Annotated in this window: 55 protein-coding genes (2 of these 55 running past the window's edge); 35 read left to right on the top strand and 20 right to left on the bottom strand. The window is 65.2% G+C overall.

The features are described 5' to 3' along the window. Together ASD71_RS18980 and ASD71_RS18975 are read left to right on the top strand one after the other, a co-directional pair. Window positions 1-132, top strand: partial view of an ABC transporter ATP-binding protein gene (locus ASD71_RS18980; protein WP_056568149.1) — the end only. 582 nt of this gene lie to the left of the window's left edge; the window shows 132 of its 714 coding nt (coding positions 583-714); its start codon lies off the left edge, out of view; its stop codon occupies window positions 130-132. 1 nt (window position 133) lies between these two features. Next, window positions 134-970, top strand: coding sequence for an N-acyl homoserine lactonase family protein (locus ASD71_RS18975; protein ID WP_235512249.1), 837 nt, complete (start codon window positions 134-136; stop codon window positions 968-970). Window positions 971-981: 11 nt separating this feature from the next. Here the strand turns inward: ASD71_RS18975 and ASD71_RS18970 are convergent, their stop codons facing one another. From ASD71_RS18970 to fdxA, 12 genes are all read right to left on the bottom strand, one after another. Then, window positions 982-1,827 (bottom strand): branched-chain amino acid aminotransferase, encoded by an 846-nt coding sequence (locus ASD71_RS18970; RefSeq protein ID WP_056568147.1) that lies wholly within the window; start codon window positions 1,825-1,827, stop codon window positions 982-984. 70 nt (window positions 1,828-1,897) lie between these two features. After that, complete coding sequence (locus ASD71_RS18965; protein WP_056568143.1) at window positions 1,898-2,920, bottom strand: ABC transporter substrate-binding protein; 1,023 nt, start codon at window positions 2,918-2,920, stop codon at window positions 1,898-1,900. A 113-nt stretch (window positions 2,921-3,033) separates the two neighbouring features. Continuing rightward, window positions 3,034-4,017 carry a branched-chain amino acid ABC transporter permease gene (locus ASD71_RS18960; RefSeq protein ID WP_056568141.1) on the bottom strand — a complete coding sequence of 328 codons (984 nt, stop codon included), beginning with the start codon at window positions 4,015-4,017 and terminating at the stop codon, window positions 3,034-3,036. Then, window positions 4,014-4,901: a branched-chain amino acid ABC transporter permease gene (locus ASD71_RS18955; RefSeq protein ID WP_056568139.1), complete on the bottom strand. Its 888-nt coding sequence runs from the start codon at window positions 4,899-4,901 to the stop codon at window positions 4,014-4,016. Before ASD71_RS18955 ends, ASD71_RS18960 begins: the two co-directional genes overlap by 4 nt. A gap of 99 nt (window positions 4,902-5,000) precedes the next feature. After that, entirely contained in the window at window positions 5,001-6,215 is a 1,215-nt protein-coding gene (locus tag ASD71_RS18950) for an ABC transporter substrate-binding protein (RefSeq protein WP_056568137.1), read from the bottom strand. 64 nt (window positions 6,216-6,279) lie between these two features. After that, window positions 6,280-6,990, bottom strand: a complete 711-nt coding sequence (locus ASD71_RS18945; protein WP_056568134.1) for an ABC transporter ATP-binding protein — start codon at window positions 6,988-6,990, stop codon at window positions 6,280-6,282. Continuing rightward, a complete protein-coding gene (locus ASD71_RS18940) occupies window positions 6,987-7,760 on the bottom strand; it encodes an ABC transporter ATP-binding protein (RefSeq protein ID WP_056568131.1) in 774 nt (257 codons plus the stop codon). Before ASD71_RS18940 ends, ASD71_RS18945 begins: the two co-directional genes overlap by 4 nt. A gap of 352 nt (window positions 7,761-8,112) precedes the next feature. Next, complete coding sequence (gene nth, locus ASD71_RS18935; RefSeq protein WP_056568129.1) at window positions 8,113-8,748, bottom strand: endonuclease III; 636 nt, start codon at window positions 8,746-8,748, stop codon at window positions 8,113-8,115. Next, window positions 8,745-9,389 (bottom strand): electron transport complex subunit RsxB, encoded by a 645-nt coding sequence (gene rsxB, locus ASD71_RS18930; protein ID WP_056568127.1) that lies wholly within the window; start codon window positions 9,387-9,389, stop codon window positions 8,745-8,747. Before rsxB ends, nth begins: the two co-directional genes overlap by 4 nt. A 78-nt stretch (window positions 9,390-9,467) precedes the next feature. Then, complete coding sequence (locus tag ASD71_RS18925; protein WP_056568124.1) at window positions 9,468-10,694, bottom strand: polyhydroxyalkanoate depolymerase; 1,227 nt, start codon at window positions 10,692-10,694, stop codon at window positions 9,468-9,470. Between the two features lie 212 nt (window positions 10,695-10,906). Beyond that, entirely contained in the window at window positions 10,907-11,707 is an 801-nt protein-coding gene (locus tag ASD71_RS18920; protein ID WP_056568122.1) for a ferredoxin--NADP reductase, read from the bottom strand. A 50-nt stretch (window positions 11,708-11,757) separates the two neighbouring features. Continuing rightward, window positions 11,758-12,081 carry a ferredoxin FdxA gene (gene fdxA / locus ASD71_RS18915; RefSeq protein WP_006389264.1) on the bottom strand — a complete coding sequence of 108 codons (324 nt, stop codon included), beginning with the start codon at window positions 12,079-12,081 and terminating at the stop codon, window positions 11,758-11,760. 157 nt (window positions 12,082-12,238) lie between these two features. Between fdxA and pncB the strand changes: the two genes are divergently transcribed. After that, complete coding sequence (gene pncB / locus ASD71_RS18910) at window positions 12,239-13,414, top strand: nicotinate phosphoribosyltransferase (RefSeq protein WP_056569457.1); 1,176 nt, start codon at window positions 12,239-12,241, stop codon at window positions 13,412-13,414. A gap of 72 nt (window positions 13,415-13,486) precedes the next feature. Beyond that, on the top strand, window positions 13,487-13,837 hold the full coding sequence (locus tag ASD71_RS18905; protein WP_056321843.1) for a RidA family protein: 351 nt from the start codon (window positions 13,487-13,489) through the stop codon (window positions 13,835-13,837). A gap of 66 nt (window positions 13,838-13,903) precedes the next feature. Here ASD71_RS18905 and ASD71_RS18900 read toward each other — a convergent pair whose 3' ends face one another. After that, the gene (locus ASD71_RS18900; protein WP_056568119.1) at window positions 13,904-14,413 is read right to left on the bottom strand and encodes a flavodoxin; all 510 of its coding nucleotides are present in this window, start codon (window positions 14,411-14,413) and stop codon (window positions 13,904-13,906) included. Then, a complete protein-coding gene (locus ASD71_RS18895) occupies window positions 14,410-15,243 on the bottom strand; it encodes a zinc-dependent peptidase (protein ID WP_056568117.1) in 834 nt (277 codons plus the stop codon). Before ASD71_RS18895 ends, ASD71_RS18900 begins: the two co-directional genes overlap by 4 nt. A 108-nt stretch (window positions 15,244-15,351) precedes the next feature. Here ASD71_RS18895 and ASD71_RS18890 point away from each other — a divergent pair, with 108 nt between their 5' ends. Further along, entirely contained in the window at window positions 15,352-17,631 is a 2,280-nt protein-coding gene (locus ASD71_RS18890) for a bifunctional (p)ppGpp synthetase/guanosine-3',5'-bis(diphosphate) 3'-pyrophosphohydrolase (RefSeq protein ID WP_056568114.1), read from the top strand. A 96-nt stretch (window positions 17,632-17,727) separates the two neighbouring features. Here ASD71_RS18890 and ASD71_RS18885 read toward each other — a convergent pair whose 3' ends face one another. Further along, window positions 17,728-19,041 (bottom strand): MFS transporter, encoded by a 1,314-nt coding sequence (locus tag ASD71_RS18885; RefSeq protein WP_056568112.1) that lies wholly within the window; start codon window positions 19,039-19,041, stop codon window positions 17,728-17,730. A 159-nt stretch (window positions 19,042-19,200) separates the two neighbouring features. On the opposite strand from ASD71_RS18885, the gene argE reads away from it, so the two are divergent. From argE to ASD71_RS18850, 7 genes are all read left to right on the top strand, one after another. Beyond that, the gene (argE, locus tag ASD71_RS18880; RefSeq protein WP_056568109.1) at window positions 19,201-20,352 is read left to right on the top strand and encodes an acetylornithine deacetylase; all 1,152 of its coding nucleotides are present in this window, start codon (window positions 19,201-19,203) and stop codon (window positions 20,350-20,352) included. 120 nt (window positions 20,353-20,472) lie between these two features. Further along, window positions 20,473-21,672, top strand: coding sequence for a tryptophan synthase subunit beta (trpB, locus tag ASD71_RS18875; RefSeq protein ID WP_056569454.1), 1,200 nt, complete (start codon window positions 20,473-20,475; stop codon window positions 21,670-21,672). A 2-nt stretch (window positions 21,673-21,674) separates the two neighbouring features. Further along, on the top strand, window positions 21,675-22,538 hold the full coding sequence (gene trpA, locus ASD71_RS18870) for a tryptophan synthase subunit alpha (RefSeq protein WP_056568106.1): 864 nt from the start codon (window positions 21,675-21,677) through the stop codon (window positions 22,536-22,538). Window positions 22,539-22,575: 37 nt separating this feature from the next. After that, entirely contained in the window at window positions 22,576-23,451 is an 876-nt protein-coding gene (accD, locus tag ASD71_RS18865; RefSeq protein WP_056568103.1) for an acetyl-CoA carboxylase, carboxyltransferase subunit beta, read from the top strand. A gap of 281 nt (window positions 23,452-23,732) precedes the next feature. Continuing rightward, a complete protein-coding gene (locus ASD71_RS18860) occupies window positions 23,733-24,281 on the top strand; it encodes an acyloxyacyl hydrolase (RefSeq protein WP_056568100.1) in 549 nt (182 codons plus the stop codon). A gap of 300 nt (window positions 24,282-24,581) precedes the next feature. Beyond that, window positions 24,582-25,589, top strand: a complete 1,008-nt coding sequence (locus ASD71_RS18855) for a tripartite tricarboxylate transporter substrate binding protein (protein WP_056568097.1) — start codon at window positions 24,582-24,584, stop codon at window positions 25,587-25,589. A 14-nt stretch (window positions 25,590-25,603) separates the two neighbouring features. Further along, window positions 25,604-27,151 carry a UxaA family hydrolase gene (locus ASD71_RS18850; protein ID WP_056568094.1) on the top strand — a complete coding sequence of 516 codons (1,548 nt, stop codon included), beginning with the start codon at window positions 25,604-25,606 and terminating at the stop codon, window positions 27,149-27,151. A 62-nt stretch (window positions 27,152-27,213) separates the two neighbouring features. Here the strand turns inward: ASD71_RS18850 and ASD71_RS18845 are convergent, their stop codons facing one another. Beyond that, window positions 27,214-28,149, bottom strand: coding sequence for a dihydrodipicolinate synthase family protein (locus ASD71_RS18845; RefSeq protein WP_056568092.1), 936 nt, complete (start codon window positions 28,147-28,149; stop codon window positions 27,214-27,216). 171 nt (window positions 28,150-28,320) lie between these two features. Between ASD71_RS18845 and ASD71_RS18840 the strand changes: the two genes are divergently transcribed. Beyond that, window positions 28,321-29,217, top strand: a complete 897-nt coding sequence (locus ASD71_RS18840; protein WP_056568090.1) for a LysR family transcriptional regulator — start codon at window positions 28,321-28,323, stop codon at window positions 29,215-29,217. Between the two features lie 84 nt (window positions 29,218-29,301). Here the strand turns inward: ASD71_RS18840 and ASD71_RS18835 are convergent, their stop codons facing one another. Continuing rightward, window positions 29,302-32,376, bottom strand: a complete 3,075-nt coding sequence (locus ASD71_RS18835; protein WP_056568087.1) for an Rne/Rng family ribonuclease — start codon at window positions 32,374-32,376, stop codon at window positions 29,302-29,304. A 524-nt stretch (window positions 32,377-32,900) separates the two neighbouring features. On the opposite strand from ASD71_RS18835, the gene ASD71_RS18830 reads away from it, so the two are divergent. From ASD71_RS18830 to msrQ, 4 genes are all read left to right on the top strand, one after another. Beyond that, the gene (locus tag ASD71_RS18830) at window positions 32,901-33,863 is read left to right on the top strand and encodes an RluA family pseudouridine synthase (protein ID WP_369818977.1); all 963 of its coding nucleotides are present in this window, start codon (window positions 32,901-32,903) and stop codon (window positions 33,861-33,863) included. 1 nt (window position 33,864) lies between these two features. Then, window positions 33,865-34,533: an HAD family hydrolase gene (locus ASD71_RS18825; RefSeq protein WP_056568081.1), complete on the top strand. Its 669-nt coding sequence runs from the start codon at window positions 33,865-33,867 to the stop codon at window positions 34,531-34,533. A gap of 72 nt (window positions 34,534-34,605) precedes the next feature. Further along, window positions 34,606-35,568, top strand: a complete 963-nt coding sequence (msrP, locus tag ASD71_RS18820) for a protein-methionine-sulfoxide reductase catalytic subunit MsrP (protein ID WP_056568078.1) — start codon at window positions 34,606-34,608, stop codon at window positions 35,566-35,568. A gap of 11 nt (window positions 35,569-35,579) precedes the next feature. Then, window positions 35,580-36,227, top strand: coding sequence for a protein-methionine-sulfoxide reductase heme-binding subunit MsrQ (gene msrQ, locus ASD71_RS18815; RefSeq protein WP_056568075.1), 648 nt, complete (start codon window positions 35,580-35,582; stop codon window positions 36,225-36,227). 45 nt (window positions 36,228-36,272) lie between these two features. Here the strand turns inward: msrQ and ASD71_RS18810 are convergent, their stop codons facing one another. From ASD71_RS18810 to ASD71_RS18800, 3 genes are read right to left on the bottom strand one after another with little or no spacing between them, the layout of a single operon-like run. Next, the gene (locus tag ASD71_RS18810; RefSeq protein WP_056568072.1) at window positions 36,273-37,058 is read right to left on the bottom strand and encodes an N-acetylmuramoyl-L-alanine amidase; all 786 of its coding nucleotides are present in this window, start codon (window positions 37,056-37,058) and stop codon (window positions 36,273-36,275) included. A gap of 2 nt (window positions 37,059-37,060) precedes the next feature. Continuing rightward, window positions 37,061-37,771, bottom strand: coding sequence for an SAM-dependent methyltransferase (locus ASD71_RS18805; RefSeq protein WP_056568069.1), 711 nt, complete (start codon window positions 37,769-37,771; stop codon window positions 37,061-37,063). After that, window positions 37,768-38,370, bottom strand: a complete 603-nt coding sequence (locus ASD71_RS18800; protein WP_056568066.1) for a Maf-like protein — start codon at window positions 38,368-38,370, stop codon at window positions 37,768-37,770. The genes ASD71_RS18805 and ASD71_RS18800 overlap by 4 nt, the downstream gene beginning before the upstream one ends. Window positions 38,371-38,442: 72 nt before the next feature. Here ASD71_RS18800 and ASD71_RS18795 point away from each other — a divergent pair, with 72 nt between their 5' ends. The 18 genes from ASD71_RS18795 to ASD71_RS18705 form a co-directional block, all read left to right on the top strand. Next, window positions 38,443-39,144, top strand: coding sequence for a DUF177 domain-containing protein (locus ASD71_RS18795; protein WP_082578994.1), 702 nt, complete (start codon window positions 38,443-38,445; stop codon window positions 39,142-39,144). 52 nt (window positions 39,145-39,196) lie between these two features. Continuing rightward, the gene (gene rpmF / locus ASD71_RS18790) at window positions 39,197-39,379 is read left to right on the top strand and encodes a 50S ribosomal protein L32 (protein ID WP_006218037.1); all 183 of its coding nucleotides are present in this window, start codon (window positions 39,197-39,199) and stop codon (window positions 39,377-39,379) included. 59 nt (window positions 39,380-39,438) lie between these two features. Beyond that, window positions 39,439-40,506: a phosphate acyltransferase PlsX gene (gene plsX / locus ASD71_RS18785; RefSeq protein ID WP_056568060.1), complete on the top strand. Its 1,068-nt coding sequence runs from the start codon at window positions 39,439-39,441 to the stop codon at window positions 40,504-40,506. After that, window positions 40,506-41,492, top strand: a complete 987-nt coding sequence (locus ASD71_RS18780; protein ID WP_056568057.1) for a beta-ketoacyl-ACP synthase III — start codon at window positions 40,506-40,508, stop codon at window positions 41,490-41,492. The genes plsX and ASD71_RS18780 overlap by 1 nt, the downstream gene beginning before the upstream one ends. A 96-nt stretch (window positions 41,493-41,588) precedes the next feature. Beyond that, window positions 41,589-42,524: an ACP S-malonyltransferase gene (gene fabD / locus ASD71_RS18775; RefSeq protein ID WP_056568054.1), complete on the top strand. Its 936-nt coding sequence runs from the start codon at window positions 41,589-41,591 to the stop codon at window positions 42,522-42,524. A 3-nt stretch (window positions 42,525-42,527) separates the two neighbouring features. Next, window positions 42,528-43,280: a 3-oxoacyl-ACP reductase FabG gene (gene fabG / locus ASD71_RS18770; RefSeq protein WP_056568051.1), complete on the top strand. Its 753-nt coding sequence runs from the start codon at window positions 42,528-42,530 to the stop codon at window positions 43,278-43,280. Between the two features lie 191 nt (window positions 43,281-43,471). Beyond that, complete coding sequence (acpP, locus tag ASD71_RS18765) at window positions 43,472-43,711, top strand: acyl carrier protein (protein ID WP_003813816.1); 240 nt, start codon at window positions 43,472-43,474, stop codon at window positions 43,709-43,711. Between the two features lie 183 nt (window positions 43,712-43,894). Continuing rightward, window positions 43,895-45,124, top strand: a complete 1,230-nt coding sequence (gene fabF / locus ASD71_RS18760) for a beta-ketoacyl-ACP synthase II (protein ID WP_056568047.1) — start codon at window positions 43,895-43,897, stop codon at window positions 45,122-45,124. 492 nt (window positions 45,125-45,616) lie between these two features. Next, complete coding sequence (rpoE, locus tag ASD71_RS18750) at window positions 45,617-46,216, top strand: RNA polymerase sigma factor RpoE (RefSeq protein ID WP_056568041.1); 600 nt, start codon at window positions 45,617-45,619, stop codon at window positions 46,214-46,216. 12 nt (window positions 46,217-46,228) lie between these two features. Next, window positions 46,229-46,735 (top strand): sigma-E factor negative regulatory protein, encoded by a 507-nt coding sequence (locus ASD71_RS18745; protein ID WP_056568038.1) that lies wholly within the window; start codon window positions 46,229-46,231, stop codon window positions 46,733-46,735. Beyond that, window positions 46,735-47,829, top strand: coding sequence for a MucB/RseB C-terminal domain-containing protein (locus ASD71_RS18740; protein WP_056568037.1), 1,095 nt, complete (start codon window positions 46,735-46,737; stop codon window positions 47,827-47,829). The genes ASD71_RS18745 and ASD71_RS18740 overlap by 1 nt, the downstream gene beginning before the upstream one ends. Window positions 47,830-47,867: 38 nt before the next feature. After that, on the top strand, window positions 47,868-49,352 hold the full coding sequence (locus ASD71_RS18735; RefSeq protein ID WP_056568034.1) for a DegQ family serine endoprotease: 1,485 nt from the start codon (window positions 47,868-47,870) through the stop codon (window positions 49,350-49,352). Window positions 49,353-49,642: 290 nt separating this feature from the next. Next, window positions 49,643-51,436, top strand: a complete 1,794-nt coding sequence (gene lepA, locus ASD71_RS18730; RefSeq protein WP_056568031.1) for a translation elongation factor 4 — start codon at window positions 49,643-49,645, stop codon at window positions 51,434-51,436. Between the two features lie 22 nt (window positions 51,437-51,458). Beyond that, on the top strand, window positions 51,459-52,346 hold the full coding sequence (lepB, locus tag ASD71_RS18725; RefSeq protein WP_056568028.1) for a signal peptidase I: 888 nt from the start codon (window positions 51,459-51,461) through the stop codon (window positions 52,344-52,346). Between the two features lie 2 nt (window positions 52,347-52,348). Further along, entirely contained in the window at window positions 52,349-53,110 is a 762-nt protein-coding gene (rnc, locus tag ASD71_RS18720; protein ID WP_056568025.1) for a ribonuclease III, read from the top strand. Next, a complete protein-coding gene (gene era, locus ASD71_RS18715; RefSeq protein WP_056568023.1) occupies window positions 53,107-53,997 on the top strand; it encodes a GTPase Era in 891 nt (296 codons plus the stop codon). Before rnc ends, era begins: the two co-directional genes overlap by 4 nt. After that, a complete protein-coding gene (gene recO, locus ASD71_RS18710; protein WP_056568020.1) occupies window positions 53,990-54,577 on the top strand; it encodes a DNA repair protein RecO in 588 nt (195 codons plus the stop codon). The genes era and recO overlap by 8 nt, the downstream gene beginning before the upstream one ends. 16 nt (window positions 54,578-54,593) lie before the next feature. Beyond that, window positions 54,594-55,311, top strand: the 5' portion of a protein-coding gene (locus ASD71_RS18705) for a LysR family transcriptional regulator (RefSeq protein WP_056568016.1). Its footprint extends 191 nt past the window's final position; 718 of the gene's 909 nt are visible here — the first part of the coding sequence; it begins with the start codon at window positions 54,594-54,596; the stop codon falls past the right edge of the window.

Genomic DNA, 55,311 nt, shown 5'->3' with positions numbered 1-55,311 from the left:
CAGAACGCAAGGCTGGCCCTGCGGCTGGCGCACCAGGCCTATGCGTTCGAGCATGGCGAGGTGGTGCGCAGCGGCAAAGGCGCCGATCTGCTGGCGGATCCCTTCGTGCAGAAAGCCTACCTGGGAGTCTGAAATGAATGCGGCGATGAATGGGGCAAGCGCGGTGGCGGCGCCCGGCGCGCTACCCGAGTACGAGATCTACGCCGTCCGCTACGCAAGCATGGCGCGCCAGCGCCGCGACAATTTCCTGGGCGGCGATCCCCACGACGGCGACATGCCGATGGATTTTTTCGTGTGGCTGGTGCGCGGTGCGGGCCGGGTTGTGCTGATCGACACGGGCTTCAATGCCGGCATGGCGCGCCGGCGCCAGCGCGAGCTCATCCACTGCCCGATCGGCGCGCTGGCGGCGCTGGGCGTGCAGCCCGCTGATGTGCAGCACGTGGTGCTGACGCACCTGCACTACGACCACGCGGGCAACCTGGACCTGCTGCCCGAGGCGATCTTCCACGTGCAGGACGACGAGATGGACTACGCCACGGGCCGCTGCATGTGCTTTGAACCGCTGCGTCACGCGTACGCGGTCGAGGACGTGGTGTCGCTGGTCCGGCGCGTGTATGAAGACCGTGTGGTGTTCCATGACGGCGACGGCGCGCTGCTGCCGGGCATCGAACTGCTGAAGATCGGCGGCCACACCAAAGGCCTGCAATCGGTGCGCGTGCACACGGCGCGCGGCTGGGTGGTGCTGGCATCGGATGCCAGCCACTACTACGAGAACATGGCGCGGGGTCGGCCGTTTCCCATCGTTTACAACACCGCGCAGATGCTGTCGGGTTACGCCAGACTGCATGCGGCCGCGCAATCGGACCAGCATGTTGTGCCGGGCCACGATCCGGCGGTGCTGCAGCGCTATCCGCTATTTCAGGATTCCCCCCACGTGGCGATGCTGCATCTGCCGCCGCAGGGGGATTGAGCCGGCGGCGATCAGCCGCGGCGCGTGCTTTCCGCGTACTCCATGTACAGCTGATGTGCACGGCGCGCGATCGGACCGTACTCCAGCGGGCGGTCCTCGACGCGGTTTACATGCACCACCTTGCCGTAGTTGCCCGACGAAAACACTTCGTCGGCCGCTTCGACGTCGGCGCGGGTCAGGCTGCGTTCCTGCACCTCGATGCCGTCGGCCTTCAGCAGCGCCAGCACGCGGCGGCGCGTGATGCCGTTCAGGAAGGTGCCGTTGTCGACGGGCGTGGAGACGACGCCGTCCTTGGCCAACCACAGGTTGCTGGTGGCGAACTCGGCCAGGTTGCCCGCGCCGTCCAGCATGATGGCGTTGTCAAAGCCCTTTTCGGCGGCTTCGCGGATGGCGCGTTGGCCGTTGGGGTACAGGCACGAGGCCTTGGCGTCGGTGGGCGCCATGTTGGGCCACGAACGCGCAAAGCTGGAGAAGCAGGCGGAGAAGCCCTGGTCGCCCGGCATCGGCACCTTGAACACATGCAGCACGAACTGGGTCTTGTCGGCGTCGGGCAGCAGGAAGCCGTCGGCGCAGAAGAACATCGGCTTGATGTAGAGCTCGGACCCTTCCGGAAAGCGCGCCACGGCCTGCAGGCACAGGTCCTGGATTTCTTCCCAGGCCAGTTGCGGCTTCATCAGCATCTTTTCCGCCGAGCGCACGACACGCTGGCAGTGCAGGTCCAGGTCGGGCGTCAGGCCGCGGAAGGCGCGCGCGCCGTCGAAGACCATGCTGGCCATCCAGAAGGCGTGGTCGGCCGGGCCGAGCAGTTTGGGGTTTTCGGTGGTCCAGTGACCGTTGTGCCAGAACAAGGCATCCATGATTGTCTTCCTTCGCTTGAATCGGGTTGGCCTGTGCTGGCCGAGCCGCCAGAATACATGACCTGGCGCGTTATTCCTTGGCCAGCGCCGCCTGCACGCGGTCGGCGGCATCCGCGGGCATCCATTGCCGCCAGACGGGCGCGTATTGCTTGAGGAAATAACGCGCGGCGTCCTCGGGTTCCTTGCCTTCGTTTTCCAGCCAGCCCAGCGTGGCGTCGATGGCGTCGTCCGGCACCGTCAGCTTGGTCAGGAACTCGGTGATGCGCGGCGCCTGTTTGGCGAATTCGGCGTTCATGCCGGTAACCACGGGGTTGGGCTTGAACTGCGTGGCCACGGGATTGGCGCACTTGGGATCGGTCATGCACGTGTAGGCGGCCTGGTCGAATGCGGGCAGCTCCAGCTTGACCAGATCCAGCGCGCCGACCAGCGACGTGGGCGTCCAGTAGTAGAAGACGATATCGCGTTTGCGCTTGTAGGCCGACACGATCGCCGCCTTTTGCGCGGCGCCGGAGCCGGGCGCGAACAGGGAGTAATCCTTGTCCAGCTTCAGGGCGCGCAGCAGGTTGTCGTTCAGCGTGCCGCAGGCCCATCCGGCCGGGCAACCGTAGATGCGGCCGCGGCCCGGGTCCTCGGGGTCGGCAAACACTTCCTTGAAGCGGGCCAGGTCGGCGGCGGACTTGAGCTCCGGGTGGCGTTCGACGGTGTAGCGGGGCACATACCAGCCTTCGCCCGCGTCATAGACGTGGCCCACGCCCAGCACCTTGCCGCTGGCCAGCGCCTTCTTCCAGGCGCCTTCGATCTGGCCGGGCCAGACCTCGGGCGTGACGTCGACGTCGCCGCGTTGCAGCGCGGCCAGCATGGGCAGGGTTTCGCCGATTTCGACGGAGGTCTTGCAGCCGTAGCCGTGTTCCAGCACATAGCGTTCGATGCCGGCAAGCACCAGGTTGGATTCCCAGTTCAGGCCACTGAAACGGATGGGCCGGTCGACTTCGCAAGCCGGGGCGGTGGGGGCGGCCTGGACCGCGGTGGGGGACAGCAGGGCGGCGGCCAGCGCGAGCGCGCCTAGGCCGGGAACGAGATGCGTGATGCGCATGGTCGGCACCTGTGTAGTGAGGTGCCTGCCATTGTACGGGGCGATGGCGCGTCCCAATGCAACGGGGCCGCTGTGCGCGGCCCCGGAGGTCAATCAAGCGAAAGGTCAGATGATCACGCGCGCGCGGTACGGCGGCGGTTGAAGAGGGCGCCCAATTCGCCCACGATGCCGCGCCGGAAGGCCAGCACGCAGATCACGAAGATCAGGCCGCTGACGATCGTGACCGATTCGCCCAGGCGCAGGAACCATTCGACGCCGGTCACGTTGGCCATCATCTGGCCAAAGTCGCCCACCTTGTTCTCCAGCAGCACCACGATGAATGCACCCAGGACGGGGCCGGTCAGCGTGCCCAGGCCGCCGATCAGTGTCATCAGGATCACCAGCCCGGACATCTGCCAGGTGGCATCGGACAGCGTGGCCGACACGAACACCAGCGTCTTGGTGGCGCCCGCCAGGCCGGCTAGCGCGGCCGACAGCACGAAGGCCACCAGCTTGAAGCGGTCCACGTCGTAACCCAGCGAGATGGCGCGCGGCTCGTTCTCGCGCAGCGCCTGCAGCACCTGCCCGAAGGGCGAGTTCACCGTCCGCCAGATGATGAAGTAGCCAATGATGAAGATGGCCATCACCAGGTAGTACAGGTTGATGTCCTTGGACAGGTCGACCAGTCCCAGCAGCGAGCCGCGCGGCACGCTCTGCAGGCCGTCTTCGCCGCCCGTGAACTTGGCCTGCAGGAAGAAGAAGAACACCATCTGCGACAGCGCCAGCGTGATCATGGCGAAGTAGATGCCGCTGCGCCGGATGGCAATCGCGCCCATCGCCAGGCCCAGCAGCGCCGCCACGGCCACGCCGAACAGCAGCCCCAGCTCGGTGGGCAGGCCCCAGACCTTCATGCTGTGGCCGGCCGCGTAGGCCGCGCTGCCCAGGAAGGCGGCGTGGCCGAAGGACAGCAGCCCCGTGAAGCCCAGCAGCAGGTTGAAGGCGCACGCAAAGAGGGCGTAGCACATGACCTTCATGGCGAAGATCGGATACACGCCCATGAAGGGAAGCAAGGCCACCACGATGGCCAGGACCGCATAGCCCAGGAATTGACGATTCATTTTTCTTTTCCGAACAGCCCGGCCGGGCGGATCAACAGAACAATGGCCATGATGATGAAGACGACCGTGCTGGACGCTTCGGGCCAGAACACCTTGGTCAGGCCCTCGATCACGCCCAGGCCCAGCCCGGTGACGATGGCGCCGAAAATGGACCCCATGCCGCCGATCACGACCACCGCGAACACGACGATGATGAGGTTCGATCCCATCAGCGGCGAAATCTGCAGCACCGGCGCGGCCAGCACACCGGCAAAGCCCGCCAGCGCGACGCCGAAACCATAGGTCAGCGTGATCATGCGCGGCACGTTCACACCGAATGACTCCACGAGGCGCGGGTTCTCGGTGCCGGCGCGCAGCAGGGCGCCCAGGCGGGTGCGCTCAATGACATACCACGTGGCAAAACAGACGATGATCGACGCCGCCACGACCCAGCCGCGGTAGTTCGGCAGGATCATGAAGCCCAGGTTGGTCGCGCCGCGCAGGGCCTCGGGCGTGGGATAAGGCTGGCCCGACACGCCGTAGAAGCTGCGGAACAGCCCCTCGATCAGCAGCGTCAGCCCGAAGGTGAGCAGCAGCCCATACAGGTGGTCGAGCTTGTAGAGATGCCTGAGCAGCAGTTTTTCAATGATGATGCCGAACAGCCCCACGATCAGCGGCGCCAGGATCAGCATGACCCAGTAGTTCAGGCCAAAGTACGAAAGCCCCATCCATGCGATGAAGGCGCCCAGCATGTAGAGGGCGCCGTGGGCGAAGTTGATGACGTTCAGCAGCCCGAAGATGACGGCAAGTCCGAGCGACAGCATTGCATAGAAGGAACCGTTGACCAGGCCCAGTAACAGCTGGCCGAACAAGGCCTGTATGGGGATGCCGAAAATGTCAGTCATCTTGGGAAAGTCCTGCGCGGTACGGAAGGAAGCGAGCTAGTCAGGAGGAATGCGGCCGGGCCATCGGCCCGGACCGCATCCAGGATCACATGGGCTGGTTTATTTCTTGACCAGCTTGCAGGTGGACTCGGACAACTTGGTGTAGACCTCGTCGCCAGGCAGCGTCGCCACCACCTTGTAGTAGTCCCACGGGCCCTTGGATTCGGCCGGGGTCTTCACTTGCATCAGGTACATGTCGTGGACCATGCGGCCGTCTTCGCGCACGACGCCGCCTTGGGCAAAGAAGTCGTTCACCTTGTTCGACTTCATCCACTTCATCACGTCGTCGCCGTTATCCGAGCCGGTGGCCTTGACGGCGTTCAGGTAGAACATCGCCGACGAGTAATCGCCCGCCTGGAGCATGGACGGCTTGCGGCCGACCTTGGACTCGAACTTCTTGGACCAGGCGCGCGAGGCGTCGGATTGGTCCCAGTACCAGCCGTCGGTCAGGTACATGCCCTTGGTGGCATCCAGGCCGAGCGAGTGCACGTCGTTGATGAACACCAGCAGGCCGGCCAGCTTCATGGTCTGCGTGACGCCGAATTCGTTGGCGGCCTTGACCGTGTTGATGGTGTCGCCGCCGGCATTGGCCATGCCCAGGATCTGCGCCTTGGACGATTGCGCCTGCAGCAGGAATGACGAGAAGTCCGAGGCGCCCAGCGGTGCGCGCACCTGGCCCTTCACTTCGCCGCCCGCAGCCTTGACGACCGCCATCGTGTCGCGCTCAAGCGCGTGGCCGAAAGCGTAGTCGGCAGTCAGGAAGAACCAGCTCTTGCCGCCGTCCTTCACCACCGCCGAACCGGTGCCGCGCGCCAGCGCCACAGTGTCGTAGGCGTAGTGCACGGTGTAGGGCGAACATTGCGCGTTGGTCAGGTCGGACGAGCCGGCGCCCACGGCGATGAAGGGCTTCTTCTTTTCTGCGGCGACCGCCGCCATGGCCAGGCTGGTGGCCGAGTTGGTGCCGGCGATGATGACGTCGACCTTCTGCTGGTCGAACCATTCGCGGGCGCGTGCCGAGGCGACGTCGGCCTTGTTCTGGTGGTCCGCGGAAACGATTTCGATCTTCTTGCCGTTGACCGTGCCGCCGAAGTCCTCGACAGCCATGCGTACGGCTTCCAGACCCGCCTTGCCGTCGATGTCGGAGTACACGCCCGACATGTCGGTGATGAAGCCGATGCGGATGACATCGTCGGAGATACCTTGAGCGTGGGCGGTTGCCCCCGCGAATCCCAGGCCCGCCATGGCCAGTGCAGCAGTGATGGTGTGCAGCTTCATGGGATGACTCCTCTTCCCTACAGTGTGGTGTTTGCCGGGGTTCCGGCGGATGACACAGGTTGCTTTAGACGCCCAGCAGTTCGTTGAGCGTGTCCTGTTTTTCTGAAAGTTCGGCGGCTTCGAAGTGCTCGACGATCTGGCCGTGCTCCATGACGTAGAAGCGGTCTGCCAGCGGCGCGGCGAAGCGGAAATTCTGTTCCACCATGACGATGGTGTAGCCCCGTTGCTTGAGCGCGGTGATCATGCGGGCCAGCGCCTGCACGATGACGGGCGCGAGGCCTTCGGAGATTTCGTCCAGCAGCAGCAGGTTGGCGCCGGTGCGCAGGATGCGTGCGACGGCGAGCATCTGCTGTTCGCCGCCCGACAGGCGCGTGCCGGGTGAATTGCGGCGCTCCTGCAGGTTAGGGAACATGTCGTAGATCTCGGCCAGCGACATGCCGCCGCCGAGCGAGCCGACGACCGGCGGAAGCAGCAGGTTTTCTTCGCAGGACAGGCTGGCGAAGATGCCGCGTTCCTCGGGGCAGTAGCCGACGCCCAGGTGGGCAATCTTGTAGGTGGGCAGGTCGATGGCTTCGGTGCCATGGATGCGGACCGAGCCCTTGCGCGAGCCGGTCAGACCCAGGATGGCGCGTAGCGTTGTGGTGCGGCCGGCGCCGTTGCGGCCCAGCAGCGTGACGACCTCGCCCTGTCCCACGCGCATGTTCACGCCATGCAGGATATGCGATTCCCCGTACCAGGCATTCAGGCCCGAGATTTCGAGTGCGGGGGTGCTCATGCGTGCGCTCCTTGAAGTTCGCCGTCGGTCGTGCCCATGTAAGCCTGCATCACGGCCGGATGGCGGGAGACTTCGGCGTAGGAACCTTCGGCCAGCACCGATCCGCGCGCCAGCACGGTAATGGTGTTGGCGATGGAGGACACGACATTCATGTTGTGTTCCACCATGAGGATGGTGCGCCCGGCGCTCACGCGCTTGATCAGTTGCGTGACGCGGTCCACGTCTTCGTGGCCCATGCCCTGGGTGGGTTCGTCCAGCAGCATCAGCTCGGGCTCCATCGCCAGCGTGGTGGCGATCTCGAGCGCGCGCTTGCGGCCGTACGGCAGGTTGACCGTGGTTTCGTCGGCAAAGCTGCCCAGGTCCACCTGCTCAAGCAGCGCACGCGCGGGCTCGTTCAGCGTGGCCAGGCGCTTGTCGCTTTGCCAGAAGTGATAGGACAGTCCAGTCTTGCGTTGCAGGCCGATCCGCACGTTCTCGAGCACGGTCAGGTGGGGGAACACCGCCGAGATCTGGAACGACCGGATGATGCCGCGCCGCGCGATCTGCGCGGGCCGCTCGCCGGTGATGTCGATGCCATTGAACTTGATGCTGCCCGACGTGGGCGCCAGGAATTTGGTCAGCAGGTTGAAGCATGTGGTCTTGCCCGCGCCGTTAGGCCCGATCAAGGCATGAATCTCGCCCCGCTTGATACGCAAATCGACCCCGTTGACCGCGACGAAGCCGCGGAACTCCTTGGTGAGGCCTTTTGTCTCCAGGATTGTGTCATCCATGTTCGCTGCACCAGCGTTGTATTTATATGGTCTCTGCCTGGCGTCATTGCGTCAGGCCCCCGCAGGGTTGGAAAACTGTTTTCGTGCGTAGTTTTCTTATGAGTTGCCGGCGAGTATGCGGACGTCGCAATCAAAATTCCATGAGGGTTTGTCATAGGTTTTGCACTGCGGAAAGGGCAATTGTCGGCATGCCGACAATGCTTGGCTCGCATGGGGAGAAAGCCTTTCCAATATGGAAATGCGTTGCAGCAATTACGCGTTGATCGTCATCAAGATGTCACGCATGAATAGGCGAGGGAAAACCCGGTTTTCCGCTCGCATAATCCGCAGCCGCGTGCAGACGCCGGAGGCTTTATGCAGGGGTTTTCGGCTTGAATTCGCAAAGATCCGAAATGCCGCATTGCGGGCACTTCGGTTTGCGCGCCACGCAGACGTAGCGGCCGTGCAGGATCAGCCAGTGATGCGCGTCCAGCAGATACTCCTGCGGCACGAACTTCATCAGTTTCAACTCGACTTCCAGCACATTTTTTCCGGGCGCGATGCCGGTGCGATTGGAGACGCGGAATATGTGCGTGTCCACCGCCATCGCCGCTTGCCCGAACGCGGTGTTGAGCACCACGTTGGCCGTCTTGCGGCCCACGCCGGGCAGGGCCTCAAGCGCCTCACGCGTCTGAGGCACCTGGCCTGCGTGCTGCTCGATCAGGATCTTGCTGGTGGCAATCGCATTCTTCGCCTTGGTGCGAAACAGGCCAATGGTCTTGATGTAATCGGCCAGCCCTTCCTCGCCCAGCGCCGCCAGCGTCTCGGGCGTGCCGTACTGCGGGAAGAACTTGCGCGTGGCGATGTTGACCGACTTGTCCGTCGCCTGCGCCGACAGCAGCACGGCAATCAGCAGCTGGAATGGCGTGTCGTATTCCAGTTCGGTGGTGGGGGTAGGGTTGGCCGCATGCAGGCGGGCAAAGATCTCTCGGCGTTTGGCGGCGTTCATGACTGCGGGGGATTGCGGCGGGCGCGGGCGCGGGCCAGCGCGGATTCGATGGCGGAGCGCTTGCGGTCTTCCTTTTGCACGTCCTCGGAAGCGGGCGCTGCGGGGGCGGGCGCATCCGGTATTTCCGGCGCCATCAGGCGCGCGTTGTCGGCCGCCAGACGCTCGGCGCGCGCCTGGTGGTTGCGATGACGCTGGCGGCTGATCGCGGCGTCTTCGCTGGTCCACGCGCGGCCGGCGGGCACCATCTCGATGCAGTCCACCGGACAGGGCGCCACGCACAGGTCGCAGCCCGTGCACCAGTCGTCCAGCACGGTGTGCATGTGCTTGTTCGCGCCGATGATGGCGTCGACCGGACAGGCCTGGATGCACAGCGTACAGCCGATGCAATGCGATTCGTCGATGCGCGCGACCAGCAGCGGGCCGGGTTCGCCACGCGACAGATCAAGCGGCAGGAGGGGCGTACCGAGCAATGCGGACAACTGCGCGACGCCGTCGTCGCCGCCGGGCGGGCAGCGGTTGATCGGCGCGGCGCCCTCGGCGATGGCCTCGGCGTAAGGGCGGCAGCCGTCGTACCCGCATTTGGTGCATTGCGTCTGAGGCAGCAAGGCGTCAACGCGGTCGGCTAGTGAGCGACAGGACATGTAAAGCCAGTAATGAAAAGGGGCCGCTTGGGCCCCGGTGTACGGATCAGGCTGCCGGCGGCCGGCGCGGGGCCGTCGTCAAGCCGATTGCCGGATGAACTCGGCAATTTTAGGGCAGATCATTTCGCGCCACCGGCGGCCCGAGAAAATGCCGTAGTGGCCGCAGTTCGGGGCGGTGTAATGCGACTTGCGGTCGGCCGGGATGTTCTTGCACAGCTTGATGGCGGCACGCGTCTGGCCCTGGCCGGAAATGTCGTCCAGTTCGCCTTCGATGGTGAACAGGGCGACGTCCTTGATGTCGGCCGGGCGCACTAGCTTGCCGGCCACTTCCCACGTGCCGTTGGGCAACGAGAAGTCCTGGAACACCATGCGGATCGTATCCAGGTAGAACTCGGCCGGCATGTCCAGCACGGCGTTGTATTCGTCGTAAAAACGGCGATGCGCTTCGGCGTCGCTGTCGTCGCCACGCAGCAGATCCAGGTAGAAGTCGTAATGCGACTTCATGTGGCGGTCCGGATTCATGGCCATGAATCCCGCATGCTGCAGGAACCCCGGATACACCCGGCGGCCAGCGCCCGGATAGCGGGGCGGCACGGGGTGGATCACCTGGTTCTCGAACCACGAATAGGGCTTGGTGGTGGCCAGGCGATTGACCTGCGTGGGCGACTGGCGCGGGTCGATGGGGCCGCCCATCATCACCATGCTGCGCGGCTGGCAGGGATCGTTGGCCGACGCCATCAGCGACACCGCGGCCAGCACCGGCACCGTGGGCTGGCAGACGGAAATGACGTGCACGTCCGGGCCCAGATGGCGGATGAAGTCCTGCACATAGCGCACGTAGTCGTTCAGATGGAACGGACCGGCCGCCAGCGGCACCATGCGCGCGTCGACCCAGTCGGTCACATAGACGTCGTGGTGGGGCAGCAGGGCTCGCACGGTGTCGCGCAGTAGGGTGGCGTGGTGCCCGGAAAGCGGGGCGACCAGCAGGACCTTCGGATCGTTCTTGCCGGCCAGCCGCACGTCGCGCTGGAAATGCACCAGGCGGCAGAACGGCTTGTCCAGGGCCACGGCTTCGATCACGCGGACGGACTTGCCGGCGATCTGGGTGGAGGGAAGATTCCAGGCGGGCTTCTGGTATTCCTTGCCGATACGGGTCATCAGCTCGTACCCGGCAGCCATCTGGCGGGAAATCGGGGTGTAGGCGAGCGGGCTGTAGGGGCTGGAGAACAGCTGAGAACCGGCATCCGTGAATGCAGCGAACGGAGTCAGGAAAGCGCGCTGCATTTCGTGCAATTGGTACAGCATTTCGGGGAAGTCCTTCTGGGTCGAGCGTGTGCCCCGATTATTGCTCCGGGGCGTAACGATATTCCCAATCAGCCTGAAGAATGGCCGGCAAACTGCCGGTTTATGTTGCTAAAAAGCGACCCGTCATGTGTTTCGCACCAGTTTAGGGCCGCTTTTATGCCCCGCGGTGATGCCAAACGGAGGATTTATGCACTACGCCACAGCGTGGCGGATCACCAGTAGTTTTCTACTGCCAGGTTGCCCGGAATGCCGCGGCGGCCGGGCTTGAACCCACGCTCACCCAGCAATTTGCGTGCCTCCGCCAACATGGCGGGGTTGCCGCAGAGCATGACCTTGGCGGTCTCAGGATCCAGCGGGCGCCCGGCCAATTGTTCAAGGCCGCCGTCGGCGATCAGCGTGGTGATGCGCGCTTGCGGCATGCCGGGCACGGTTTCGCGGGTGGCGATGGGCAGGTAGACGAGCTTGCCCGGGTCTGCGGCAAACTCCTCGGCCAGGGCCGGATCGCGGCGCCAGGCGTCGATTTCGTCGCGGTAGGCAAGCTCGGCCGCGGTGCGCACGCCGTGCACCAGGATGATGCGGTTATAGGCGCGCCAGACGGCGGGGTCACGCAGGATGGACAGATAGGCCGACAGGCCGGTGCCCGAGGCAAGCAGCCACAGGTCGCCGCCGGGTGCAAAGCGCTCCAGCGTCAGGAAGCCGTAGGGGGTCTTTTCCACATACAGCGCATCGCCCGGCTGCAGACGCGCCATGCGCGGGCTGAACAGGCCTTCGGGAACGACGATGGAATAGAACTCCAGGCCCGGCTCATGCGGGGCCGAGACCATGGAGTAGGCGCGCCAGAGGGTGGGCGGACCGTCGGGGTCTTCGGCGCCAGGCAGGCCGACCCGGGCAAACTGTCCCGGCAGGAAGGTGAAGGCCTCGTCCCGTGACACGCGCACGGAGAACAGTTTGTCCGGCACCCAGGTGTGGACGCTGGTGATGGTCTGGCGCGTGTATTTGGAGTCGTCGGTCATCGGGACATCGCACGAAAGCGCCGGTTCGGTTTGCGGCCGGCGCCCGTGGATTACTTTTCCAGGTATTGCAGCTTGTCCTGCTTGCCGTTCCATTCGTCGGCGTCGGGCAGGGGCTTCTTGGCACGGCTGATGCTGGCGAATTCCGGAGAGAGTTCGGCGTTCAGCGCGATGAAATTGAGTTGGTCCTGTGGCACGTCTTCTTCGGCGTAGATCGCGTTGGCGGGGCATTCAGGGATGCAGACCGCGCAATCGATACATTCGTCTGGGTCGATCACGAGGAAGTTCGGACCCTCACGAAAACAGTCCACCGGGCACACGTCTACGCAATCGGTGTACTTGCACTTGATACAGTTTTCGGTGACTACGTGGGTCATTCAGGAACTCCGGGGCTCGGCGGCAGATGTGTCTTAATGGGCGGATTTTACCCAATGCCGCGCGGATGTGTCGGCAATACCCGTATTGACAGCGTGGCCCATCGTGCCGAAGGCCCTGTTCTTCGTGCTATGGTGTCGCGAAACGAAACGCGCAATCATGATTATTACTTCGCTGCTCGACACCGACCTGTATAAATTCAGCATGATGCAAGTGGTGCTGCATCATTTCCCCGCTGCCCAGGTCGAGTACCGGTACAAATGCCGTACGAAGGGCGTGGATTTGCGCCCTTATATGGACGAAATCCGCCACGAAGTGCATCAGCTGTGCCAGTTGCGCTTCACGGACGACGAACTTAAATATCTGGGCGGGTTGCGCTTTATCAAAAGCGACTTCGTTGATTTCCTGCGTCTGTTCCACATGCCGGAGCGCTGCATCCACATCAGCGAAGGCGAGGGACCCGGCGAGATCAGCATCGAGGTCAAGGGCCCGTGGCTGCACACGATCCTTTTCGAAATCCCCGTGCTGGCCATCGTCAACGAGGTCTATTTCCGCAACACGCGCAAGCATCCGGACTGGGAAGAAGGCCGCAAGCGCCTGCAGTCCAAGATGCACCTCGTGCTGGACGATCCCGCGCTGGCCGACTTCCGCGTGGCCGAATATGGCACGCGGCGCCGCTTCTCCAAGGCCTGGCACGAAGAAATCGTCACCACCCTGAAAGCCGAGATGGGTCCGCATTTCGCGGGCTCCAGCAACGTGCTGCTCGCCAAGGAGCACGACGTGCTGCCGCTGGGCACCATGGGCCACGAATACCTGCAGGCCTGCCAGGCGCTCGGTCCGCGCCTGCGCGATTCGCAGGTGTTCGCGCTGGAAGTGTGGGCCAAGGAATACCGCGGCGACCTCGGCATCGCGCTGTCCGACGTCTACGGCATGGATGCGTTCCTGCGCGACTTCGACATGTATTTCTGCAAGCTCTTTGACGGCGCGCGCCACGACTCCGGCGATCCCTTCATCTGGGGCGAGCGCCTGCTCGAGCACTACCGCAAGAACCGCGTGGATCCGCGCGCCAAGACCCTGGTGTTCTCGGATTCGCTGACCTTTCCGCGCGCCATCGAGCTGGCGCGCCAGTTCTCGGGCCGCTGCAAGGTGTCCTTCGGCATCGGCACCAATCTCACCAACGACCTCGGCCACGAACCGCTGCAGATCGTCATGAAGATGGTCCGCTGCAACGGTCAGCCGGTCGCCAAGGTGTCGGATGCGCCCGAGAAGACGATGTGCGACGATCCCGCCTACCTGGCCTATCTGCGCCAGGTTTTCCAATTGCCGCCCGCCTGACGACGCTCGCGCGCCGCACGCGGGCAGCCTTGCCCAGTTCCACCCAAACCACTCGACTCTAGGGGAATTCTCATGAGCAGCATCAAGCGCTTTCACGTGACCAAGCGCCTGTCGGACATGGCCGTTTACAACGGCGTGGCCTACCTGGCAGGCCAGGTGCCGGACGATGCCACGCTGGACATCACCGGCCAGACCGAGCAAGTGCTCGCAACGATCGATCGCCTGCTGGCCGAAGCCGGCACCGACAAGACCAAGATCCTGATGGCCCAGATCTACGTGGCCAACATGAAGGAATTCGACGGCATGAACAAGGCCTGGGACGCATGGGTCGCCGACGGCAACTCGCCCCCCCGCGCCACCGTCGAAGCCCGCCTCGCCAACCCCGACTACAAGGTCGAGATCGTGGTGACGGCCGCGCTCTGATGCGCGATCAGGGCCGGCTCCGGCAGGCCTTGCGAAAAAACCCTCTGGCGTGAGCCGAGGGTTTTTTTACGCGCCCATCAGCATCATCCCCGCCAGCAGGCCGCCCAGTTCCTCGCACCGCGCCAGTTCAGCAGCCGGCACCGTCTTGGCCGCCAGAATCTGCGCCGCCGTCTGCGCGCCCATATTCACGATGACGGCCGGCGCCACCGCCGACAGCCGCCAGCCCGTGCAAATGCGATCGACCTGCCGGGCCGCGCCCGAGCCGTCGCTGCCCGCGCTGATCAGGGCGGCGTAGGGCAGTCCCTGGATGCGGTCCAGCACCGCGTAGTAATTGCGGTCGAAGAATTCCTTCATCTCGCCGCTCAGGCTGGCGAGGTTCTCGGGGGCGCAGAAGAGAAACCCCTGGCTGGCCAGCAAGGCGTCGGCGCCGGCATCCTGCGCGCGAAGCATCTCGATGCGCAGATCGTCCGGCTGCTCCAGGGCAGCGGCCGCCGAGGCCGCGCCGCGCGCCGCGGCCTGCGCCATCTGCTGCGCCGCGCCGGTGCGCGAATGCCAGACGATCAGCAACTGCTTCATGCGTACCGCTCCAGCGGATCCTGCCGGTAATAGGCCCGCAGCATCGCATACCACTCGGGCAGGGCCTGCTGCATGGGGTAGGGGTCCACGAAGAAGTGTTCGGAGCTGACCGCGAAGAACTCGCCTTCGTCCGTGGCGGCGTAGGGATCCATCGGCAATTGCCCGTACCAGGCGTCCGCTTCCTCGCTTTCGGGATCCACGTCGCGCGGAATCGCCGCCTCCACGGCGTCGACCGCCGCGATGAAGCGGTCCAGGCTGTCGTCCAGCACCTGGCGCCACGCACGCGGCTTGATCTCGGGATGCGCCGACAGCGACGGCATGCCGTCCGCAAACCCTGATCGCAGGTCCAGTTTGTGGGCGAATTCGTGGATCACCACGTTGAATCCGCCCTCGGACAGCTGCGTGTCTTCCCAGGACAGGACCAGCGGCCCGCCTTCCCAGGCTTCCCCCGCAGCGTCCTCGATGTACTCGTGGACCACACCGTCCTCATCCTCGCGCGTCCGGGGGATGCGGAAGCTGGCGGGATACACGATGATCTCGTCCCAGCCCTCATACAGCTCGGGCGTGAGATTCAGGATGGGCAGGCAGGCCTGCGCGGCGATGGACAGCCGCATGAAATCCGAGACCTCCAGGCCCTGCGCGCCATTGATCGTCTTGCTGGCGAGCAGCCAGGCGGCGCGCGCCTGCAATTGGGTGGCTTCGCCTTCGGTCAGCGCCGCCAGAAACGGGTAGGTGTCCAGCACCTGCCGCCAGAGTTCGGGCGGGATGCGGGCCTGCATCTCGGCGACTTCGGACGGGCGGGCGCCGCGGCCCTTCAGCCAGCGCAACATAAGCTTTGGTTCCTTCCATATGCCGGGATGCGGCAGTGTGTTCAGGGTGACTGAACCCTAGTGTAGAGTGTCGAAATATTCAACCCGATACCTGCGCTACGCCCCGTCATGTCCGCCCCGTCCGTTCCCGATGCGCCTTCGCCATTTGACGCTTCCTGGCGGCAGGAGGCCGGGGCGGGCCTGGATGCCGAGGGCCTGGCATTGCTGGACCGGGTTGCCTGCTGGGCCGAACCACGCTTCCAAGGCCAGAACGCCCTGACAGGCGAGCCGCTGGCCGGACACGCCGCCGGTGTCGTCCGCATCCTGGCGGCGATGCACACCGATGCCGCCACGCGCGCCGCCGCCCTCCTGGCCGCGCTGCCCACCGACCTGATGGCCCCCGCGCCTTCGTTGCGCAACGATCCCGTCGCCGTTGCCTTCGGCGCGGAAATCGCGCGCCTGGTGCAGGGCGCCTATGCGCTGCTGCGCCTGGGCGTGGTGGCCCGGCAGGCCAGCGATGCCTCGGCCGAAAGCGGTTCGCAAAAGGAAATGCAGCGCAAGATGCTGCTGGCCATGGCGGCCGACCTGCGCATCGTGCTGATGCGCCTGGCGTCCCGGCTGCGCACGTTGCGCTGGCACGCCGAGAGCAAGGCGCCGTGCTCACCCAGCTTCGCCCGCGAAACCCTGGACCTGTACGCGCCGCTAGCCAACCGGCTGGGCATCTGGCAGATCAAGTGGGAAATGGAAGACCTGTCCTTCCGCTTCCTCGAACCCGACAAGTACAAGCACATCGCCCGCCTGCTCGAAGAAAAACGGGTCGAGCGCGAGGCCTTCATCGCGGGCGCCATCACGCGCCTGCAGCAGGCGCTTGCCAAGAGCGGGATCGATGCCGAGGTCAGCGGCCGGCCCAAGCACATCTACAGCATCTGGAACAAGATGCGCGTCAAGCGCCTGGATTTCTCACAGATGTATGACCTGCGGGCGCTGCGCGTCATCGTCGACGACGTGCGCGCCTGCTACGCGGCCCTGGGCATGGTGCACGAGATGTGGACGCCGCTGTCCGACGAGTTCGACGACTATATCTCGCGGCCCAAGCCCAACGGCTACCGGTCGCTGCACACGGTGGTGGCCGACGACGACGGCCGTCCCTTCGAAGTGCAGATCCGCACGCGCGAGATGCACCAGTTCGCCGAATACGGGATGGCCGCGCATTGGCGCTACAAGGAAGCGGGCGCCAAGGGCGGACAGGTCGCCGCGTCCAGCGAATACGACCGGCAGCTCGCCTGGATGCGCCAGCTGCTGGCCTGGAACACCGATGTCGAGGGTGGCGAAGACACGCCGCCCGAACCCGCCAAGCCCGCCACGGGCCGGGCCGCCGCGGGCAAGAGCCGCGGCGCGGTGACGGCGCCGGCGCATACCGACGAACGCATCTACGTGCTGACGCCTCAGGCGCGCGTGATTGAACTGCCCGCCGGCGCGACGCCGGTGGATTTCGCCTATCACCTGCATACCGACCTGGGCCACCGCTGCCGCGGCGCGCGCGTCGATGGGCAGATGGTGCCGCTGCAGACGCATCTGTCCACCGGCCAGACCGTGGAGATCATCTCCGCCAAGTCCGGCGGCCCGTCGCGCGACTGGCTCAATCCCCAGCTCGGCTTTCTGGCCAGCCCGCGTGCTCGCGCCAAGGTGCGCATGTGGTTCAACGCGATTGAACTGCAGCAGCGCATCACACAGGGGCAGGCGCTCGTCGAAAAGGAATTGCAGCGTCTGGGCAAGACGGCCATCAACCTGGAACAGCTGGCCCAGAACCTGGGCTTTGCGCGCGCCGACGACCTTTACGTCGCCGCAGCCAAGGAAGAATTCAGCCTGCGCCAGATCGACGCGGTGTTCCAGCAGCCGGCGCCCGCGGTCGAACCCACGCCGGCCGCCTTGCGGCACGCCAGCGCCGGCAGCGCCGAGAAAAGCGGCAAGAGCGGCGTGCTGGTGGTGGGGGTGGGGTCGCTGCTGACGCAACTTGCCCGTTGCTGCCGCCCGGCCCCGCCGGATGCGATCTCCGGTTTCGTGACGCGGGGGCGCGGCGTGTCCATCCATCGCCGCGACTGCCACAGCTATCTGGCGCTCGCCGCGCGCGAGCCCGAACGCGTCATCGAGGTGGCGTGGGGCGAAACGGCCGACACCTTCTATCCGGTGGACATCAGCGTGCGCGCGCATGACCGGTCGGGCCTCTTGCGCGACCTGTCGGAAGTGTTTGCGCGCCTGCGCCTGAATGTCGTGGGCGTGAACACGCAGAGCAAGCAGTCGCTGGCCCACATGGTGTTCACGGTGGAAGTGCGCGGCGGCGAATCGCTGTCCCGCGCGCTGGACGCCCTGGCCGAGGTGCAGGGCGTGTCGTCGGCGATGCGCCGCTAGGCGCAGCCTCCGGCAGCGGGAACCGCTGCCGGATAAGTCTTCGCACTGGCCGCCGCTGGCGCGAGGGCCAGGCAGCGGCGCGAGGCGGTTCAGGCCTCAGTGCTCCAGCGCTTCATGCGCACGATCACGCATGTAGAACGCGGCAACCAGGCCCAGCGCCACGCCAAACATCACGTAGTAGGCCGGCGCCATGGGTGAGCCCGTGGTCTTGATCAGCCAGGTCACGATGAACTGCGCGAATCCGCCGAAGATCATCACCGCCACGTTATAGGCCAGCGACAGGCCCACGGAACGCACGCGCGCCGGGAACAGCTCGGCCATCACCGTGCTGAACACGCCGAAGAACGCCGACACGAAAATGCAGACCACGATCTGCACGGTCAGCAGGCGGCCGATCGAAGGCGCGTCCGACAGCCAGAAATACAGCGGGTACAGCACGATCAGGTAGCCGATCAAGGAGCCGATCACCAGGGGACGGCGGCCGACGCGGTCGGACCAGGCGCCCATGAACGGGGTCAGCACCACCATCAGCGCCGCGCCGGCCATCTGCACCAGGAACGTGTGGTTCAGCGGCAGCATCAGCACCTTGGTCGAATACGTGACCAGATACGTGAAGGTGATGTAGATCGACACGGTGGCCGTCACCACGAGGCCCACGCCGATCAGCGTCTCGCGCGTGTGGGTGCGCAGCATCTGGCCCAGCGACAGGCGCTTGACCTCGCCGCGTTCGGCGGCCTGACGGTCGGCTTCCTTCATCTGCTTGAAGGCGTCCGTTTCGTCGACGTTGCGGCGGATATAGATGGCGATCGGCACAATCACCAGGCCGAAGGCGAACGGCAGGCGCCATGCCCAGTCGGCAATCTGCTGCTCGGTGAAGAACTCGGTGATGAGCGTGCCGCAGGCCGCGCCGATCAACAGGGCCAGCATCTGGCCCGCCATCTGCCACGAGCCGTAGAAGCCGCGCTTGCCGTTGGGCGCCATTTCGATCAGCAGCGCCGTCGACGTGCCGAATTCGCCGCCCGCCGAGAAGCCTTGCAAGAGGCGCGCGATCAGGATGAAGATCGGGGCCAGGATGCCGGCCGCGTGGTACGTCGGCGCGACGGTGATCAGCGCGATGGATACGGCCATCAGCGAGGTCACCAGCACCATGGCGGCCTTGCGGCCCTTGCGGTCGCCGTACAGGCCCAGGATGATGCCGCCCACCGGGCGCATGAAGAAGCCCACGCCGAAGATGGCGGTGGTCATGAGGATGGCGTTCAGTTCGCTGCCGGGGACGCTGGGGTCGGTGGGAAAGAACAGTTTGGCGATGATCGGCGTCATGAACGCGAACACCAGGAAGTCATACCATTCGAGCGCGTTGCCGATTACCGCTGCCACGATGTTGCGTGTGGGGACTGCTTTGTGCTGCACGGGATCTCCTTGGGGACTTTTAATTTCCGGGCGACATTCTAGGCGCTTTGCCGCATCGGGCGTCCGGCCGGCCGTCTGAAACACGTTCGCGGCAGGCCCGTCCGACACGCCGCCCCTGCCTGGCTTTACACTGCGTCTTTTCCCCACGAGAGTAGTGACATGAACGCGCGCACCTGGCTGGAAACGCTGGTTGGCTTTGACACCACCAGCCGCAATTCCAATCTTGCCCTGATCGAAACCGTCCGTGACTGGCTCAAGGGTCAGGGCGTCGAGGCGTGGCTGGCGCACAACCCCGAGCGCACCAAGGCCAACCTGTTCGCCACGCTGCCCGCGCAAGACGGCAACCAGCAGGGCGGCATCGTCCTGTCGGGCCACACCGATGTGGTGCCGGTGGACGGTCAGGACTGGAGCTCGGACCCGTTCAAACTCATCGAAAAAGACGGCCTGCTCTATGGCCGCGGCGCCTGCGACATGAAGGGCTTCATCGCCGGATCGCTGGCGCTGGTCCCCGAATTCATGGCCATGCCGCGCAAGAAGCCCATCCACCTGGCGTTCTCCTACGACGAGGAAGTCGGCTGCGCGGGCGCGCCGTACATGCTGGCCGACCTGCACGAACGCGGCATCCGCCCAGAGGGCTGCGTGGTGGGCGAACCCACCGGCATGCAGGTGGTGGTGGCCCACAAGGGGATCAATCTCTTCCGCTGCAAGGTGCACGGCAAGGCGGCCCACTCGTCGCTCACGCCGCGCGGCTGCAACGCCATTGAATACGCCGCCCGCCTGATCTGCCGCATCCGCGACCTGGCCGACAGCTTCAAGGCCAACGGTCCCTACGACCAGTTCTACGACGTCCCGTTCTCCACGATGACGACCAACCAGATCCGGGGCGGCATCGCGGTCAACACCATCCCCGAGCTGTGCGAATTCACCTACGAATTCCGCAATCTGCCGGGCATGCGTCCCGACGACATCCAGGCCGAAGTCGAAAAATACGTGCGTGAAGAGCTCCTGCCCAAGATGAAAGCCGAATTCGACGGCGCCACCATCGAAATCGAGACCGGCGCCGCCGCGCCCGCCCTGGAGGCCTCCGAAGAAGCCGCCATCACCCAGCTCGTGCGCGCCCTGACCGAAGACCGCGCCACGCGCAAGGTCGCCTACGGCACCGAAGCCGGGCTCTTCCAGGGCATCGGCATCCCCACGGTGGTCTGCGGCCCCGGCCACATCGAACAGGCCCACAAGCCCGACGAATACGTGGCCCTGGACCAGCTCGCCGCGTGCGAAACCTTCCTGCGCCGCATGGGCCAGTCCCTCTGACCAGCGGGAAGTCCGAGGGCGGGCGGCGCGCCGGTGCCGTCCGCGTCAGGTAAAATGACGGGTTGCAAACCGGATTTGCGGCCGGCAGTGGCCTGCCGCGATCCCGGGGGAGATGCTTTGGTGAAACCTTACGACTTTCCGGATGCCAAGGGCCATTTCGGGCCTTATGGCGGTGTTTTCGTGGCGGAAACGCTGATGCACGCGCTCGACGAGCTGCGGGCGTCCTACGACCGTTACCGGGTCGATCCCGCCTTCCTGGAAGAGTTCAACTACGAGCTCAAGCATTTTGTGGGCCGGCCCAGCCCGGTCTACCATGCCCGGCGCTGGTCGGAACTCGTGGGCGGCGCCCAGATCTGGTTCAAGCGCGAAGACCTGAACCACACCGGCGCGCACAAGGTCAACAACTGCATTGGCCAAGCCCTCCTGGCCAAGCGCATGGGCAAGCCGCGCGTCATCGCCGAAACCGGCGCGGGCCAGCACGGCGTGGCCACCGCCACGGTCGCGGCCCGCTACGGCATGGAATGCGTGGTGTACATGGGCAGCGAAGACGTGCGCCGCCAGGCCTCCAACGTCTACCGCATGAAGCTCCTGGGCGCCACGGTGGTGCCCGTGAACTCCGGTTCGCGCACCCTGAAGGACGCGCTGAACGAAGCCATGCGCGACTGGGTCACCAACATCGAAAACACGTTCTACATCATCGGCACGGTAGCGGGTCCCGATCCCTATCCCCGCATGGTGCGCGACTTCCAGACCGTCATCGGCAACGAATGCCTGACGCAGATGCCCGAGGCCATCGGCCGCCAGCCCGACTACGTCGTGGCGGCGGTGGGCGGCGGCTCCAATGCCATGGGCATCTTCCATCCCTATATTCCCTACGAAAACGTGCGCCTGATCGGCGTCGAGGCGGCGGGCGAGGGCATGGACAGCGGCAAGCACGCCGCATCGCTGGCCGCAGGGCAGGTGGGCGTGCTGCACGGCAACCGCACCTACGTCATGCAGAACGCCGACGGCCAGGTCCAGGAAACGCACTCCGTCTCGGCCGGCCTGGACTATCCCGGCGTAGGTCCGGAACACGCGTGGCTCAAGGATTCTGCCCGTGCCGAGTACGTCGGCATCACCGACGACGAAGCCCTGAAAGCCTTCCACGACTGCTGCCGCATCGAAGGCATCATGCCCGCGCTGGAGTCGTCGCACGCCATCGCCCAGGCCGTCAAGATGGCCGCCACGCTGCCGCGTGACGCCGTCATCCTGGTCAACCTGTCTGGCCGGGGCGACAAGGACATGCACACCGTCGCCGAACGCGCCGGTATCGAGCTCTGAACATGACAACCCGCACCGATCGCATTGCCGCGGCTTTCGCGCGCACCGCAGAATCCGGCCGCGCCGCGGCCCTGATTCCCTACATCGCCGCCGGCGATCCTTCCCCCGCCGCCACGGTGCCGCTGATGCATGCGCTGGTTGACGCCGGCGCCGACGTCATCGAACTGGGCGTGCCGTTCTCGGACCCCATGGCCGACGGCCCGGTCATCCAGCGCGCCGCAGACCGCGCCATCGCGCAAGGCGTGGGTCTGGCCCGCGTGCTTGAGCTGGTGGCCGACTTCCGCCAGCGTGACACCGCGACGCCCGTGGTCCTGATGGGCTACGCCAATCCCATCGAACGCATGGGCCAGGCCGAATTCGCCAGCCGCGCCGCGCAGGCCGGCGTGGACGGCGTGCTGGTCGTCGACTATCCGCCCGAAGAAGTCATCGAGTTCGCCGCCACCCTGGGCGAACACGGCATTGCGCCCATCTTCCTGTTGGCGCCCACTTCCACCGAAGACCGCATGAAGGCCGTCGCGGCCGTTGCGCGCGGCTATGTGTACTACGTGTCGCTCAAGGGCGTGACGGGAGCTGGCTCGCTGAACACCGACGACGTCGCCGACCGCGTGGCCGTCATTCGCCGCCACGTGCGAGACATCCCGGTGGGCGTGGGATTCGGCATCCGCGACGCCGAAAGTGCCCAGCGCGTGGCGCGCGCCGCCGATGCGGTGGTCATCGGCAGCAAACTGATTGAAACCATGGAGCAGGCGGTCGCCAACGCACCGGCTGCCCAGCAAACCGACGCCGCAGTCGCCGCCGCCAGCGGCTGGCTGCGCACCATCCGGCAGGCGCTGGATCAAGTAAAACGAGAGAACGCGTCGGCCTGAGCGGCCGGGTCGCGATCTCAAACGGGATGAATACTCAATGAGCTGGATCGATAAACTCCTGCCGCCTCGCATCAACAAAACCAGCGACAGCGGCGCCCGCCGCGTCCCCGAAGGCCTTTGGGTGAAATGCCCGTCGTGCGAATCGGTGCTGTATAGCGAAGACCTGGCAGCCAATCTTCACGTCTGCCCCAAGTGCGACCACCACATGCGGATCGGGGCTCGCGCCCGGATCGATTCACTGCTGGACATGGAAGGCCGCGTCGAAATCGGCCAGAACACGCGTTCGGTCGACACCCTGAAATTCAAGGACACGCGCAAGTACCCCGAGCGTCTGCAAGAGGCCGTCAAGGCCACGGGAGAAAGCGACGCGCTGGTCGTCATGAGCGGCTCGATCCGCGGCGTGCCCGCCACGCTGGCCTGCTTCGAATTCGAATTCATGGGCGGCTCGATGGGCTCGGTGGTGGGCGAGCGCTTTGCGCGCGGCGCCCAAGCGGCCTTGGACAACAAAACCCCGTTCATCTGCGTTGCCGCCTCGGGCGGCGCGCGCATGCAGGAAAGCCTGCTGTCGCTCATGCAGATGGCCAAGACCAACGCCATGCTGACCCGCCTGTCGGCCGCCGGCCTGCCGTTCATCAGCGTGCTGACCGATCCCACCATGGGCGGCGTCTCGGCCAGCTTTGCCTTCATGGGCGACGTGGTCATTGCCGAGCCCAAGGCCCTGATCGGCTTTGCGGGTCCGCGCGTGATCGAACAGACCGTGCGTGAAAAGCTGCCCGAAGGCTTCCAGCGCGCGGAGTTCCTGCTGCAGAAGGGCGCGATCGACATGGTCGTCGACCGCCGCCAGCTGCGCGAGGAAATCGCCCGCCTGCTCGCGCTGCTGAACAACCAGCCGGCCGACGTGGTCACCGCTTAAGCTTGCTGTCGTCGCCGGAGCTGCCGCATGACGGCCGCGCCGGCGTCAAAAAAGATGCCGCCGGCAGCCTTGCGCTTCCGGCGGTTTTTTTCGCGAACGGCACTCGGCTGGGCACGAGACTTGCTCTGGCCGCTAGCGCAATTTCACAAGCCTGAATCCCGCGATTTTCGGAACAGTCTTTTCCATGCCTGTTTGTTGCCATATTGCGACATGCGCAAAGCGTGTTGGTCCGGATTTTGCTAAGGTTCCCCGTTAGTCCAGAAATAGATGGAGTTGATCCCATGCAGTCGACGAAAAAGAAAATGCTGACGCGCCTTGCCGGCCTTGCCTTGGCAGGGGTTGCCACCTTTGCTAGCGCCCAGTCGTCCGAGGGCACCCAAGGCGGCGTCAGCCTGCACTATGGCATTGGTGACCACTACAAGCGCCTGACCCTGAATTACGAAACTGCCTCGGTCTGGACCTATCAATTCGGCGGCAACTGGGGGCGTCTGGACCTGACGCCCGAATTCGGCGCGTCGTACTGGCAGGCTGATGGCTCGCGCTCGCCGGGTCACGTCTGGCAGTTCAGCGCCATCCCGATGTTCCGCTGGTGGACCGGCGAACGCTTCTACATCGAAGCGGGTATCGGCGCCACGCTGTTCTCCAGCACGCGCTTTGCCAACGAAAACATCAGCACGGCGTTCCAGTTCGGCGACCACGTCGGCGTGGGCTTCCTGGTCACGCCCAACAACCGTATCGGCGTGCGTTACTCGCACTTCTCGAACGCCAGCATCAAGCGCCCGAACCCGGGCCTGGACGTGGTGCAGCTCACCTATACGTACCAGTTCTGATCGCATGCACCCGCGGGGCGCGCTCGCCTGAGCGGGCGTCCTGCTCGCAGATCTTGAAAACCACCCTTCGGGGTGGTTTTTTTTCGCCCCGGCGCGGCGCATGGCACGGATGCACGTCGCTGCTGAAACCACAAAAAAATTATGTTTTGACTGCGTGTCCACGTACTTGTTGGTGTTGAGTGCAATGGCCAGAATGCCCTGGCGACACCCAAAACCACAACGAGCCGTCGCTCGGGGCTTCGATCCGCCGCTGCACGGGCGATGGCGGCCAGGCCCGGCAGGCGGCACACGGAGACTCAGATGAAATACCCCTGTACGCAGGTGCGCCACATGGCGCGCATGGCCGGCGCCGCCGGTCTGGCCGTTGCCTTGGCCACCGTCTCGTCCGCCGCCTTGGCCGACGAGTTCCCGAACAAGCCCTTGCGCATGGTCGTCGGTTTTGCGCCGGGCGGCGGCGCGGATATCGTGGCCCGGCTGGTCGGCGCCAAGATGTCCGAGAGCCTGGGCCAGCAGATCGTGGTCGAAAATCGCGCGGGCGCCACCGGCACCATTGCCGCAGACAACGTTGCGCGCTCGCCCGCCGACGGCTATTCACTGTTTCTCGGATCGCAATCCACCATGGTCGTGGCGCCGTCCCTGTTCCCCACGCTGCCGTTCAAGCCCGAGACCGATTTCGAGCCGGTGTCGCAGGTCGTGACCATGCCTCTCATCCTCGTGGTCAATCCGGCGCTGATTGACGTCAAGAGCGTCGGCGAACTCACCGAGCACATCCGCAAGGCCGGCAACGGCGCGCTGAGCTACGCGTCGTCCGGGCAGGGCGGCCCGCAGCACATCGCCGGCGAGCTGTACGCGCACCGGGTCGGCACGAAGGTCACGCACGTGCCCTACAAGGGCGAGTCGGCGGCCATCGCCGACGTATTGGGCGGCCATGTGCCCTACATGTTCGCGAACCTGCCGGTGGCGCTGCCGCACATTGCCTCGGGCAAGGTCCGCCCGCTGGCCATCACCAGTCTGAAGCGCGATCCGAAAGCGCCCGAGATTCCGACACTGGCCGAATCGGGCTTCAAGGACTTCGAGGTCTCGACCTGGTACGGCGTCTTTGCGCCGGCCAAGACGCCCAAGTCCGTGGTCGACAAGCTTTCCGCTTCGATCCGCACGGCGCTGGCGCAGAACGACATGCAGGCCAAGCTGAGCGAGCAGGGCTTCACGGTGGTCGGCAGCGACTCAGCCGCCTTCAGCCGATTCGTGGGCGCTGAACTGCCGCGCTGGTCGGTGCTGATCCGCGACATCGGCATCAAGCCGGAGTGAATAGGACAACGAAAATGATCGACTTCACCGAAAAACGCGCCGCCGGTCCCGTCATCCGGCTGCATTCCGCCGACAACGTCGTGGTGGCGCGCGTGCCCATCGGCATCGGCGCCGCCGTGCCTTCCGAAGACCTGGTCAGCCGCAGCCAGGTGCCCGCCGGGCACAAGATCGCGGCGCGCGATCTGCGGGCGGGCGAACCCATCCTGAAATACAACGTGTGCATCGGCTTTGCCGCGACGGACATTCCCGCCGGCACCTACGTGCATTCGCACAACATGGACTTTCAGGAGTTCGACCGCGACTACGCACATGCCCGTGACTACGTGCCGACGCCCGTGCTGCCCGAATCGGAGCAGGCGCAATTCCAGGGCATCGTGCGCGCTAACGGCCAGGTGGGCACGCGCAACTATATCGGCATCCTCGCCACCGTGAACTGTTCGGCCACGGTGGTGCACCGGATTGCGTCCGCATTCACGGAAGAGGTTATGGCTGCCTATCCCAACGTGGACGGCGTGGTGGCGTTGAGTCACGGCATGGGCTGCGGCATGGAAATGTCCGGCGAGCCCATGGACCTCTTGCGGCGCACGATGGGCGGGTACGCCTGTCATGCGAATTTCGCGGGCGTGCTGATCGTCGGCCTGGGGTGCGAACGCAACCAGCTCGATGCGCTGCTCAAGGACCAGGGCCTGGAAGCAGGCGCGCGGCTGCAGACGTTCATCATGCAGGAGACCGGCGGCACCCGCAAAACGATCGAAGCCGGCATCGCTGCCGTGAAGACGATGCTGCCCGCCGCCAATGACGTGCGCCGCGAGCCGGTGTCCGCGCGTCACCTGAAGATCGGCCTGCAGTGCGGCGGCTCTGACGGCTTCTCGTCGATCACCGCCAATCCTGCGCTGGGCGCGGCCATGGACATCCTGGTGCGCCACGGCGGCACGGCCATCCTGTCCGAGACGCCGGAGATCTATGGCGTTGAACATACGTTGACGTCGCGGGCCCGAAGCCGCGAAGTCGGCGAGAGGCTGGTCCAGCGCATCCGCTGGTGGAAGGAAGAGTATTCACCGGGCCGCGACGTGCAGATCAACGGCAAGGTCAGTCCCGGCAACCAGATGGGCGGTCTGGCCAACATCTTCGAGAAGTCGCTGGGCTCGTCAATGAAGGGCGGCACCACGGCGCTGATGGAGGTCTATCGCTACGCGGAACCCGTCCGCCAGCCGGGCATGGTGTTCATGGACACGCCGGGGTTCGATCCGGTGTCGGCAACGGGGCAGATCGCCGGCGGCGCCAACATGATCTGCTTCACAACGGGCCGCGGCTCGATGTTCGGCGCCAAGCCGGTGCCGTCGCTGAAACTTGCCACCAACACCCCGATGTACGAACGGCTGACCGAAGACATGGACGTCAATTGCGGCGACATCCTGGACGGTACCGCCACGCTGCAAGAGGTGGCGCAGCGGATCTTCGAGGAGATCCTGCGCGTGGCCTCGGGCGCCCGCAGCAAGAGCGAGTTGCTGGGGTTGGGCGATCACGAGTTCGTGCCTTGGAACATCGGCGTCGTGAGCTGACCGCGTCCAGAAAGCAGACAGCGGACGGGCAGTCGTGACCGTCCGCGCGCGCGACCCGGCGCTCAGGCGTCGGACAGCGAGCCGGCGCCCGGCATGTCAAAACCATTGGCCTGCAATGCGGTCTTCAGTGCGTCCGTCTGCGCGGCGTTCAGCTCGACCAGGGGCGGGCGCACCGTGGCCCATGCCGCGTCGCCCGACTTCCAGGCGATGGCCGCCTTCATCGCGGGAATCATGGGGAACTGCTGGAACACGTTGCGGGTGGCGTTCAGCCCGGCCTGGCGCGCGTCGGCGTCAGCCTCCTGCCAGCGCTGCTGCAGGGCCACGATGGGACCCGGATTGACGTTGCCCGTGGCCGTGATGCAGCCGACGCCGCCCGCGCGCAGGGTCTGCAGCAGGAATGCCTCGCTGCCCGCATAGACCTGGAATCCGCGCGGCGTGAAACGCTCGATCATCGCCGCCGTGTTGGCCCAGTCGCCCCCGCTGTCCTTCACGCCCGCCACGATGCCGGGATAGCGGGTCAGCAGACGGTCGATCAGGTCCAGACTGAGCGGCACCTGGCTGACGGGCGGGATGTGATACAGGTACAGGCGCAGCTTGTCGTCGCCGACGCCTTCGATCAGCTCGGCAAAGTAGCGGAACAGGCCTTCGTCGCTGACGCCCTTGTAGTAGAAGGGCGGCAGCACCAGCACGCCCATGCTGCCGCTGCGCACGGCATGCTGCGTGAGCGCGATGGCGTCGGGCAGCGCGCACGCGCCCGTGCCGGGCATCAGGGCCGACGGCTCCACGCCCGCTTCCAGCAGCGCATCCAGCAGCGTGTGCTTTTCCGCGAGCGACAACGAGTTCGCCTCGGAGTTGGTGCCGAAAATCGCCAGTCCGACGGACTGCTCGCGCAGCCAGCGGCAGTGCTTCACGTAGCGTCCCAAGGCCGGGCGATAGCGCTCATCGAACGGCGTGAGGACCGGAGAAAAAACGCCGGGAATGCGGGCAGGGGTCGTCATGTCTCTACTCGTTATTGGATGGATGAAAAGGACGCGCCGCGGCCGCGCGGCTGCGATTTCCGATTCTGGCACCGATCCGCCCACCGAACATCTGCTGTTTAATGGGTTCAATCCATAAAATTGTTGTGGTCTGCCAACCGTCGCGCCACACAGCTACAAGAAGGGGAGACCGTGGATACGCGATATGTGCAGAGCTTTGTATCGGTCATCGAAAGCGGCTCGCTGGCCGAGGCGGCGCGGCGGCTGGACCTGACGCCCGCCGCCATTGCCGCGCGCGTGCGCACGCTCGAAGAAGAACTGGGCGCCACGCTGGTCAAGCGCGTCGGCCGCAGCGTCAAGGCGACCGAAGCCGGCCTGAAGGTGTTGGAGCGTGCCCGCAGCGTGCTGCGCGAGGTGCGCGACCTGCGAGCCAGCGCCACGGACGACGCGCCGCTCGGCGAGCTGCGGCTGGGCGTCTCGGCCTCGGCCCTGACCGGCATCATGCCTATCGTGCTGGCCCGCTTGTACCGGCGGATGCCCAAGCTGGCGGTCTTCATGGAACCCGGCACCTCCAACCATCTGTACCACCGCGTCATCAACGGCGACCTGGACGCGGCGTTCATCGTCAAGCCGCAGTTCAACCTGTCCAAGGGCTATGCCTGGAAGCAGGTGACCGAGGAGCCGCTGGTTGTGCTTGCGCCGCCCGATACGCCGGGCAACGATGCGCACGAGCTGATGCGCACACAACCCTTCATCCGCTACGACCGCAACGTCTGGGGCGGGCGTCTGGCCGACCAGTATCTGCGGCAGCACGGCATCGCGCCGCGCGAGCGCCTGGAGGTCGACGGCCTGATGGGCATCGCCTGCATGGTGTCGGAGGGGCTGGGGGTGTCGCTGGTGCCCGACTGGGCGCCGGACTGGCTCGACAGCCGGCGCGTCAAGCGCGTGCTGCTGCCCGGGCGCGCGCCGCTGCGCCGGATGGGCATTCTGTGGGCGCGCCATATGCCGCATTCGGCCCTGGCGGAAGCCTTCGTGGAGGAGGCGGGCCGGGCGCTCGATCCGCAGTCGCGCCGCTCGGCGGGCGATTGACGCCATAAAAAAAACACCCCGCAGACCGTTTCCGGCGTGCGGGGTGCTGTGTCTGTCAGGGCGAGGCCCTGACGGCCTTGCGGCTTAGTGGCGCGTTTCGACCTGGACCAGCGGCTCGTTCGAGACGGGCGTCACCGGCTTGCGTTCGCGGCCCAGACGGACCGGCGTATACGAGGAGGCAATGCGCTGCTGCGTTTGCGCGTGGCGTTCCGGGTCGGTTTCCACCCACTTCAGGCCAGCGGCGTTGACCACGTCGTGCAGGGCTTGCGCCTTGGCAGCGGGGGCAACGGCAGGCACCACGATGGGCTGTTGCGCGCTGGCCGGCGCGACCGGCGCGGGGGCCGGAGCAACGGGCGCAACTGCCGGCGTCTGAACCACGGGTTCGGCGGCGGGCGCTTCCACGGGGGCCTGGACCGGCGCCGCGGGGGCCGAAGCCTCGCTGGCGGGTTGCACAGCAACGGGCGGGGTCGCTTGCGGCGCAGTCTGCACCGGTTGGACGGGCTCGGCTGCCGGTTGGGTCACGGGCTCGGCAGCGGGCTGCGCCGAGGGCTCAACTGCCGGCTCGGCCGCGGCTTGGACGGGCTCAGCCTTGGGGGCTTGAACCGGTTCGGCCTGGACTTGCACGGGTTGGGCGGCGGTCTGCACGGGCTGGGCCGGCGCTTGAACCTGCTGCACGGGGGCGGGAGCGGCTTGCTCGGCGGCCGGTTGGACGGGCGCGGCGGCTTGGGCTTCAACGCCTTCGGCCTGCTGTTCGCCAGCATCTTCAGCGCCGTCTTCCTGCTGCTCGTCGGTACCGGCCAAACCGGCTTCGTCCTGGCTGCGACGGCCACGGCGGCTGCGGCGGCGGCGGCGCTTGCGCTCGGGATCCGCGGCGCCTTCGGCGCCTTCAGCACCGGCGAACGTGTCGGCAGACTCGTCAGCGTCAACGTCGTCCTGGGCTTCGGCGGCGGGCTTGGCATCCGACTTGGCGTCCGGCAGCGCGGTGGCGACCGTCTGGGCCAAGGCGGCGACCATGCTTTCCTGTTCGCTCATCGGCGCGTCGGATTGACCTTCCTCGCGGCGGTTGCGGCCACGGCCACGGCGGCGATTGCGGCCGGCGCCGGTGTCTTCACCATTGAGCTCGGGCGATTGTTCAGGACGGGCGGACGCCAGGGCTGCCTGGGTGGCGGCCGGCGTGTCGCGCTCGCCGCGGCCTTCGCCACGGTTGTTGCGATCGCCGCGCTCGGCATCCGAGCGGCGGTTGCCGCGCACGTGATGACGGCCGCCTTCGGAGGCCTCGGCGCCTTCGCCACGGCCTTCACCGCGGCGGTTGCGGTTGCGGTCGGAGCCGTGGCGTTCGCCGCGGCGTTCCTGGCCATCATGGCCACCGCGGCCCTTGCCACGCGACGAGCCCGCGCGCTTGGCGGTTTCCTCGGCGGCAGCGGGGGCGGGCTTGGCGGGTTCGGAGCCACCGGTCAGCCAGCCGACCAGACGCTTGAACAGGCCGCCCAGACCGGCGCCTGCCGCGGGCGCGGCGGGGGCGGCGGCCGGTGCTGCCGGCGTGGAGACGGGGGCGGGCTGCGACGGCGTGATGCCCTTGACCAGGGCTTCCGGACGCGACTTGATTTCGTTTTCGCGCGGCTGCCAGGGCGCGTCCGTGGCGGGCGCTTCCACCAGTTCGAAACTGGTCTTCAGCTCTTCCAGGCGCGGATCGTCGTGGCGCAGGCGCTCGATGTGATGATGCGGCGTTTCCAGATGCTTGTTGGGGATCAGCATCAGGTTGACCTTCAGGCGGGCTTCCATCTTGGTGATGTCGGCACGCTTTTCGTTCAACAGGTAAGTGGCCACGTCGACGGGCACCTGGGCGTGGACCGCCGCGGTGTTTTCCTTCATGGCCTCTTCCTGCAGCAGGCGCAGGACGTGCAGGGCGCTGGACTCGGCATCACGGATGACGCCGGTGCCGTTGCAGCGCGGGCAGGTGATGTGCGAGCCTTCGTTCAGGGCCGGACGCAGGCGCTGACGCGACAGTTCCATCAGGCCGAAACGCGAGATCTTGCCCATCTGGACGCGGGCACGGTCGAAATGGAGAGCATCACGCAGGCGCTGTTCGACGGCGCGCTGGTTCTTGCTGTCTTCCATGTCGATGAAGTCGATGACGATCAGGCCACCCAGGTCGCGCAGGCGCAACTGGCGGGCCACTTCGTCGGCCGCTTCCGAGTTGGTGCGCAGCGCGGTTTCCTCGATGTCGGCGCCGCGGGTCGAGCGGGCCGAGTTCACGTCCACGGAAACCAGCGCTTCGGTGTGGTCGATCACGATGGCGCCGCCCGAGGGCAGTTGCACCGTGCGCGAGTAAGCCGTCTCGATCTGGTGTTCGATCTGGAAGCGCGAGAAAAGGGGGATGTCGTCACGGTAGCGTTTGACGCGCTGGACGTTGTCCGGCATCACCACGCTCATGAAGGCGGTGGCCTGGTCGGCGATCTCGTCGGTGTCGATCAGGATCTCGCCGATTTCGGGCGAGAAGTAATCGCGGATCGCGCGGATGACCAGGCTGGATTCGAGATAGATGAGGATGGGCGCGGAGTTGTCGCGCGCGGCACCGTCGATGGCGGTCCAGAGCTGCAGCAGATAGGACAGGTCCCATTGCAGTTCTTCGACGTTGCGGCCGATGCCTGCGGTGCGGGCGATGATGCTCATGCCCTGCGGCAGGTCGAGCTGTTCCATCGTGTCGCGCAGTTCCTGGCGGTCCTCGCCCTCGACGCGGCGCGAAACACCACCGCCGCGGGGGTTGTTGGGCATCAGGACCAGGTAACGGCCGGCCAGCGAGATGAACGTGGTCAGGGCTGCGCCCTTGTTGCCGCGTTCTTCTTTTTCGACCTGGACGATCAGTTCCTGGCCTTCGCGCAGGGCGTCCTGGATGCGGGCGGTGCGGACGTCGACGCCTTCCTTGAAGAAGCTGCGTGCAACTTCCTTGAAGGGCAGAAAGCCGTGGCGGTCTTCGCCGTAGTTGACGAAGCACGCTTCGAGGCCGGGTTCGATCCGGGTGATGACACCTTTGTAGATATTGCCTTTGCGCTGTTCGCGGCCGGCAGTCTCGATGTCAAGGTCGATGAGTTTTTGCCCATCGACGATAGCGACGCGTAATTCTTCCTGATGCGTCGCATTGAACAGCATGCGCTTCATGAGAGGGTTTCTCCGTTGTCATGACGCGCCGATATCGGCGCGTGACCTCGGGCCACTCGGGCTGCGGCTGAAGCGGGCAAGAAGGTGCGGACCGTACCTGGGCGGCGCCCAGGCGTATCCGCCGCGGGTCAGGCGGGCACGTCGTGCCGTGGGGCACGGGGTTCTGTCAGCAGGAGGGTCAGCTTCACTGAATGTGGTTTGACGGAAAAAATGCTGTGAACGGCAGCTGCGGTCGGATTGGTTGCCCACACGCAGCTGGTGCTTTAAATATGCGACGATTCTTGCAGTGCTTCAGAGCCGCTTGCGGCATGCAACGGACCTGCCGGAACAGCGGGCAAGATGAATGCCACACCACTATTCCGCAGGGCTCGGTTGCGCCGGCGACCAAGAGACCCAGGGGTTGAATGAGCAGGCAGTACAATGGCGGCCCGCGCGCTCGACGGAGTTGCGTGTTGGTTGCATCTCTACGCCAGGCGGCTTGTTCAGCCCCTTAAGGCTGTCCCGATTATATGTCGCTTTCCGCAATGCGCAAAGAAACTTCCTCCCCCGTATCCGCCTCTAAAGCAGCCCCCGCCGTCCGCATGGTTGAAGTGGGCGCCGAGCATGCCGGCCAGCGTCTGGACAACTTCCTCATGCGGCTGTGCAAGGGGGTGCCCAAGACGCACATCTACAAGGCGATCCGCGGCGGCGAAGTCCGCGTCAACAAGGGACGCATCCAGGTCGATTACCGGATCGAAGAGGGCGATGTGGTCCGCATTCCGCCCCTGCGCCTGCCGGACCCCGGCAAGCCCCGGCCCGTGCCCGCGGCTGAATTTCCGATCGTCTTCGAAGACGACGCCATGCTCGTCGTGGACAAGCCCGCCGGCGTCGCGGTCCACGGCGGCAGCGGCGTGTCGTTTGGCGTGATCGAACAACTGCGCGCCGCGCGCCCGCAGGCCAAGTTCCTGGAGCTGGTGCACCGGCTGGACCGCGAAACCTCCGGGCTGCTGATGGTCGCCAAGAAGCGCAGCGCGCTGCTGGCCCTGCACGCGATGCTGCGCGAGGGCCGGAGCGACAAGCATTATTTCGCGCTGGTCGAGGGCGATTGGGTCAACGACCGCCAGCACATCAAGCTGTCCCTGTCCAAATGGACCACGCAGTCCGGCGAGCGCCGCGTCAAGGTGGATCCGGACGGGCAGGCGGCGCACACGATTGTCACGCTGAAGCAGCGCTTTGGCGGTTACAGTCTGGTCGACGCCGAGCTGCGCACCGGACGCACCCACCAGATCCGGGTCCATCTGGCCGCCAGCGGCTTTCCCATCGTCGGGGACGACAAGTACGGCCACGACGAGGTGCGGGCGCAGTTTGCGCGGCAGGGCTTCAACCGCATGTTCCTGCACGCCCACCGCCTCACCCTGCCTCACCCCCTGACGGGCGAGGTCATGACACTGACCGCCGAGCTGCCGCCCGCTTGCCGGAACATACTGAAAACACTGGAGTCTGCCTGATATGTCGTATTCGCTGGTCGTCTTTGACTGGGATGGCACCCTGATGGATTCCACACATAGCATCGTGGCCGCCATCCAGGGCGCTTGCCGCGATCTGGATCTGGCGGTGCCGTCCGCGTCCGAGGCAAGCTGGGTCATCGGCCTCTCGCTTGAAAGCGCGTTGCGCCGTGCCGTCCCCGAATTGACGCAGGCCATGCTGCCGCGCTTCCTCGAGCGCTACCGCACCCACTACCTGCTGCGCGATCCCGAATTGCGCCTGTTTGACGGCATCAACGAGCTGCTGGCCGATCTGGCCAACCAAAATGTGCGGCTGGCCGTTGCCACGGGCAAGAGCCGCGTCGGTCTGACGCGCGCGCTGGCCGCGACCGGCCTCGGTCCGCTGTTTGCCGCCACCCGCACCGCCGACGAGACCTTCAGCAAGCCGCATCCCGCCATGCTGCACGAACTGATGCAGGAACTGGACGTCGATCCGTCGCGGGTCATCATGGTGGGAGATACCTCGCACGACCTGCAGATGGCCTGCAATGCGGGTGTTCACGGTCTTGGCGTCACCTACGGTGCCCACACCTTGAAGGAGCTTCAGGGGTGTGCCCCGCAAGCGGTGCTCGACACCGTGCCGCTGGTGCGTGAATGGCTGCTGCCCCGAGTCAGCGCGAACGCGGCGGAATAACATAGGGCTGTCCAGCGTCCATGGTTGACGCAGGCGCTCGCTCATTGAGCGGGCGCCATACCGGAGATTACGATGCTGATACGCAAGCCCGACGACTACCTGCCGTCCGAAATCACTTCCGAAACCGTGTGGCGATCACGCCGCGAGCTGATGCTGCGCGCCGGTGTGGCCGCGGCCGCCGCCGGACTGCCGGGCTGGGCCACGCGCGCCGCCCACGCGCAGGAAACCGGCGCGCTGCCCGGAAAGTCCAATCCCGCGTTCAGCGTCATGGACAAGCAGACGTCCCTTGCGGACATCACGTCCTACAACAATTACTACGAGTTCGGCGTAGATAAGGGTGAACCGGCCAAAAATGCCAGTAAGTTGCAGACTCGGCCGTGGACGGTGAGTGTCGAGGGCGAGGTCAATAAGCCGCGCACGTTCACCATCGAAGACCTGCTCAAGCTCGCGCCGATGGAAGACCGCGTCTACCGCCTGCGCTGCGTCGAAGGCTGGTCCATGGTCATTCCGTGGGTGGGCTATTCGCTGTCCGAGGTGCTCAAGCAGGTGGAGCCGAACGGCAACGCCAAGTACGTCGAGTTTGTCACTGCGGTTCAGCGGGAAAACATGCCGGGCGTACGCGCCGCCATTCTCGAGTGGCCGTACGTGGAGGGGCTGCGCCTCGATGAGGCCATGCATCCGCTGTCGATGCTGGTTTTTGGCGTCTATGGGCGCGTGCTGCCCAACCAGAACGGCGCGCCGCTGCGGCTGGCTGTGCCGTGGAAGTACGGATTTAAATCCGGCAAGTCGCTGGTAAAGATCCGGCTGGTCGAAAAGCCGCCTGTCACGTCCTGGGTCAAGTCCGCACCGCAGGAGTACGGCTTCTACGCCAATGTGAACCCCAACGTCGCGCATCCTCGCTGGAGCCAGGCCACCGAGCGCCGCATCGGTGAGGACGGCCTGTTCACGCCCAAGCGCAAGACGTTGATGTTCAACGGCTACGGCGATCAGGTGGCGTCGCTTTATCAGGGCATGGACCTGAAGGCCAATTACTGAGGCGCGGATTCATGTCCGTCGCTCCTCGCGCGGCCCCGGCTGCGGCTCCCCGGAAGGCGCAGTTGTCGGCCCGGACGGTTGGACGCTTCAAGCCGCTGCTCTTTCTGCTGGGCCTGGCGCCATTCGCGCGCTGGATCTGGCTGGGTACGCACGACGGGCTCACCGCAAATCCCGTCGAATTCCTGACCCGTTCGTCTGGCACGTGGGCGCTGGTGTGCCTGCTGGTTACGCTGGCTGTCACTCCGTTGCGGCGGCTGACAGGCCAGCCCGCACTGGTGCGCGTGCGGCGCATGTGCGGGCTGTTCGCGTTCTTTTACGCGGCGCTGCACTTCATGGCGTGGGTGTGGTGGGATCGAGGCTTCGATTCAGCCGAAATGGTGCGTGACATCGTCGAACGGCCCTTCATCATGGTGGGATTTTCGGCGTTCGTGCTGATGACGGCGTTGGCCGCCACCTCCACGCAGTGGGCGATGCGCCGGCTGGGCAAGCGCTGGCAGACCCTGCATCGGGCTATCTATGCCATCGGCCTGCTGGCCATCCTGCACTACTGGTGGCACAAGGCCGGCAAGAATGACCTGTCGGAACCCGCGATCTACGCCGCGGTGCTGGCGGTGCTGCTGGGTTGGCGCATCGTCGCCTGGTGGCGGCGGCGGGCGTAGTTCACCAGTGCGCACTCGCGCCTCTGCACCCGTACGCCGCGTCGCCTAGGGCATGGCCAGCATGATGGCCGCGGTTTCCGCGTCCGGCTGGCCGTCGTGCAGGGCAGGGCGGTAGTGCATCTGGAACGCGGCCAGCGTGTTGATCGTCGCGCGGTCCAGCGTGCCGTCCTGCGGGCTGGCATAGCCCAGCCGCTGCAGCTGTTTCTGAAACCACGCGACGTCCGGCACGCCCTCGACCTGCAGGCGCGCCAGGTGCCGGGCCGCGCCCTCTTCGTTGTACCAACGCCCGATGCCCGCGTCCGCCAGCGTCTTCCATGGGAACAGGGGGCCGGGATCCACCTTGCGCTGCGGCGCGATATCGCTGTGGCCGACTACGTTCTCCGGGACGATATCGTGCCGGCGGATGATGTCGCGCAGCAGGATGGTCAGCGCCTGGACCTGGCGATCGTCATAGGCGTGCCAGACGCGCTCGCCGTTGCTGCCTTCGGTCCAGCCCGGATTGACGATCTCGATGCCGATCGAGGTGCTGTTCATCGCGACGTTGCCGTACCAGGAGCTGGCCCCGGCGTGCCAGGCGGCGCGGTTTTCGTCGACCAGCCGATAGGCGCGACCGTCCAGGTCCAGCAGGTAATGGGCGCTGACCTTGCCCTTGGAGAGCAGGCGCAGCGACTCGGCGTCGTCGACCGTCGTGTAGTGCACGACTACGGACCGCACCCGGCTGCTCTGGCTGGCGGCGGTGATCGAGGTGTCCAGGTTCAGGCCGGCGGGGCCGCGCGCCGCGCAGCCCGCCAGCACCGCCGCGGCAAGCAGCGTGGAAAAGAGGCGGATCATGGTCAACGGGCCAGGTACAGGAACAGCGTCGGCAACTTGTCCAACTGCGGCGCCGGCAGCTTCTTCCAGTCGGCCACCGTGTGCGTGACCACCCATTCGTCCGCCGTCGTCATCGAGCGCGCCACGCACAGCTTGGTGTCGCCCTTCAGCGTTGCGATCAGCGTGGCGAACATTGCGGCGTTGCGGTAGGGGGTCTCGATCAAAAGCTGGGTCTGATTGTGGCGGGCCGAGTGCTGCTCCCAGGCGCGCAACTGCTTGGCGCGCTCGCCGGGGTCGACGGGCGCATAGCCATGAAAGGCGAAGCGCTGCCCGTCCAGGCCGCTGGCCATGAGGCCCAGCAGGATGGAAGAGGGGCCCACCCATGGTTTGACGGGGATCCCCAGGCGATGCGCCGCGTCCACGACCTTGGCGCCGGGGTCCGCGACGGCGGGGCAGCCTGCCTCGGAAACCAGGCCGATCTCCGCCCCGCGCTTCGCGGGGTCCAGCCAGGCCTTGATCTGCGCGGCGTCGGCCTTGTCTGTCAGCGTGTGGATGGTGATTTCCTGCAACGGCCGGGTGGTGCCGATGAGCTTCAGGAAGGCGCGGGCCGTCTTGGCGTTTTCGGCGATGTACGTGTCCAGCCGGCCGGCCAGCGCGCGCACGTCGGCGGGCAGCCAGCGTTCGGGCGGGGCGTCGCCCAGGCTGACGGGAATCAGGTGCAGGGCGCCGGTCATGCGGGCGCTCCCGGGGCGTCGAGCGGATCCAGTCCGAAAGTTGCCAGCATGCGCGTCAATTCGATCAGCGGCAGGCCTATGATGGCGGTGGGATCGTCGCTTTGTATGCTTTCCATCAGGGCAATGCCCAGGCTTTCCGCCTTGGCGCTGCCTGCGGTATCGTAAGGCTCTTCGGCGCGCAGGTAGGCGTCAATGGCATGGTCAGACAGGTGGCGGAACCGGCAGCGCGTCACAATGTCGGCCTTTTCCACCCGCTGGCCGTCCGTCACGGCCAGCGCGCTGTGAAATTCCACCATCTGGCCCGACAGCGCGCGCAGTTGCGCCTGGGCCCGCGTGAAGTCGCCCGGCTTGCCGATGGGGGCGCCGTCCACGGTGGCCACTTGGTCAGAGCCGATCACGATACTGCCCGGATGCGTTGCCGCCACCGCCATTGCCTTGGCAACGGACAGGCGCAGCGCCAGCGCCTCGGGGGTTTCGCCGGGGTGTGGCGTTTCGTCTACATCTGGGGAAATCGCGATAAAGGGCAGGCGCAGGCGCGACAACAGTTCTTTGCGGTATTTCGAGCTGGATGCGAGGATCAGACTAGGCTTGTGGGGCATGCGGCATTTGACGGTAATACGTAAGTCACAGTATTATCTAACGTTTTGCGGCATTTTTGCAGGAACATCAACATGACACCGAAGGGAAAGCTTGGCGATGCGAGTCGCCGCGCGGACGGATCGGCCGGTGCTGGTGTGAATGCCGACGTGAAAGCTGACGGGGATGCTGACGTGAGTGCTAACGTCAAACGCATCGACGCCTTTGCCTTTGCCCGTCTGGGTAAAAGTGCGCACGGCACGATCGCCTTGGCGCGACTTGCCCGTGTGGTCGAGGGCTTGCCCGAGCAACCGCTGGGTGAAGCCGGACTTGTGAACTGGTCCGTGCAAGGCGAAGAAGGCAAGATCGGCTTGCTGATGGGCCAGTCGATTCTGCGGCTGCACGTGAAGGCGAATCCGGTGGTTGTGTGCCAGCGGTGCAATGCGCCGTTTGCGTATCCGGTCGACAGCGAAGTCGTGCTGCAACTGGTCAAATCCGAAGACGACCTCGACGATGATCATTCCTTTGCCGATCAAGGCGACGATGACGACGACGAGGACGACGAAGGCGTAGGAAGGGATTCTGTGGCCCAGCTGCCTGAAAAGGTGGTGGGTTCGCATCATTTTGATCTGTTGGCCCAGATCGAAGATGAGCTCATTCTGAGCATTCCGTATGTGCCCAAGCATGATGTATGCCCGGGCGCGCAGGCCAAGGCCAGCGAAGCTCCTGAAGAGGAGCCCGCTGTCAAGCGTCCGTCGCCGTTTGCGGTGCTGGAACAACTGAAGCACAAAGATTGAGATCAACATCGGGCCGCATCGCGTACAATGCGCCCCGTTTCTAGGAGTCATCATGGCCGTTCAACAAAACAAGAAGTCCCCCTCCAAGCGCGGTATGCACCGTTCGCACGATTTTCTGGTGGCCCCGTCGACCGCCATCGAGCCCAACACCGGTGAAACGCACCTGCGTCACCACATCAGCCCCAACGGCTTCTACCGTGGCCGCAAGGTCCTGAAGACCAAGGCCGACGAATAAGGCCCCCGGGCCGAACTCGTACTCGGACCATTTCGGCTGAGCGCTGATACCTGGCACCCGTGATACGCATCGCCATAGACTGTATGGGCGGAGACTTCGGTCTGCCCGTCACGATTCCGGCTGCGATCGAGTTCGCCCGGCAATTTCCGGACACCCGGCTATTGCTGGTCGGGCTTCCCGACGCTATCGAAGCGGCGCTCTCCGAGCACCGCAACGTGGCGCGCGATCGCATTGAGATCGTGGCGGCTTCCGAAGTCGTCACCATGGACGACCCGGTCGAGGTCGCCCTGCGCCGCAAAAAAGACTCCTCCATGCGCCTCGCTGCCCAATCCGTCAAGGATGGGCGGGCGGACGCCTGCGTTTCCGCGGGCAACACCGGCGCCTGGATGGCCATTTCACGTTATGTGCTCAAGACGTTGGACGGCATCGACCGCCCGGCGATCGCCACGTCCATTCCGAACCAGACGGGCCGCGCCACCACGGTGCTGGACCTTGGTGCGAACGTGGACTGCTCGGCCGAGCATCTGCTGCAATTCGCCATCATGGGCGCCGCGCTGTCGCAGGCGGTGGACCACCGCGAGAACCCCACCGTGGGCTTGCTGAACATTGGCGAAGAAGTCATCAAGGGCAACGAAGTCGTCAAGGAAGCCGCCGAGCTTCTGCGCGGCAGCCCGTTGAACTTCTACGGCAACGTCGAAGGCAATGACATCTTCAAGGGCACGGTCGACGTCGTCGTCTGCGACGGCTTTGTCGGCAACGTCGTGCTCAAGTCCGTGGAAGGACTGGCGAAGATGCTGTCCAGCATCATTCGCGAAGAGTTCAAGCGCAATCTGATCACGCTGATCGCCGGCGCGGTGGCCAAGCCTGTGCTGAACCGCCTGCGCAACCGCGTGGACAACCGCCGCTACAACGGCGCGGCCTTGCTCGGCTTGCGTGGCGTGGTTATCAAAAGCCACGGTTCCGCGGACGTTTACGCCTTCGGTTTTGCCTTGCAACGCGCCCGCGAAGCCGTAGTGAGTAAACTGCTGGAGCGCACCGCGCAGACGGTCGCCCAAATTACCAAGCGCGTTCAATCCGGCGATCGCCCTTCGGCGGCGTCGCCCAACGTGGCTGGGGATACCGCTTGATGGATACCGCAATGAAATACTCCGTGATCGCGGGCACCGGCAGCTTCCTGCCGGAACGCGTGGTTTCGAATGACGAACTGGCTGCGGAACTGGCGACGCGCGACATCGCCACCTCAGACGAATGGATTGTCGAGCGCACGGGCATCCGTCAGCGCCATCTGGCCGAGCGTGGCGTGACCACCAGCCAGCTGGCCACCGAGGCCTCGCGCCGGGCGTTGGCCGATGCGGGCGTCGATGCTTCCGAAGTCGACCTCGTCATCGTGGCCACGTCCACCCCCGATTTCGTGTTTCCCAGCACGGCTTGCCTGGTGCAGGCCAACCTCGGCGCCAAGGGCTCGGCCGCGTTCGACGTGCAGGCCGTGTGCAGCGGCTTCGTCTACGCGCTGACCACCGCCGACAGCTTCATCCGCGCGGGCCGCGCGCGCTGCGCGCTGGTGATCGGCGCCGAAGTGTTCTCGCGCATCCTCGACTGGAATGATCGCAGCACCTGCGTGCTGTTTGGCGACGGCGCCGGCGCGGTGGTCCTCAAGGCCTCCGACACGCCTGGCATCATGGCCGCGCAACTGCATGCCGACGGCAGCCAGATGAAGATCCTCAGCGCCGCGGGCAACGTGGCCTACGGCGACGTGACGGGCGATCCCTTCCTGCGCATGGACGGCCAGGCCGTCTTCAAGCAGGCCGTCACCGTGCTGGACCGCTCCGCGCGCGACACCTGCGCCGAAGCTGGTCTCACCGTTGCCGACGTCGATTGGCTGATCCCGCATCAGGCCAATGTGCGCATCCTGAATTTCCTGGCCCGCAAGCTGGACGTGCCCGTCGAGAAGGTCGTCATCACCGTCGACAGCCACGCCAACACGTCCGCGGCCAGTGTGCCGCTGGCGCTCGATGCGGCGCGCCGCGACGGCCGCGTCAAGCCGGGTCAGCTCATCCTGATGCAAGGCGTGGGCGGCGGATTCACCTGGGGCTCGGTACTGGCTCGCATGTAAGGGCGTGCCCTGGCCGCGGCGGCATGTGTGCCGCGGGCGGCCTGAGAGCGCGCCTGGCATTCCACACAGACACTGAATCAAACCACACGCTCAATCATGAAAATCGCTTTTGTCTTTCCTGGTCAGGGTTCGCAAGCCGTCGGCATGCTGGACGCCTGGTCCGGCGTGGCGGCGGTCACCGACACCGTGGCGCGGGCCTCGCAGGCCCTGGGGCAGGACCTGGGCGCGCTGATCGCGCAGGGTCCCGTCGAACAGCTCAATCTGACCACCAACACGCAGCCGGCCATGCTGACCGCCGGCGTCGCCTTCTACAACGCCTGGATCGCCGCGGGCGGCCGCAAGCCTGATGTCGTGGCCGGCCACAGCCTGGGCGAGTACGCGGCGCTGACCGCCGCTGGTTCGCTGGCGCTGGAAGACGCCGTGCGCCTGGTGCGCGTGCGCGCCGACGCCATGCAGGCCGCCGTGCCGGTCGGCACGGGCGCCATGGCCGCCATCCTGGGCCTGGACGACGATGCCGTGCGCGCCGCGTGTGCGCAAGCCGCGCAAGGCGAAGTGGTCGAAGCCGTCAACTTCAATGCGCCCGCGCAAGTCGTGATCGCCGGCCACAAGGCCGCGGTCGAGCGCGCCTGCGAACTGGCCAAGGCCGCCGGCGCCAAGCGCGCCTTGCTGCTGCCCGTGTCCGCGCCGTTCCATTCCAGCCTGCTCAAGTCCGCCGCCGATGTGCTGGCTGGCGCGCTCGCTGGCGCCGCCGTGTCCGCGCCTCAAGTGCAGGTCATCAACAACGTCGATGTGGCTTCGCCCACCGACCCCGACGCCATCCGCGATGCGCTGGTGCGTCAGGCGTGGCATCCTGTGCGCTGGGTCGAAACCCTGCGCGCCATGAAGGCGCAAGGCGTCACGCACGTCATCGAATGCGGTCCGGGCAAGGTGCTTGCTGGCCTGACCAAGCGCATCGACCCCGAACTCACCGGCCTGGCCATCACCGATCCTGCTTCGCTGGAAGCGGCTTTGGCTGCCGTCAACGGAAACTGATCAATGGACAACACCTCGACCGAATTGCAGGGCAAGATCGCGCTCGTCACGGGCGCGACCCGCGGCATTGGCCGGGCGATCGCCCTGGAACTGGCCGCGCGCGGCGCAACCGTCGTCGGCACCGCCACGTCCGAATCGGGCGCGGCTGGCATCACCGAAGCGCTGGCGCCGTCGGGTGGCCGCGGCGTGGTGCTGGACGTGACCGACGCCGCTGCCTGCGATGCGTTGATCGACGCGCTGGGCAAGGAAGGCGGTGGTCCGCACATCCTCGTCAATAACGCCGGCATCACCCGTGATACGCTGGCGATGCGCATGAAGGACGACGACTGGTCAGCCGTTATCGACACCAACCTGGCCTCGGTCTTCCGTCTGTCGCGCGCCGTGCTGCGCAGCATGATGAAGGCCCGTTGGGGACGCATCATCAACGTGACGTCCGTTGTGGGTTCCAGCGGCAACGCGGGCCAAGCCAATTACGCAGCCGCAAAAGCTGGCGTGGCGGGCATGGCGCGTGCGCTGGCGCGTGAACTGGGCAGCCGCAACATCACCGTGAACTGCGTGGCGCCCGGCTTCATCGACACCGACATGACGCGTGCCCTGGGCGAAAACCAGACGGCGGCGCTGCTGCAACAGATTCCGCTGGGCCGTCTGGGCTCGCCGTCTGACATTGCGCATGCCGTGGCCTTTTTGTCCGGGCCTCAGGCGGGTTACATTACCGGCACCACCCTGCACGTCAACGGCGGGATGTACATGCAATAAATCACGAATCACGCGCCGCCGCCGGGCAACCGGCAAGGCGGCGCGCGATTCTCCGGAAACGCCGCACATGGTCATCCTGCGCCGGTCTCGGCGACAGAACAAATGCGCGGTGTTATTTTTGTCACGGTCAGGCGTTGCATCACTCCGCGCTTGGCTATAATTCGCGGGATTTTTCCCAATTGGAGATCTGCATGGAAAGCATCGAACAGCGCGTCAAGAAGATCGTCGCTGAACAACTTGGCGTCAACGAAGCCGAGATCAAGAACGAGTCCTCCTTCCTTGACGACCTCGGTGCCGATTCGCTCGACATGGTCGAACTGGTCATGGCCCTCGAAGACGAATTCGAGACCGAGATCCCCGACGAAGAGGCCGAAAAGATCACGACCGTGCAACAAGCGATTGACTACATCAATTCGCACGGTAAGCAGTAAGCTCAGCCTATATCGTCCTGGTTGCCCGATTTTGTCGGCCAACCTGGAATCAGGGCGGTTTCTGGAGTGCCGTGTGGTCCACCGGCAGGTCGGGCGTTGTAATGCCTCACCTGCCTTCATGTGGTCCACACGCGCAGCGCATCCCGAAAACCGCCTTTCTTTTGTCTGTTTGAGGAGTCATCCGTGAAGCGACGTGTCGTCATCACCGGCCTGGGTATCGTTTCCCCCGTAGGAAATGATCTGACCACCGCTTGGGACAATATCGTCAACGGACGTTCTGGCATCAGCCGCATCACCCGTTTCGATCCCTCGGCCATCACCACTCACATTGCTGGCGAAGTCAAAGACTTCGACATCAGTACCTTTATTTCGGCCAAGGAAGCCCGCCAGATGGATACGTTCATCCATTACGGCCTGGCTGCCGGAATGCAGGCCTGGCGCGATTGCGGCCTGGAAGTCACCGAAGAAAACGCCGAGCGTATCGGCGTGATCGTGGGGTCCGGTATCGGCGGTCTGCCGCGCATCGAGGAAACCCAGGTCGAGTACCTGGCCAAGGGACCTCGGCGCATCTCGCCGTTCTTCGTGCCGGGTTCGCTGATCAACCTGATTTCCGGGCATCTGTCGATCGCCTATGGCATGAAGGGCCCCAGCTACGCCGTGGTGTCGGCCTGCACGACCGGCCTGCATTGCATTGGCGATGCCGCACGCCTGATCGAATACGGCGATGCCGACGTCATGGTCGCCGGCGGCGCCGAATCAACCGTGTCGCCGCTGGGCATCGGTGGCTTTGCCGCCATGCGCGCGCTGTCGACCCGTAACGATGATCCTCAGACCGCATCGCGTCCCTGGGACCGCGACCGCGACGGCTTTGTGCTGGGCGAGGGCGCTGGTGTCCTGGTTCTGGAAGAGTACGAGCACGCCAAGAAGCGCGGCGCGCGTATCTACGGTGAACTGGCTGGCTACGGCATGAGCTCCGATGCCCACCACATCACCGCACCGGACAAGGACGGCCCGCGTCGCGGCGTGATCAACGCGCTGCGCAACGGCGGCTTGAATCCCGAAGACGTCCAGTACGTCAACGCGCATGGCACGTCCACCCCGCTGGGCGACAAGAACGAAACCGACGCGCTGAAACTGGCGTTCGGCGACCACGCCAAGAAGCTGGTGGTCAACTCGACCAAGTCGATGACCGGCCACCTGCTGGGCGCGGCCGGCGGCATCGAAGCTGTGTTCACGACCTTGGCCGTGTACAACCAGGTCTCGCCTCCGACGATCAACATCTTCAATCAAGATCCGGAATGCGATCTGGATTACTGCGCGAACGAAGCGCGGCAGATGAAGATCGACGTGGGCCTGTCCAATTCGTTCGGCTTTGGCGGCACCAACGGCTCGATGGCCGTTCGCCGGGTCTGATTTGGAAGGCTTGGCCGGGGGGCGTTGGTCGTTCTGCGTACCTGTCTCGCAGCCCAGGGGCGCTGTTGCGCTCTCTGGGCTGGCGCTGGCCGCCGCCGCGGCCAGCGTGCTGACCGCCGCTTCCTGGCATGGTCACGCCTGGACGGCGGCCGGGCTGCTCGCCCTTCTGTTCCTTCTGGCCGGGCTGTTACACTCGGCACGGAACACCCCGTCCCCGGTAACGGCGCTACGTACCGCGACCGGGGCTGGCCCTTGGCAGCTACGCCGGCCGCAAGGCTGGCAAGACGCGCTGCTGCTGGACCAGCAATGGGGTCCAGCGTGGCTGACGCTTATCCTGCAGCCCTTGCCCACCGGGAGTACGGCCTTTACCACTAGCAAAATCACCCTCACCGTCTGGAAGCACTCGCTGCGACCCGAATCCTGGCGCCGTCTGCGCCTCGTCGCGGGCACGGCGCGGCAGGCACGCCCGGCGCGTCCTATGCGGGAGGCCGCATGAGTGAGCGCGAAGTCGACGCCGAGCTTGTCGCGCGCGTCCAGCGGGGCGACAAGAAGGCATTTGATCTCCTGGTGCTGAAGTACCAGCGCAAGATCCTCCGCCTGTTGGCCCGGATGATCCGCGATCCTTCCGAAATCGAGGATGTGGCGCAGGAGGCCTTCATCAAGGCCTACCGCGCCTTGCCCCAGTTCCGGGGGGAAAGCGCTTTCTATACGTGGCTGTATCGCATCGCCATCAATACCGCGCGCAACTGGCTCGCCTCGCAGGGACGGCGCCCTAGCGCGCCCAATGCGATTGAAACGGAAGACGGTGAAACTTTTAACGAAACCGACAACCTAACGGATATAAGCACGCCGGAATCCATGGTTGCCAGCCGCGAAATCGCCGAGACGGTGAACGCGGCCATTGAGGGTTTGCCTGAAGAATTGCGCACCGCAATTGTCCTGCGTGAAATCGAAGGTATGAGTTACGAAGACATCGCCCAGAGCATGGACTGCCCGATCGGTACGGTGCGCTCCCGCATTTTTCGTGCGCGTGAAGCCATTGCCACCAAGTTGCGTCCATTGCTCGACACCGATGTCGAGCGTCGCTGGTAAGGAGTGGCAGTCATGCAAACAGCAGCCAAATCCGTTGAGATCACCGAGTCCTCCTGGGAGGAATCGGTTTCCGCCTGGATGGACGGAGAAGATTCCGACGATATTTTTCCCAGTCTGTTGTCCAAAGAGGGACGTCAGACCTGGGACACCTATCACTTGATTGGTGATTCCCTGCGCAATTCCGATCTGGCGCTGACGCCCAGCGCGGCCTTCTCGGCCCGCCTGGCGCGCGCGCTGGACGCGGAATTGCCCATCGTAGCGGCGCCTCGGCGCCGCTCGCCATTGCGCATGGGCCTGTCCGGCCTGGCCGTCGCCGCCGCGGTGGCAACGGTCGCGTGGGTGGCGCAGCCGTACGTCACCGGCTCGCCCGCGACGGATGTGCGCGTGCTGGCCGATGCCAGCTCGCCGGCCTCGGCCTCCGACGACTCGGGCCTGCGTGACTACCTGGAGGCCCATCGCCAGATGGCCGGCCCCAGCGCGGTCCGTCAGGTGTCGTTCGATGTCGGAGCGGGACGTTGATGGCGCTTGTGCTTCCATCACGCTGGCCGGTGCTGGGACGTGCCGCTTCGTGGCAGGCTCACCGCGCCGGCTGGTTCGCCGCCACGCTCCTGACTGCTTTCCTTGCCGCGCACGGTCCCGCGGCCGCTGCTGGCGCGACGCCGGCCGGCCAGACCGAAGATGTCGTGCAGCTTCTCACGCGTATTCAGCAGGCCGCGCGCAAGCAGGACTACGCTGGCGTCTTCATGTATCAGCAAGGCGACGTCATCCAGTCCTCGCGCCTCGTGCACGTTCTTGACGGCACCGGCGAGCGCGAGCGCCTCGAGATCCTGGACGGTCAGCCGCGCGAGTACCTGCGTCACAACGACGACGTGCAGTGTCTGATCCCTGAACGCAAGACCGTGCTTGTGGAGCGCCGCCGTGGCGATCGCTTCCCCGGTCTGCTGCTGGGCGATCCGGCCAACCTGTCGGAACACTACAAGATCCGCACCGAACCCACGCCGCACCGCGTCGCGGGCCGCGAATGCCGGCTCATCACGATCGAGCCGCTGGACAAGCTGCGCTACGGCTATCGCCTGTGCGCGGACGTCGAAACCAATCTGCTGCTGAAAGCCCAGACGCTGAACGCCGCGCGCGGCGTGGTCGAGCAGGTGTCGTTTACTTCGCTGCGGCTCGGTTCCGAAGTGGATCCGCAGTCGCTGTCCTCGCGCTGGAACACCCGAGACTGGAAGGTGCTCGAGGCCAGCATGCAGCCCGTGGACCTTGCGGCGCAGGGCTGGCGCATTCCGGCGCCCAACGGCTTCAAGACGATCATGCAGGTATCGCGCGCCATGAAGCGCGGATTGCCGGTCAGCCAGATGGTGCTGTCCGACGGTCTGGCAGCGATCTCGGTCTTCATCGAGCCCTATGACAGCCAGCGCAACAACCAGCCCGCGCACGGCGCGTCCCAGCGCGGCGCGATCAATGTTTATGGCGCGCGCATTGCGGACTTCTGGCTGACCGCGGTAGGCGAAGTGCCCGCCGCCACGCTGGAACAACTTGCGCAGGCCACCGAGTACGTGCCACCCGCACCCGCGGCACCCGCACCCGCACCCGCGGAGGGCGGGGCCAAATAAATCCCGCCGTTCCGCAAGCAGCAATTTCGGAGTGACATATGAAAGCAATGACGGTCTCGAACGCTTTTTTCCGGCGCTTTCTGGCGGCTGTCGCGGCGGGGACAATGCTGTCCACCGCCTACGTGCCGATAACGGTGGCGCAGACGGCGCCTGCCGCGGTCGGATTGCCCGACTTCACGGCCATCGTTGAAAAGGCCGATCCGGCCGTCGTCAACATCCGCACGACCGCCACGGTTCCCGTGCGCGGCGGCGGCAATGGTCCTGGCGGCAGCGATCCCTACGAACTGTTCCGCTGGTTCTTCGGTCCCGAATTCCAGCCGCCCGGCCAGCAGTCGCCCAATCCGCGGCAGCGTCCGCAACCGACGCCGCCTGAAGAGCGCACCGTACCGCGCGGTGTAGGCTCGGGCTTCTTCGTGTCGGCTGACGGCTACATCCTGACCAACAATCACGTGGTTGTGGATGCGACGGACATCTATGTCACCCTGACCGACGGACGCGAGTTCAAGGCCAAGGTCATCGGCACGGACGAGCGCACCGACGTGGCGCTCATCAAGATCGAAGCCAAGGACATGACGCCGCTCGTGATCGGCGATCCCAAGAAGCTCAAGAAGGGGCAGTGGGTGCTCGCCATCGGCTCGCCGTTCGGCCTGGATTCCACCGTCACTTCCGGCATCGTCAGCGCCATCGGCCGCGATACCGGCGAGTACCTGCCATTCATCCAGACTGACGTCGCGGTGAACCCCGGCAACTCGGGCGGCCCGCTGATCAACCTGGACGGCGAGGTCGTGGGCATCAATTCCCAGATCATCTCGCGTAGCGGCGGCTTCATGGGTATTTCGCTGGCCATTCCGATTGACGAAGCCATGCGCGTGGTCGACCAGTTGCGCACGACGGGCAAGGTCACGCGTGGCCGGGTTGGCGTGCAGATCGGCGAAGTCGGCAAGGATGTGGCCGAAGCCATCGGCCTGCCCAAGGCCGAAGGCGCGCTGGTCAGCAGCGTCGAAGCCGAGGGTCCTGCCGAGCAGGCGGGCGTGCAGCCGGGCGACGTGATCCTGAAGTTCAACAAGGAACCGATCAAGCGCTGGTCCGACCTGCCGCGCATCGTCGGCGAGACCAAGCCGGGAACGCGCGCCGACATGGAAGTCTGGCGCAAGGGCAAGAGCATGACGCTGTCGGTCAAGGTCGGCGAAATCCCGACCGAGAAGGCAGCCGCCGCCGGCAAGAAGCCGGCGCCTGAGCCCGAGGTCACCAACGCGCTGGGTCTGGGCGTGATCGACGTGCCCGCCGATACCCAGAAGAAGCTGCGCATCAAGGGCGGCGTCCAGGTGAAGGTTGCTGACGGCGCGGCCGCCAAGGCTGGCCTGCAGGAAGGCGACATCGTGTTGGCGCTGAACGACACCGACGTGACCGGCGCCAAGCAGTTCGGCGAACTGGTCGCCAAGCTGGACAAGAGCCGCGCGACGGGCCTCCTGGTGCGCCGCGGTGACCAGACGCAATGGGTAGCGGTGCCTGCGTCCAAGTGATGACGGCCCGGACTGGCCGGCGCCCGCCCGGCGCCGCGGCCAGGCAAGGCATGGCGGAAAGCCGCCAGGTGCGGTCACCCCAGGGCGCTTTTTGTCCCTGGGTGCGCCCCGGGCAAAAAAAATGGCTCAAGACCGGCTAAAATGGCTGGTTGCCGCAAGAGGGGGCGCATGGCGCCCCCTCAGTTTTGTCCGGGCATTGCCCGTCAGCGCCTCACACGTCGGCCGTGCACATTCCGGCGGCGATGTCTCCCGGCAGTGTGCCGTCTGTTCCGTCCCTTATAAATTCAAGCATGCAGCATATCCGCAACTTTTCCATCATTGCCCACATCGATCACGGCAAGTCGACCCTGGCCGATCGCCTGATCCAGCGCTGCGGCGGACTGGCGGATCGCGAGATGTCGGCGCAGGTCCTCGATTCCATGGAAATCGAGCGCGAGCGCGGCATCACCATCAAGGCCCAGACGGCCGCCCTGCATTACAAGGCGCAGGACGGCAAGGTCTACAACCTGAACCTGATCGACACGCCGGGGCACGTGGACTTCTCGTATGAGGTGAGCCGCTCCCTGTCCGCCTGCGAAGGCGCGCTGCTGGTGGTGGACGCATCGCAGGGCGTGGAAGCGCAGACGGTGGCCAACTGCTACACCGCGATCGAGCTGGGCGTGGAAGTCGTGCCCGTGCTGAACAAGATGGACCTGCCGCAGGCCGATCCTGAAGGCGCCCGCCAGGAAGTCGAGGACGTCATCGGTATCGACGCCTCGGACGCCGTGCTGGCCAGCGCCAAGACCGGCATGGGCATCGACGAAATCCTTGAAACCATCGTCGCCCGCGTCCCCGCGCCCGAAGGCAATCCCGATGCTCCGCTGCAGGCGCTGATCATCGATTCGTGGTTCGACAACTACGTCGGCGTGGTCATGCTGGTGCGCATCATCAACGGCGTGCTCAAGCCCAAGGACAAGATCCTGCTGATGGCGTCCGGCGCCACCCACCTGTGCGAGCAGACGGGCGTGTTCACGCCCAAGTCGCAGCAGCGTCCGCATCTGTCGGCGGGCGAGGTGGGCTTCATCATTGCCGGCATCAAGCAACTCGAAGACGCCAAGGTCGGCGACACCGTCACCCTGGCCAACAAGCCGGCCGCGGGCCCGCTGCCGGGCTTCAAGGAAGTCAAGCCGCAGGTGTTTGCCGGGCTGTATCCGGTCGAAAGCTCCGAATACGACCAACTGCGCGATTCGCTCGAAAAGCTGAAGCTCAACGATGCCGCGCTGATGTTCGAACCCGAAGTCTCGCAAGCGCTGGGCTTTGGTTTCCGCTGCGGCTTTCTTGGCCTCTTGCACATGGAAATCGTGCAGGAGCGCCTGGAACGCGAATTCGACATGGACATCATCACCACCGCGCCGTCCGTGGTGTACGAGGTCGAGCAGCGCGATGGCTCCGTGATCACCGTGGAGAGCCCGTCCCGCATGCCCGAGATCGGCAAGATCCAGGACATCCGCGAGCCCATCGTGAAGGTCACGCTGTTCATGCCGCAGGATTACGTCGGTCCGGTCATGACGCTGTGCAACAACAAGCGCGGCGTGCAGGTCAACATGAGCTACCACGGCCGCCAGGTTCACCTGGTGTACGAGATCCCGCTGGCCGAGATCGTGCTGGACTTCTTCGACAAGCTGAAGTCCGTGTCGCGGGGCTATGCCTCGATGGACTACGAATTCCTGGAATACCGCTCCGCGGACGTGGTGCGTGTGGACCTGCTGATCAACAACGACCGCGTTGATGCGCTGGCCGTCATTGTCCACCGCAGCAATGCGCGCCACCGTGCGCGCGATGTGGTCACCCGCATGCGCGGCCTGATCCCGCGCCAGATGTTCGACGTGGTCATCCAGGCTGCCATCGGCGCCGAAATCATCGCGCGCGAGAACGTAAAGGCGCTGCGCAAGAACGTGCTGGCCAAGTGCTACGGCGGCGACATCTCGCGCAAGAAGAAGCTGCTGGAAAAGCAGAAGGCGGGCAAGAAGCGCATGAAGCAGGTGGGCAGCGTGGAAATTCCGCAGGAGGCGTTCCTTGCCATCCTGCAGGTGGAAGACAAATAGAACCCCAGAAGGCGATTAGCTGATGAGTTGGAACTTTGCCCTGATCCTTTTTATTCTGCTGGTGCTTACCGGCGTTATCTGGGTGCTCGATCTGGCGGTGCTGCGCAAGGGGCGCGAGCGCCGCGCGCAGGCTGCGATGGCACAGTACGACGCGGCACTGGTGGGCGACGCGCAAGAGGCCGAGCGCCTGCGGCGCGAAGCCGGCGACGCTGCGCGGCGCGTGCCCTGGTGGGTCGAGTACGCGGTCAGCTTCTTTCCCGTCATCCTGTTCGTGTTCATGCTGCGCTCGTTCGTGGTCGAGCCGTTCCGCATTCCGTCCGGCTCGATGCTGCCCACGCTGCAATCTGGCGACCTGATCCTGGTGAACAAGTTCAGCTACGGGCTGCGCCTGCCGGTGATCGACAAGAAGATCATTCCCATTGGCGAACCGAAGCGTGGCGACGTGTTCGTGTTCCGGTATCCGGTCGATCCGAACGTCGATTACATCAAGCGCGTGGTGGGCCTGCCGGGCGACGAAATCGCATACATCGACAAGAAGCTCTATGTCAATGGTGAATTGGTCCCGCACGTGCGTGATGGTGACTATTTCGAGCCGGATCGTGTGTCGTATATCGCGCAATATAAAGAGAAATTGGGCGAAGTTGAGCACAAGATCCTGCTGGAAGAGAAGACTCCGCAGGTGTATGCGGCGCAGAATTGGACTTTTCCGTACCGCCAAAACTGCCAATACAGCCACAATGGGGTACGCTGCAAAGTACCCGAAGGGAATTATTTCGCCATGGGCGATAATCGGGACAACAGCGCGGACAGCCGATATTGGGGCTTCGTTCCGGAAGCCAACATCGTCGGCCGCGCTTTCTTCATCTGGATGAACTTCAGCGATCTGAGCCGCATCGGCCGATTCAACTGATTATGTCGCTAGCCACGCTAGAAAACCGCCTCGATCACCACTTCGGTGATGCGGCCTTGCTTGAACAGGCGCTGACGCACCGCAGCCACGGTGCGCGCCACAACGAGCGGTTGGAATTCCTTGGGGATTCCGTACTGAACTTCGTTGTGGCGGCGATGCTGTTCGAACGCTATTCAAAAATCGACGAAGGCGATCTGTCGCGTCTGCGGGCCAACCTGGTCAAGCAGGCGTCGCTGGCGGATATCGCCCAGCGCCTTGAGCTGTCCCAATACCTGCGCCTGGGCGAGGGCGAGCTCAAGAGCGGCGGATTCCGCCGACCGTCCATTCTGGCCGACACGGTCGAAGCCATTTTTGGCGCCGTCTTTCTGGATGCGGGTTTCGAGGCGGCGCGCCGCGTGATCGTGCGCCAGTACCAGCCGGTGCTGGCGTCCGTGGATCCCAAGACGCTCGGCAAGGACGCCAAGACGTTGCTGCAGGAATTCCTGCAGGGCCGCAAGCTGGCCCTGCCGTTGTATACGGTGGTGGCCACGCATGGCGCGGCCCACAGCCAGCAGTTCGAAGTCGAGTGCGCCATTCCGGCGCTCGATATCAAGGTAATGGCGCCTGGCGCCAGCCGCCGCGCCGCCGAGCAGTCGGCCGCCAAGCTGGCGCTCGAGGCCGCGCTGGCCGTCAGCCCGGCCCCCAAGGCTGCCCGCAAGTCGGGCAAGGCGCGCAAAACCGCGCAATTGTCGCTGCCCGTGGCAGTGGCTCAAGAGACTAAATGAGCGATACCCCTTTTCGTACCGGCTTCGTTGCCATCGTTGGCCGCCCCAATGTGGGCAAATCCACGCTGACGAACGCCCTGATCGGTTCCAAGATCTCCATCGTGTCCCGCAAGGCGCAGACCACGCGCCACCGCATTCACGGTGTGCTGACGCGCGAGCACGAGCAGTTTGTGTTTGTCGACACCCCAGGTTTCCAGACGCGTCATGGCGGCGCGATGAACCGCATGATGAACCGCGTCGTCACGCAGGCCCTGGCCGACGTGGACGTGGTGGTGCATGTGGTTGAAGCCGGCAAGTGGTCTGAGGGCGACGCCAAGCTGCTGCCGCTGTTGCCCAACCCCGAGCGCACGATTCTGGTCGTCTCCAAGATCGACGCCCTGAAAAACCGCGATGATCTGTTCGGGTTCGTATCCAAGATCATGGCGCTGCACCCGTTTGGCGCCGTGGTGCCGGTCAGCGCCACCAAGAATCAGCAACTGGATCAGTTGCTTGAGGAAATCGCATCGCGCCTGCCGGAAGGCGAGCCGATGTTCGAGGAAGACACCCTGACCGACCGTCCCATGCGCTTCATCGCCGCCGAACTCGTGCGCGAGAAGATCTTCCGCCTGGTGGGCGACGAACTGCCGTACGGCTGCACGGTCGTCATCGAGCAATGGGAAGAGACCGCCAAGGGCGCCACCATCAACGCCTGTGTCGTCGTCGAACGCGACAGCCACAAGCCCATCCTGCTGGGCACGGGCGGCATGCACATGAAGCGGATCGCCACGGAGGCGCGGCAGGACATTGCCAAGCTGCTGGACAAACCCGTGCATCTGGAGGTCTATATCAAGGTGCGCAAGGGCTGGTCCGACCGCGAGGGTGCGCTGCGCGATCTGGGTTATGAGTAGACGGGCGCCACGCGTCCAGGATCGACCAGGGTTCATGCTCCACGCCACGGCGTGGCGTGAAACTTCCCTGATTGTCCAAACTTTTTCTCGCGATCACGGCTGCGTGGCCATGGTCGCCAAGGGCGCCAAGCGCCCTTATTCCGTTTTGCGCCCCGTGCTGTCGGCCTTTCAGCCGCTGCTCCTGTCCTGGACCGGCAACGGCGAGGTCAAGACGCTGACGCGCGCCGAGATTGCCGGCATCCGGCCGCTGGCCGGCGCCGCGCTGATGTCGGCGTGGTACATGAACGAACTGCTGCTGCGCCTGTTGCCGCGCGAGGACGCACATCCGCTGTTGTTCGACGCGTATGACATGGCTTTGCAGCAACTGTCTGCGGGCACCCGCGCGGCCGGAGCGCTGCGCCGCTTCGAATGGACCTTGCTGCGCGAGACGGGCTACGGTGTCGACGAGGCGCCGCCCGATTTCGACGACCCCACCATCGAGCCCGCGCTGCGCAGCGACCTGCGCGCGCGCCTGGCCGAGATTCTGGCGGGTCGTCCGCTGTCCACGCGGCGCGTGCTGCTGGACCTGCAACGTATCTGATTGCGGCGCCGGCCTCATGACGTTCACGCTCAAACAGGTCGAAACCTTCCGCACCGTCTACGAGACGGAAAGCGTCACCGCCGCCGCACGGCGCCTGGACGTGTCGCCCGCCACCGTCAGCGCGACGCTGGCCGCGCTGGAAGCCAGCATCGAGTTGCGCCTGTTCGAGCGCGTGCGCCAGCGCATGCAGCGCACGCCCGAAGCCACGTTGCTTTACGAAGAGATCCGCCGCCTGAATGTCGGCCTGGAAAGCCTGGGACGCAAGATCCGGGCAATCCGCGGGGCAGCGCAGCCGCGGCTGCGCATCGGCTGCATTCACGCCTACAGCGGTGCGATCGTCAGCGATGCGATTTCGCGCTTTCGCGTGCGCTACCCCGATACGCCGCTGTACTTGCAGATCCGCGACTCCAATACCCTGCGCGACATGGTGGTGTCGGGGGAACTGGACCTGGCGGCGGTGGCCGATGAGTCCGAACTCGAGGGGCTGCGCGGGCATCGTCTGGCCAGCCTGCGCGCGGTGGCGGTGTTTCCCGCCGGACATGCGCTGACGCGCCTGGAATCGGTGAATTTTTCGCAGCTGGCCGAGGTCGATGTGATCGCGCTGAACGCCGAGGACGGTTCGCGCAAGCGGCTGGACGCGCTCTTGCGTCAGGCTGGTCAAAGCCTGCGCGTGGCGATCGAGACGCCGTATTCCAGCACCGTGTGTCAGCTTGCTCTGGCCGGGCACGGGGTGG

Origin of the sequence: Achromobacter sp. Root565 (assembly GCF_001427425.1) — a bacterium.
Lineage (GTDB): Bacteria > Pseudomonadota > Gammaproteobacteria > Burkholderiales > Burkholderiaceae_B > Achromobacter > Achromobacter spanius_D.
The sequence above is the reverse complement of the archived record's forward strand: the minus strand, read 5'-3'. Positions and strand labels throughout refer to the sequence as shown.

What these genes read in the sequence shown, in the direction of transcription:
- ASD71_RS18860 (WP_056568100.1), top strand. Translation starts at nt 23,733, where the DNA reads ATGCAGTCGACGAAAAAGAAAATGCTGACGCGCCTTGCCGGCCTTGCC.
- rsxB (WP_056568127.1), bottom strand. Translation starts at nt 9,389, where the DNA reads ATGTCCTGTCGCTCACTAGCCGACCGCGTTGACGCCTTGCTGCCTCAG.
- trpA (WP_056568106.1), top strand. Translation starts at nt 21,675, where the DNA reads ATGACAACCCGCACCGATCGCATTGCCGCGGCTTTCGCGCGCACCGCA.
- pncB (WP_056569457.1), top strand. Translation starts at nt 12,239, where the DNA reads ATGATTATTACTTCGCTGCTCGACACCGACCTGTATAAATTCAGCATG.
- ASD71_RS18925 (WP_056568124.1), bottom strand. Translation starts at nt 10,694, where the DNA reads ATGCTGTACCAATTGCACGAAATGCAGCGCGCTTTCCTGACTCCGTTC.
- ASD71_RS18965 (WP_056568143.1), bottom strand. Translation starts at nt 2,920, where the DNA reads ATGCGCATCACGCATCTCGTTCCCGGCCTAGGCGCGCTCGCGCTGGCC.
- fdxA (WP_006389264.1), bottom strand. Translation starts at nt 12,081, where the DNA reads ATGACCCACGTAGTCACCGAAAACTGTATCAAGTGCAAGTACACCGAT.
- ASD71_RS18735 (WP_056568034.1), top strand. Translation starts at nt 47,868, where the DNA reads ATGAAAGCAATGACGGTCTCGAACGCTTTTTTCCGGCGCTTTCTGGCG.
- argE (WP_056568109.1), top strand. Translation starts at nt 19,201, where the DNA reads ATGAACGCGCGCACCTGGCTGGAAACGCTGGTTGGCTTTGACACCACC.
- ASD71_RS18920 (WP_056568122.1), bottom strand. Translation starts at nt 11,707, where the DNA reads ATGACCGACGACTCCAAATACACGCGCCAGACCATCACCAGCGTCCAC.
- ASD71_RS18835 (WP_056568087.1), bottom strand. Translation starts at nt 32,376, where the DNA reads ATGAAGCGCATGCTGTTCAATGCGACGCATCAGGAAGAATTACGCGTC.
- rpoE (WP_056568041.1), top strand. Translation starts at nt 45,617, where the DNA reads ATGAGTGAGCGCGAAGTCGACGCCGAGCTTGTCGCGCGCGTCCAGCGG.
- lepA (WP_056568031.1), top strand. Translation starts at nt 49,643, where the DNA reads ATGCAGCATATCCGCAACTTTTCCATCATTGCCCACATCGATCACGGC.
- ASD71_RS18895 (WP_056568117.1), bottom strand. Translation starts at nt 15,243, where the DNA reads ATGTTGCGCTGGCTGAAGGGCCGCGGCGCCCGCCCGTCCGAAGTCGCC.
- ASD71_RS18795 (WP_082578994.1), top strand. Translation starts at nt 38,443, where the DNA reads ATGACACCGAAGGGAAAGCTTGGCGATGCGAGTCGCCGCGCGGACGGA.
- recO (WP_056568020.1), top strand. Translation starts at nt 53,990, where the DNA reads ATGAGTAGACGGGCGCCACGCGTCCAGGATCGACCAGGGTTCATGCTC.
- ASD71_RS18810 (WP_056568072.1), bottom strand. Translation starts at nt 37,058, where the DNA reads ATGATCCGCCTCTTTTCCACGCTGCTTGCCGCGGCGGTGCTGGCGGGC.
- ASD71_RS18940 (WP_056568131.1), bottom strand. Translation starts at nt 7,760, where the DNA reads ATGGATGACACAATCCTGGAGACAAAAGGCCTCACCAAGGAGTTCCGC.
- ASD71_RS18900 (WP_056568119.1), bottom strand. Translation starts at nt 14,413, where the DNA reads ATGAAGCAGTTGCTGATCGTCTGGCATTCGCGCACCGGCGCGGCGCAG.
- ASD71_RS18800 (WP_056568066.1), bottom strand. Translation starts at nt 38,370, where the DNA reads ATGCCCCACAAGCCTAGTCTGATCCTCGCATCCAGCTCGAAATACCGC.
- ASD71_RS18745 (WP_056568038.1), top strand. Translation starts at nt 46,229, where the DNA reads ATGCAAACAGCAGCCAAATCCGTTGAGATCACCGAGTCCTCCTGGGAG.
- ASD71_RS18960 (WP_056568141.1), bottom strand. Translation starts at nt 4,017, where the DNA reads ATGAATCGTCAATTCCTGGGCTATGCGGTCCTGGCCATCGTGGTGGCC.
- acpP (WP_003813816.1), top strand. Translation starts at nt 43,472, where the DNA reads ATGGAAAGCATCGAACAGCGCGTCAAGAAGATCGTCGCTGAACAACTT.
- rnc (WP_056568025.1), top strand. Translation starts at nt 52,349, where the DNA reads ATGTCGCTAGCCACGCTAGAAAACCGCCTCGATCACCACTTCGGTGAT.
- ASD71_RS18740 (WP_056568037.1), top strand. Translation starts at nt 46,735, where the DNA reads ATGGCGCTTGTGCTTCCATCACGCTGGCCGGTGCTGGGACGTGCCGCT.
- ASD71_RS18830 (WP_369818977.1), top strand. Translation starts at nt 32,901, where the DNA reads ATGCGCAAAGAAACTTCCTCCCCCGTATCCGCCTCTAAAGCAGCCCCC.
- fabG (WP_056568051.1), top strand. Translation starts at nt 42,528, where the DNA reads ATGGACAACACCTCGACCGAATTGCAGGGCAAGATCGCGCTCGTCACG.
- era (WP_056568023.1), top strand. Translation starts at nt 53,107, where the DNA reads ATGAGCGATACCCCTTTTCGTACCGGCTTCGTTGCCATCGTTGGCCGC.
- ASD71_RS18825 (WP_056568081.1), top strand. Translation starts at nt 33,865, where the DNA reads ATGTCGTATTCGCTGGTCGTCTTTGACTGGGATGGCACCCTGATGGAT.
- ASD71_RS18805 (WP_056568069.1), bottom strand. Translation starts at nt 37,771, where the DNA reads ATGACCGGCGCCCTGCACCTGATTCCCGTCAGCCTGGGCGACGCCCCG.
- rpmF (WP_006218037.1), top strand. Translation starts at nt 39,197, where the DNA reads ATGGCCGTTCAACAAAACAAGAAGTCCCCCTCCAAGCGCGGTATGCAC.
- ASD71_RS18950 (WP_056568137.1), bottom strand. Translation starts at nt 6,215, where the DNA reads ATGAAGCTGCACACCATCACTGCTGCACTGGCCATGGCGGGCCTGGGA.
- ASD71_RS18945 (WP_056568134.1), bottom strand. Translation starts at nt 6,990, where the DNA reads ATGAGCACCCCCGCACTCGAAATCTCGGGCCTGAATGCCTGGTACGGG.
- ASD71_RS18975 (WP_235512249.1), top strand. Translation starts at nt 134, where the DNA reads ATGAATGCGGCGATGAATGGGGCAAGCGCGGTGGCGGCGCCCGGCGCG.
- ASD71_RS18780 (WP_056568057.1), top strand. Translation starts at nt 40,506, where the DNA reads ATGGATACCGCAATGAAATACTCCGTGATCGCGGGCACCGGCAGCTTC.
- lepB (WP_056568028.1), top strand. Translation starts at nt 51,459, where the DNA reads ATGAGTTGGAACTTTGCCCTGATCCTTTTTATTCTGCTGGTGCTTACC.
- ASD71_RS18970 (WP_056568147.1), bottom strand. Translation starts at nt 1,827, where the DNA reads ATGGATGCCTTGTTCTGGCACAACGGTCACTGGACCACCGAAAACCCC.
- ASD71_RS18855 (WP_056568097.1), top strand. Translation starts at nt 24,582, where the DNA reads ATGAAATACCCCTGTACGCAGGTGCGCCACATGGCGCGCATGGCCGGC.
- ASD71_RS18850 (WP_056568094.1), top strand. Translation starts at nt 25,604, where the DNA reads ATGATCGACTTCACCGAAAAACGCGCCGCCGGTCCCGTCATCCGGCTG.
- msrP (WP_056568078.1), top strand. Translation starts at nt 34,606, where the DNA reads ATGCTGATACGCAAGCCCGACGACTACCTGCCGTCCGAAATCACTTCC.
- ASD71_RS18890 (WP_056568114.1), top strand. Translation starts at nt 15,352, where the DNA reads ATGTCCGCCCCGTCCGTTCCCGATGCGCCTTCGCCATTTGACGCTTCC.
- fabD (WP_056568054.1), top strand. Translation starts at nt 41,589, where the DNA reads ATGAAAATCGCTTTTGTCTTTCCTGGTCAGGGTTCGCAAGCCGTCGGC.
- ASD71_RS18845 (WP_056568092.1), bottom strand. Translation starts at nt 28,149, where the DNA reads ATGACGACCCCTGCCCGCATTCCCGGCGTTTTTTCTCCGGTCCTCACG.
- ASD71_RS18905 (WP_056321843.1), top strand. Translation starts at nt 13,487, where the DNA reads ATGAGCAGCATCAAGCGCTTTCACGTGACCAAGCGCCTGTCGGACATG.
- msrQ (WP_056568075.1), top strand. Translation starts at nt 35,580, where the DNA reads ATGTCCGTCGCTCCTCGCGCGGCCCCGGCTGCGGCTCCCCGGAAGGCG.
- ASD71_RS18955 (WP_056568139.1), bottom strand. Translation starts at nt 4,901, where the DNA reads ATGACTGACATTTTCGGCATCCCCATACAGGCCTTGTTCGGCCAGCTG.
- accD (WP_056568103.1), top strand. Translation starts at nt 22,576, where the DNA reads ATGAGCTGGATCGATAAACTCCTGCCGCCTCGCATCAACAAAACCAGC.
- nth (WP_056568129.1), bottom strand. Translation starts at nt 8,748, where the DNA reads ATGAACGCCGCCAAACGCCGAGAGATCTTTGCCCGCCTGCATGCGGCC.